Source organism: Rhizobium sp. YJ-22 (assembly GCF_029601685.1).
Taxonomy (GTDB): domain Bacteria; phylum Pseudomonadota; class Alphaproteobacteria; order Rhizobiales; family Rhizobiaceae; genus Metarhizobium.
Window position 1 is genome coordinate 224,520 of record NZ_JARRIR010000005.1, and the last position, 57,671, is coordinate 282,190.

Genomic DNA, 57,671 nt, shown 5'->3' on the forward strand with positions numbered 1-57,671 from the left:
TACGAAGCCCGCTGCTGATTGGCGGCAGGTGACCCAAACGAAAACGGCGCCCCTTGCGAGGCGCCGTTTTTTTAAATGCTGACATTGCCCGTCAGACGAAGAACTGACCGCCATTGGCCGAGATCGTCGAGCCGGTGATGAAACCGGCATCGTCGGAGGCGAGGAAGACGACGCAACGGGCGATTTCTTCCGGCTCGCCGAGGCGGCCGACCGGGATCTGCGGGATGATGCGCTCGCTCAACACTTTTTCGGGGATGGCGCGCACCATCTCCGTTCCGATATAGCCGGGGCAGATGGCGTTGACGGTGATGCCCTTGGCGGCCCCTTCCTGGGCTAAGGCCTTGGTGAAGCCGAGATCGCCGGCCTTGGCGGCGGAATAATTCGCCTGGCCCATCTGGCCCTTCTGGCCGTTGATCGAGGAAATGTTGATGATGCGGCCGAAATTGCGGTCGCGCATCCCGGTCCACACCGGATGCGTCATGTTGAACAGGCCGGTGAGGTTGGTGTCGATCACCTCTCCCCACATCTGCGGTGTCATCTTGTGGAACATGGCGTCGCGGGTGATGCCGGCATTGTTGACCAGCACCTCGACCGGGCCGAGCTTGGCCTCGACCGCGGCGATGCCGTCCCGGCAGGCGTCATAGCTGGAGACGTCCCATTTGAAGACCGCGATGCCGGTCTCGGCCTCGAACGCCTTGGCGCGCTCGTCGTTGCCGGCATAGTTCGCCGCCACCGCGTAGCCGGCCGTCTTCAAGCCGACGCTGATCGCCGCGCCGATGCCGCGCGTGCCGCCGGTTACCAAAGCCACTCTAGCCATAACTGTTCCTCCCTGCTGTTGCACTCGCCTGTTTTAACGCGCAGGCGCCGCGTCCGGAGCATTTCCAGCAAGGGCGCGCCGGCGTTCCTCCTGGAAATGCTCCGGCATGGCGGCCTCCCGCCGCCACGCCGATCGCAGAACCGATAAAGGCGGATCAGAGCGCCTCGAGGCACATGGCGATGCCCATGCCGCCGCCGATGCAAAGGGTTGCCAGTCCCTTGCGGGCGCCGCGGCGCTTCATCTCGAACAGCAGCGTATTGAGGACGCGCGCCCCGGAGGCGCCGACCGGATGACCGATGGCGATCGCCCCGCCATTGACGTTGACGATAGCCGGATCCCAGCCGAGATCCTTGTTGACGGCGCAGGCCTGGGCGGCGAAGGCCTCGTTGGCTTCCACGAGATCGAGATCGCCGATCTTCCAGCCGGCCCGCTCCAGCGCCTTGCGCGAAGCGGGGATCGGCCCGGTGCCCATAACCTGCGGATCGACGCCGGCGGTCGCCCAGGAGGCGATGCGGGCGAGCGGCCGGATGCCGCGGCGCGAGGCTTCCGCCTCGCTCATCAGCAGCGCGGCGGCGGCGCCGTCATTGATGCCCGACGCATTGCCGGCGGTCACGGTGCCTTCCTTGTCGAAAGCGGGGCGCAGCTTGGTCATCGAGTCCAGCGTCGCGCCGGCGCGGATATATTCGTCCTGGTCGACGATGGTGTCGCCCTTGCGGCCCTTGACGGTGAAGGCGACGATCTCGTCCGCGAAGCGCCCGGCCTTCTGGGCGGCTTCGGCCTTGTTCTGCGAGGCGACGGCGAACTGGTCCTGCTCGTCGCGGGTAAGCTGGAACTGTCGGGCGACGTTCTCGGCGGTGATGCCCATGTGATAGCCGTAGAAAGCGTCGGTCAGGCCGTCCTTGATCATGGTGTCGACCATCTTGAAGTCGCCCATCTTCACGCCGCCGCGCAAGTGCGCGCAGTGCGGCGCCATCGACATGGATTCCTGGCCGCCGGCGACGACGATCGAGGCGTCGCCGGTGACGATCTGCTGCATGCCGAGCGCGACCGCGCGCAGGCCGGAGCCGCAGAGCTGGTTGATGCCGAATGCGGTCGCCTCCTGCGGGATGCCGGCCTTCATCGCTGCCTGGCGGGCCGGGTTCTGGCCTTCGCCGGCTGTCAGGATCTGCCCGAGAATGACCTCGTCGACTTCCTTTGCGTCAACGCCGGCGCGCTCCAGCACGCCCTTGACGGCCGCCGCGCCGAGCTCATGCGCCGGAATGTTTCCGAAGGCGCCGTTGAACGAGCCCACGGCGGTGCGTGCGGCGCTGGCGATGACGATGGATGGATGGCTCATGGACGGGTTCCTCCCAATGCACTCTAAGTCGGCAACGAAAGTGACAAAGCTCAGGCCGCAAGTCAAACGAGAAACGGACGCGCCGGGTTTTTCAGGACAATCAACGATATGTCCTGCGGGCACGACCCTGCCGCATCGCACAAATCGATTGTCACCACCCTTCGTTTACGCTTAGAGTGACCGCAGGGAGAAGCTTGCGTTACCAATCATCGACGGGGCCAGGAGACGAATATGGCGAAAAACGAAGGCCAGATCGTAATCAAGAAATACGCCAACCGGCGATTGTACAATACGGGGACGAGCACCTATGTCACGCTCGACGATCTGGCCGTCATGGTCAAGAAAGGCGAGGATTTCACCGTCCAGGATGCCAAGTCCGGCGAGGACATCACCCATTCCGTGCTGACCCAGATCATCTTCGAGCAGGAATCCAAGACCGGCAACACGCTGCTGCCGATTTCCTTCCTTCGGCAGTTGATTTCCTATTACGGTGACCAGATGCAGATGGTCGTGCCGAGCTTTCTCGAACATTCGATGCAGGCCTTCGCCCAGCAGCAGACCCAGATGCGCGAGCAGATGACCCGCGCTTTCGGCGACACGCCGCTGACCAAGAACCTGCAGGCGCCGATGCAACTGGTCGAGGAGCAGGTGCGCCGCAACACCGAGATGTTTCACCAGGCGATGCAGATGTTCTCGCCCTTCATGACCCCGCCGCCAGCCAAGGAAAGCCGCAAGGCCGAGGCCAAGGACATCGACGAGTTGAAGGAACAGCTCCGCGCCCTCCAGACCAAGCTCGACAATCTCTGATTTTTCAGGTCCGTTTTCTTGAGGCCCGCCGCACGAGACCCGTTCGGCGGGCCTTGGTTGTTTCAGGACGCAATTCAGGACGGAAGTCGCTCCGCACGGTTCGCGAAGTGCTGCCTACAATCCTATGGACACGTCGCGTCCCGCCGTACGGATCGAGATGACGAAGCCGCCGATCACGTCGAGGAAGGCGATGGTCATCAGGATGAAGAAGATCTGCGTCGCCGCCCCCTGCACCAGCAGGAATTCAACAAGGAACAGGATGAAGACCACCAGCGACAGCATGTGGTTGATCAGCGATCCCGAACCGGTGCGCGTCGCCTTGACGATCTCGAAGAACAGCGCCACGAGTCCGATGACGATCATCAGGTCGCCGAGGCTCATGGTCCAGACCGCGCCCGACAGCATCGACAGCGACAGCACGACCTTGTCGAGCGCCGCCGCCCCGCCCTCGCCCATCAGGCCGATCATCGCGAGATTGTAGAGCGCCAGCGGAACCAGCATCAGCGGAAAGGCGGCGATCATATGGGGTCATCTCCTCCATCGGGGGCCGGGATTTTCGCGGCAAGCCTAAAACCGCAAACAGGGCTTTATCAGGGAAACGGACGGGAGTCAGCCGGGGGGCGGCTCTCCCGCCGCCGGCAAAACCCTGGGAGCATTTCCAGCAAAAGTGCGAAGCGGTTTTGCGGCCGGAAATGCGTAAAACAAATAGAGGGAGCGTTCTGCTTTTCTATGAAAAGCTGAAGCGCTCTAGAAATCGGCGGTCATCGGATCGGGGCCGAGACGGGCGCCGGGATTGTCGAGCAGGTCGATCTCCACCATGTCGTCGGTATCCAGCTTGAAATCGAAGACCTGGAAATTCTCGACGATGCGGCTCGGGGTGATCGATTTCGGAATGACGACGAGGCCGCTGTCGAGATGCCAGCGGATGATCACCTGGGCCGGCGTCTTGCCGTGCTTGGCGGCGATTTTCGCAATGACCGGATGTGTGAACAGCTTGCTCTGCCCGAGCGGGCTCCAGGATTGCGTGACCACACCGAGCTTGGCATGGGCGGCGCGGGCGGCGCGCTGCTGGAAGTCGGGATGCAACTCGATCTGGTTGATCACCGGCACGACGCCGGTCTCGGCGACGATGCGCTCGATATGCTCGGGATAGAAGTTGGAGACGCCGATGGAGCGGACGCGGCCTTCATCCTTCAGCGTCACGAAGGCCTTCCAGGTGTCGATGTAGCGATCCTTGCGCGGCACCGGCCAGTGGATCAGGTAGAGATCGACATAATCGGTGCCGAGGCGCTTCAGGCTGGCGTCGAAAGCCCTAAGGGTCGAATCGTAGCCCTGCGCGTCGTTCCAGAGCTTGGTGGTGAGGTAGATGTCCTTGCGGTCGATGCCGGAGGCACGGATGCCTTCGCCGACGCCTTCCTCGTTGCCGTAGATCGCCGCCGTATCGACATGGCGATAACCTGCTTCGATCGCGGTCTTCACCGTCGGCGCGGCGATCTCGTTCGGCGTCTGCCAGACGCCGAGGCCGAACTGCGGAATGGACTGTCCGTCATGGAATTTGATGGTGGGGGTCACGCGAGATCTCCGTCGGATGGGAACGTCATGAAACTGAAAGACAGCGCCGGCCTCGCACGTTTCTGCATGCCGGATCGCCGCAAAACCTTGAAATCGATGCCGCGTGGGCGCGGCAAGGCATAGCATATAGGGGCGACGCGGGCCGATGGTAAGGGGGAAGCCTCCGGCCACACGACAAGGATCGCCGGCCTTGCGGCCCTTGTTTTTCGCATGGCGGCTCACAACTATTTGCTTTGCGCGTGATCGGCAGGAAAACCATAGCAGCTCGAATGGCCTTTGAAAAAGGCCGAACTCCTGCAAAACGCTTGCCAATTCAGCGATTTGGCGTAGGACTTGCAATAATTGAGGGAAAGGCGGCGCTCATGACGGCCCGGACGATTCTGGTGGTGGACGACGATGCGGACCTGCGGGAGACCCTGGTCGAGCAACTGGCGCTCTATGACGAATTCAACGTGTTGCAGGAAGCCAGCGCCGTGCAGGGCATGCAGGCGGCGCGCAACGGTGCCGTCGATCTGCTGATCATGGATGTCGGCCTGCCCGACATGGACGGTCGCGAAGCGGTGAAAATGCTGCGCAAGAACGGCTTCAAGGCGCCGATCGTCATGCTGACCGGCCACGACACCGATTCCGACACCATCCTCGGTCTGGAAGCCGGCGCAAACGACTATGTCACAAAGCCCTTCCGCTTCGCGGTGCTGCTCGCCCGCATCCGCGCCCAGCTTCGCCAGCACGAGCAGAGCGAGGACGCCACCTTCACGGTCGGCCCCTATCTGTTCAAGCCGAGCCAGAAACTGCTGAGCACCGAGGACGGCCAGAAAATCCGGCTGACGGAAAAGGAGGCGGCGATCATCCGCTATCTCTACCGCGCCGACCAGAAGGTCGTGACCCGCGACGTGCTGCTGGAAGAGGTTTGGGGCTACAATTCCGGCGTGACAACCCATACGCTGGAGACCCATGTCTACCGCCTGCGCCAGAAGATCGAGCGCGATCCGTCGAACGCCGAGATTCTGGTGACGGAGAACGGCGGCTATAAAATCGTTCCGTAAAAGCATGTTGCGCAAAAGTGTGCAGCGGTTTTGCGATAACGACATGCCTTAAACAGGGGAATGGAATGGCCGGACTGCAGGACGATATCCAGCTTCTGTCGAGTGTGCCGTTGTTTGCCGGCATGAGCGACGACCAGTTGCGGCTGGTGGCCTTCGGGGCCGAGCGGCGGCGGCTGTCGCCGGGGCAGGCGCTGTTTCGCGAGCACGCTCCGGCCGAATGCGCCTATATCGTCGCCGACGGCGCAATCGATTTGACGATCACCGGCCGCGACGGCAAGCCGGAACTGCGCGAAACCGTCCCCGCCGGCACACTGCTTTCGGAAATCGCCCTGATCACCCTGGTCGAGCGCAAATACACCGCAACGGCGCGCGGCGATGCCGAGGTGCTGCGCATCACCCGTGCCCTGTTCCAGCGGCTGATGGAGGAATATCCCCCCGTCGCCGCCATGGTTCAGGGTCGCCTCAAACAGAACCTCGCCGCTATGGTCGAGGGCATCGGCGCGTTGGAGCGGTATTTCGGCTGAGCTCCCGGCCAGCCGATCCACCAAAACTCACAGGTCGAAATGCGCCGTCACCGGCACATGGTCGGAAGGCTGTTCCCAGCCGCGCGCTTCCTTGAAAATCTCGATGCGTTTCAGCAGCGGCGCCAGATCGGGCGACGACCAGATGTGGTCGAGGCGGCGGCCGCGATCGGCGGCGGCCCAGTCCTTGGCGCGGTAGCTCCACCACGTATAGAGCTTTTCGCTGGCGGGAACGTGTCGCCGCATCAGGTCTTCCCAGCCGCCGAGCCGCATGACCTCCAAAAGGCCCTCGGTCTCCACCGGCGTGTGGCTGACGATCTTCAAGAGCTGCTTGTGTGACCAGACGTCGTGCTCCAGCGGCGCGATATTGAGATCGCCGACGAGGATCGAAGCGGTATTGGCCTCGGCGGTCGATTTCAGCCGCTTCATCTCCTCGATGAAATCGAGTTTGTGGCCGAATTTCGGATTGATCGTCCGGTCCGGCTCGTCGCCGCCGGCCGGGACGTAGAAATTATGCAGGCGCACCCGTCGGCCGCCGCGCTCGAACACCGCCGAGATATGGCGGGAATCGCCGACCCCGCAATAATCCTGGCGGTGATCCTCGGTCAACGGAAGACGCGAGGCGATGGCGACGCCGTGATAGCCTTTCTGGCCATGGATGATGACGTGCTCGAAACCCATGGCGCGCAGCGGCGCATATGGAAACAGCTCGTTCGCCACCTTGGTTTCCTGCAGGCACAGGATGTCCGGCCGGTGCTTCAGCACGAATTGCTGCACGATCGGCATGCGCAGCCTGACCGAGTTGATGTTCCAGGTGGTGATCGAGAAAGTCATTACCCACGCCCCTAAAGCAATTCCAGCAAAAGCGTGAAGCGGTTTTGCATGCGAAATTGCGTCAAACAAACAGGACGCGGTGTAGCAAGTTTCCCGTGAGGGAACAGCATAATTCGTCGAATATCAGCGCTTCAGCGCCTTGTTGACCTCTTCATAGGGCACCTTGAACACCGACTGGTCGAACTGCACGCCGGTCTTGACGTTGAAGATCATCACCGAGGTGTCCTTGCCCTGGTTGTCGGTGATCGTCCACTGGCGCAATTCGTAGCTCTTGGGATCGAACATCATGGTGATGGTCGAATCGGCGAAGATCGAGCGGTCGCCGAGCACGATCGTGGTCAGATCCGTCTCTTCCTTGACGTTGCGCACCATCTTGGTCGAGAGGTCGATCCGGTCGCTGAGCAGCAGGCTGAGCGGCGTCTTGGACAGCGGATAGAGGCTCCAGGTCTTCATCTTGCTGTTGCCGATGACGACGTTGCGGCCATCGGAAATCACCCGCATCGGCGAGGGCGCGTCATAGTTGAAGCGCAGCATGCCCGGTCGCTGGATGAAGAATTTACCGCCCGTCTGCTCCCCGCGCGGCCCGAACTGCACGAATTCGCCCTGCATGGACTTCACCGACGAAAAGTGATCGGCGATCTGCTGGGCGACGCCGCTTGGCGCCTGGGCGAGTGCCGAAACCGGAACGAGGCCCGCCATCACCGCACCGATCCCCCCGGCAAGCAGGGCGCGGCGGCTAACGCCACGGGAAACCGGGTCTTTCGAGGTTTCGGGGTGAAAGTCTGCCATCTCTATCTCCTTCGTTCCGCGTCTTCTTTTGTTGTCTTGCCGCAGTTCCGGACGCAAAACCGCTTCGCTGAAATTTTTCGTGACGCAAAAACGCGGCGCCTTGATGACACCGCGTCCAGTTTGCCGGCATCACGTTCTGTTGAACGCAAGGCTCAGCGCTCGATGATGTCGGCCTCGGTCGGCACGAGGATCTCGCGCTTGCCGGCATGGTTGGCCGGCCCGACCAGGCCTTCCTTTTCCATCCGCTCGATGATCGAGGCAGCGCGGTTATAGCCGATGCCCAGCCGCCGCTGGATGTAGGAGGTCGAGGCCTTTCCGTCGCGCAACACCACCGCCACCGCCTGATCGTACGGATCGTCCGAATCGGAAAGAGCAGACATGCCGCCCGCACCGCCGCCGGCTTCCTCGTCCTCATCTTCGGTAATCGCATCAAGATATTGGGGAGACCCTTGGGTTTTCAAGTGGGCGACGATGTCCTCGACCTCGACATCCGAGACGAACGGCCCGTGGACGCGCTGGATGCGCCCGCCGCCGGCCATGTAGAGCATGTCGCCCTGGCCGAGAAGCTGCTCTGCCCCCTGCTCGCCGAGGATGGTGCGGCTGTCGATCTTCGAGGTCACCTGGAAGGAGATGCGCGTCGGGAAGTTGGCCTTGATCGTACCGGTGATGACATCGACCGACGGACGCTGCGTCGCCATGATCACATGGATGCCGGCGGCCCGGGCCATCTGGGCCAGCCGCTGCACGGCGCCTTCGATATCCTTGCCGGCCACCATCATCAGGTCGGCCATCTCGTCGATGATGACGACGATATAGGGCATCGGCGCCAGGTCGAATTCCTCGGTCTCGTAGATCGCCTCGCCGGTCATGCGGTCGAAGCCGGTCTGAACCGTGCGGCTGATCGCCTCGCCCTTGGCCAGCGCCTGCTCGACGCGGCTGTTGAAGCCGTCGATGTTGCGCACGCCGATCTTCGACATCTTCTTGTAGCGCTCTTCCATCTCGCGCACGGTCCATTTCAGCGCCACCACCGCTTTCTTCGGATCGGTGACCACGGGCGAGAGCAGGTGCGGAATGCCGTCATAGACCGAGAGTTCGAGCATCTTGGGGTCGATCATGATCAGGCGGCACTGTTCCGGGGTCATGCGATAGACCAGTGACAGGATCATGGTGTTGATGGCGACGGACTTGCCCGAGCCGGTGGTGCCGGCGACCAGAAGGTGCGGCATCTTGGCAAGATCTGCGATCACGGGCTCGCCGCCGATGGTCTTGCCGAGCGCCATGGCGAGCTTGGCCTTGGAGCCGGCGAAATCGCGGCTGGCGACCAGTTCGCGCAGATAGACCATCTCGCGGCTCTGGTTCGGCAGCTCGATGCCGATGGCGTTGCGGCCGGGCACGACGGCGACGCGGGCGGCGATCGCGCTCATCGAGCGGGCGATATCGTCGGCGAGACCGATGACGCGCGAGGATTTGATGCCCGGCGCCGGTTCCAGTTCATAGAGCGTCACCACCGGGCCGGGGCGGACATGAATGATTTCGCCCTTGACGCCGAAATCCTCCAGCACGCCTTCGAGCATGCGGGCATTCTGCTCCAGCGCGTCGGCGGACAGCGTCGTGTCGCGCACCACGTTCTTCGGCTCGGCAAGATATTCCAGCGCCGGAAGCTGGAAGACGCCGGGAACCGCCGGATGGCGCGGGGCCGGATCATAGGCGCCGGGGCGGCTGGCGCGCGGCGCCTGCACACGGCCGCGACGGTCGCCGACATCGGCGCGCGGCGCGCTTCCGCGGCTGTCGTCAGGAAGGATATCGTCCGGCAAGACGTCGTCATCATCCTCGTCGTCGAGAGCCATGGAGGGCGGCACGACGGCGCGGCGGGCGGCGGGGCGCGTCTCCATGGTCGGTTCGCGGCGCTCGCCGCCTTGACGGGCGCGGGCCGGTTCGTTCAGCGTGCCGAATTCGTCGTCGTTGAAATCGTAAGGCGCTTCGTAACGGTCGGCGCGAGCGGCCCGTCTGAGGCCGAAGACACGGCGCACCCGCGCCTGCGTGGTGAACCAGATATGGGTGAGCGCCCCGAGCGGCAGGAAGTTCGTCAGGAAACTGCCGCCATCGTCCTCGTCGTCATATTCGTCGCGCACGGTCTGCGCCTTGCTCGGCGTGGCGACGGGCAGATCGTCCTCGTCGTCGATCTCGCGATGGCCGATGACGCCGGCGGCGAACAGCATCAGCCAGGCGGTGGGCACGGCGAAGACGGCGCCGAGCGTGGTGGCGAAGCTGCCGGTCGGATAAGCGCCGACGAACAGGGCGGGAAAACGCAGGATCATGTCGCCGATGACGCCGCCGATACCGTTGGGGATCGGCCATGTCGCCGGTGCGGGAAAGCAGCCCATGGCGGCGGCGCAGAGCATGGCGCCGCACAGCCACGCGGCAAGCCGCGCCGGAATGCGATCGATGCCGCGCCCGCTGACGAGCGCCAGCGACCAGGCGAGCACCGGCAGCAGCGACACGACGCCGGAGAGGCCGAAGAACTGCATCAGAACATCGGCAAAGGCGGCGCCGCCGAAGCCGAGGATGTTGGTCGGCTCCTTGCCCGTCGCATAGGACAAGCTGGGATCGGCGACGTTCCAGGTCGCCAGCGCCGCCACCGCCAGCGCCAGCGCGAAGAAGATCGCAAACCCGCAAAGCGACATCACCTGGCGCAGCACGAAAGTCGAAAGCGTGAAACGATGGGGGCGACCGTCGATCGCCGAAGTGCTTCTGCCCATATTTCCGGTCCGTCATCTCATTCGGTGGGACATGAATCGAACGGCCGTCCGCCGGCCGGATTCGCGTTATTCAAGCGTAAACTAAACCGAGAGAGTTAAAGCGGCATTAACCATGGAAGCGCATGCGGCATTTATTGTGGCTGCCTTACGATCGACAGCAGGTGGTCAAAAAAAAAAGAGGCCCGAACCGTAAGGTCCGGGCCAAGGGCGATCCGGGGAGGCCGGATCGCGACGGGCTGTTCGGCGGCGTTGTCCTGAACGCCGCAAATCCTGAAGGGTCAGGCGTGATAGGCCGCTTCGCCATGCGAGGCGAGATCGAGCCCCTCGCGCTCGGCCTCGACCGGCACGCGCAGGCCGACGACGATATCGGTGACCTTGTAGAGAATGATCGAGCCGATGCCGGTCCAGGCGATGGTGACGAGAACCGCCTTCACCTGGGTGACGAACTGTCCCGCCATGGTGACGCCTTCGACATAACCGACGCCGCCCAGCGAAGCGGACGCGAAGATGCCCGTTGCCAGCGCCCCGAACAGGCCGCCGATGCCGTGGACGCCGAAGACGTCGGCGGTGTCGTCATAGCCGAACTTGTTCTTGACCACCGAGACGAAGAAATAGCACAGCGGCGAGACCAGCACGCCCATGACGATGGCGCCCATCGGGCCGACCGTTCCGGCGGCCGGCGTGATGGCGACGAGGCCGGCGATCATGCCGGAGGCTGCGCCCAGCATCGAGGCCTTGCCGCGGGCGAAGGCTTCGACGGCGCACCAGGAAAGGATGGCGGCGGCGGTGGCGACGAAGGTGTTGACGGTGGCGAGCATCGCCCCGCCCGAGGCTTCGAGGTTGGAACCGGCATTGAAGCCGAACCAGCCGACCCACAGCATGGCCGCGCCGACATAGGTCAGCGTCATCGAGTGCGGCGCCATCATGTCCTTGCCGAAGCCGACGCGCTTGCCAACCATGATCGCCCCGATCAGGCCGGCGACGCCGGCATTGATGTGAACGACCGTGCCGCCGGCGAAATCGAGCGCGCCCCAGCCGAAGATCAGGCCGTTGGAGTCCCAGACCATATGGGCGATCGGGAAATAGACGAAGGTGACCCACAGCAGGCAGAACAGCACCGCCGCCGAGAAGCGGATCCGCTCCGCGAATGCGCCGATGATCAGGCAGGGCGTGATCGCGGCAAAGGTCATCTGGAACATCGCGAAGATATATTCGGGAATGACGACGCCCTTGGAGAAGGTGGCCGCCGTCGTGGTCGGGTCGACGCCGGCGAGGAAAATCTTGGCGAAGCCGCCGAAGAAGGCGTTGGTCGAGCCGCCGAAGGCGAAGGAATAGCCGTAGACAACCCAAGCGATCATCACGGCGGCGGCGATGACGGTGCATTGCATCAGCACCGACAGCATGTTCTTGGCGCGCACCAGCCCGCCATAAAACAGGCCGAGGCCGGGAATGATCATGAACAGGACAAGGATCGTCGACAGGAACATGAAGGCAGTATCGCCCTTTTCGGGCACCGCAACGGCGGCGGGAGCCGCTTCCTGAGCGAATGCAACAGCCGGCGCGATCAGGAGAGCGCTGGCGGCGACAAGGCTGGAGCGGGATGCGAGCGTGCGAAATGACATGAAAAAGAACTCCCTTGTCGGCGAATTACAGCGCTTCGGAATCGGTTTCGCCGGTGCGGATGCGCACCGCATGGTCGATGGAATAGACGAAGATCTTGCCGTCGCCGATCTGGCCGGTCTTGGCGGCGGCGGCGATGGCGTCGACGGCCCGCTCGGCCATGTCGGTGGCGACCGCGATCTCGATCTTCAGCTTCGGCAGGAAGCTGACGGCATATTCCGTTCCGCGATAGATTTCAGTGTGCCCCTTCTGCCGTCCGTACCCCTTGACCTCGGTGACGGTCAGGCCCTGGATGCCGAGCCCGGTGAGGGCTTCGCGCACCTCGTCCAGCTTGAACGGCTTGATGATGGCCATCACAATTTTCATCTGTACCCCATCCTCTCTTGCCTCGGCGCTTTGCCGATGTTCGTGCCGCGGGCGCTGGAGCGCCTGCCGCGACTGGCCTTCATCATACAAAGGGCGTGCCAGTTTCGAGGATGGTGATTAAACCGCTGTATTTTCAGGGAAAAAATTCGAAACGCCAAGAAAGCGGCATTTCGCAACCGCACAAAAGCATAAAATTTGAGCAGTAATTACATCTTGCTTATTTATTGCCCATCTGCCCTTTTGCGAATCAGACCCTCCTGCGCCACCGAGGCGACCAGCCGGCCGGAGCGGGAAAACAGGCTGCCGCGCGTCATGCCGCGCGCGCCCGATGCGCTGGGGCTATCCTGGCTGTAGAGCAGCCAGTCGTCGAGATCGACGGGGCGGTGGAACCACATGGCATGATCGAGGCTCGCCACCTGCACGGTCGGATCGAAGATCGAGGTGCCGTGGGCATAGAGCGCCGTATCGATCAGCGTCAGGTCCGAGAGATACGCGAGGATGGCGGTGCGCGTGCGGCGGTCGTCGGGTGCGCGGCCGTTGGTGCGCACCCAGACATCCTGGCGCGGCGGCAGCTTTTCCGAGGAGATGTAATGGGTGAAGGCGGTCGGGCGGATCTCGATGGCCCGCTCGCGCTCCCAGTAGCGCCGCACCGGCTCAGGCGCATGCGCCAGGAACTCGGCCCGGAGCCGCTGCTCGTCGGGCAGATCCTCGGGGAACGGCACCTGCGGCATGTCGATCTGGTGGTCGAAGCCGGGCTCGTCCTTCTGGAAGGAGGCCGACATCGAGAAGATCGGCTTGCCGTGCTGCACCGCCACCACCCAGCGCGTCGCAAAGCTCGCGCCGTCGCGGATGCGATCGACCTGGTAGACGATCGGCACGCTGGGATCGCCGGCCCGCATGAAATAGGCATGCAGGGAATGCACGAAGCGGTCCTCTTCCACCGTGCGCTGCGCCGCCACCAGCGCCTGGGCGATGACCTGGCCGCCGAACACCCGTTGCCAGCCCGTCTGCGGGCTGAGGCCGCGATACAGGTTCTCCTCGATCGGCTCGATATCGAGAATGGCGATCAGCTTCTCCATGGCGGAGGGGGTGCGGGCGCTTTGCGACATTTTGGTCAAACTCCGGCAGTATAAGTCTCTGACTTTTGGTCTATAAAGCAGGATACGTAAAGGTGCGCCGCTTTTGCACGCGCCGAACAGGATCGAAGAGCGGAGATGCAAGCGATGATCGACATGCTGGTGGTGGGTGGCGGATATGTCGGCCTTTCGCTGGGGCTTGCCGTCAAGCATGCGGCCCCGCATCTGAATGTCGAAATCGTCGAGGCGGCGCCCGCTGAGGTCTGGAAGAAGGACCAACGCGCCTCGGCCGTCATCGCCGCGGCGACGCAGATGCTGACCGTGCTTGGCGTCTGGGACGAGATTTTGCCGCAGGCGCAGCCGATCACCCGCATGATCGTCACCGATTCGCGCACCGCCGATCCGGTGCGCCCGGTCTTCCTCACCTTCGACGGCGATGTCGCCGAGGGCCAGCCTTTCGCCCATATGGTGCCGAACGTCGCCCTCGTCGCAGCGTTACGCGCGGCTTGCGAAAAACTCGGTGTCACCATCCGCCACGGGCTGACGGCGACCGGTTTCACCGCCGGCGACAATGCCGTCAGCGTCGATCTCTCGGACGGCAAGTCGGTCGAGGCGCGCCTGCTCGTCGCCTGCGACGGCGTGCGCTCCAAGCTGCGCGACATGGCCGGCATCAAGACCGTGTCCTGGGATTACGGCCAGTCCGGCATCGTCACCACCGTCAAGCACGAACGCCCGCACGAGGGCTGTGCCGAAGAGCATTTCCTGCCCGCCGGTCCCTTCGCCATCCTGCCGCTCACCGACAACCGTTCCTCTCTGGTCTGGACCGAACGCACCGCCGATGCCGAACGGTTGCTCCGCGCCGACGATCTCGTTTTCGAGGAGGAACTGGAGCGCCGCTTCAGCCACAAGCTCGGCCGTCTCAGCGTGGTCGGCGACCGCAAGGCCTTTCCGCTGGGGCTGACGCTGGCGCGCGATTTCGTGGCACCCCGCTTTGCGCTCGCCGGCGACGCTGCCCACGGCATCCACCCGATCTCGGGCCAGGGCCTCAATCTAGGCTTCAAGGATGTGGCAGCACTTGCCGAAACCGTCGTCGAGGCCGACCGCCTCGGCCTCGATATCGGCGCACTGACCGTGCTGGAGCGCTACCAGACCTGGCGGCGCTTCGACACGTTTCGCATGGGGGTGACGACCGACGTGCTCAATCGGCTGTTTTCCAACGATATCGGTCCGTTGCGCGTCTTGCGCGACGTCGGCCTCGGGCTGGTCGAGCGCATGCCGAAGATGAAATCCTATTTCATCGGCGAAGCCGCCGGCCTCGCCGCCAACGACAATCCCCGCCTGCTGGCCGGGGAGCCCATTTAAGCGGGCCTAATCTTCCAGCTTGCGCGCTTCCGACATCAGCATGATCGGAATGCCGTCGCGGATCGGATAGGCGAGTTTTCCGCGCTCGGAGACGAGTTCGTTGCGCTCGCGGTCCAGCGACAGGCGGCCCTTGGTCAGCGGGCAGACCAGGAGGTCGAGGAGCTTCGGATCGACGCGGGCGATGTTCTCGTCCATCACTGCAGGACCGTATCGGATCCGTCGCCGGCAATGGCGAATTCGGTGATGGCGATCAGGGTTTCGGCGCGCGTCTTCAGATCGGGGGCTTCCAGCAGCGCCTGCTTTTCCGCCGGCCCGAAGGGCGACATCATCGACACGGAATTGACCAGCGTCCGGTTGCTGGCGCGCTCGACGCTGTCCCAGTCCGCTTCGAGATTGTTGGCGTCGAGATAGGCGCGGAAGGCGGCCAGCAAGGCTTGGCGGTCGATTGCCTCGTCGTCGTCATCGGCGGTGAGATCGGTGAGGAAGGGGGCGATGCGGAAGCTGCGATAGGGCTTGCCGCTCTGGATCTCCTCCACCAGCCGGTAGCGGCAGATGCCGGTGAGCGAGGTGACGTAGCGCCCGTCGCCGGTCTCGGCAATCGAGGTGATGCGCCCGAGGCAGCCGACCGGGCACAATTCGGCATGCACCTGCTCGGAATAGGAGGGCTGGACCATGCCGATGATGCGCTGATGCGCCAGCGCGTCGTCGAACATCATCAGGTAGCGCGGTTCGAAAACATTCAGCGGCAGCTGGCCGGAGGGCAGGAGCAGCGCCCCCGATAACGGAAAGATCGGAATCGTCTCCGGAATATCTTCCGCTTTCAGATATCTGGCGTTTCCCGCTTGCATCGTCCTGTCCCGTCCTCAAGCATTCCCCGGCCCGGGATTAGGGCCGGCTTTCGGATTATGTGGGGCGGCCCGGAAAAAACACAAGCCTCATTCAGGGCGATGATCCCGGATCAGGAAAACAGGATGGAGGACAGCTTGCGCCGCGCCGCAATCGTCGCCGGATCCTTGAAACCCCAGACATCGAAGAATTGCAGCAGCTGGCGGCGGGCGCCGTCGTCATCGAAGGCGCGGTCGCGTTTCATGATGAACAGCAGGTGATCGGCCGCCTCGTCGCGCCTTCCCTCGACATTGCGGATCTTGGCGAGCTTGATGCGCGCCTCGTGATGATCGGGGTTCAGCGCCAGCTCATGCTCCAGCGCCACGGGGTCGCCGAGCTTGCGGGCTTCCTCGATCTGTTCGAGCTTCTTGATAACAGGCTGAAGTGCGGCATCGGCCAGCAGCGTCTCCGGCAGCGTGGCCAGGAATTCGCGCACCCGCTCCGGCTGCTCGCCGGCCATCAGGCATTCCGCAATGCCGGCGACAGCCCTGGCGTTTTCGGGGTCGGCCTGCAGGATGGCGCTGTAGAGCTCGCCGGCGGCATCGATATCGCCTTGCGCGAAGGCGGCATCGGCTTCTTCGAGGATCGCGGCGATCTGCATGGCCGGATCGTCGGCGGCGGGGCCGGCGATGCGGTCGATGAATTGGCGGATCTGGGTCTCCGGCACTGCGCCCATGAAACCATCGGCGGGACGGCCGTTGACGAAGGCGATGACGGCGGGGATCGACTGGATGCCGAGCTGGCCGGGAATGGCCGGATGGTCGTCGATGTTGAGCTTGACCAGCTTGACGCGCCCGCCCGCCTCGTTGACCACCTTCTCAATGACGGGGGTCAACTGCTTGCAGGGGCCGCACCAGGGCGCCCAGAAATCGACCAGCACCGGCTGGTGGCGCGATTCCTCCAGCACGTCCTTCGTGAATTGCGCCGTGGTCGTGTCCTTGATGTGACCGCCCGCCGCGCCTGCGCCTGTCGTCACCGAGGCGCTCATCTGGTTGCCGAAGGAACCGCTATAGGAATCGTTCATGCCGCTCATCGAAATCTCCCGCCGGGCCGCCGCATATCTGCGTTTGCGCTTTTGTTCCGCATGCCGTTATCGCAAAATCGCTACAGACGTTTGCGCGGCATGCTGTAAATCGTATGTCAGGCCGTGACTTTCAAGACAAGCGGCCGATGGCCGGTCGCTTCCATGAAACGGATCAGATCGTCGCGGCCGATAGAGGTGGTGGCGTCGTTGCTGAGCGGGTGGCAATTGATGATGTCCGCCTGCATCAGGTCCGCATCCAGCACGAATGTGACGTTGTTGCCGGTATCGTTGATCGCGCCGAAAGCGGTGACCGAGCCCGGGGCGACGCCTAGGAATTCCATCAGCTTTTCCGGTTTGCCGAACGACACCTTGCTCGCCGCGCCGAGCAGGTGATGCACCGTCTTCAGATCGACCGAGGCATTTTCCTCGACCGTCAGCAGGAAGAAATTATCCTTCTTGTCCTTCACGAACAGGTTTTTCGTATGACCGCCGGGAATTTCATCGCGCAGCGACACCGATTCGGCAACGGTGAACACCGGCGGATGATCCTTGGTCTTGTGGGCGATGCCGAGGCTGTCGAGAAAGGCAAACAGGTCTTCGCGCGTCTTCGGTGCGGTCATGATCGGCTCTGGTCGTAGGGCCGCCCGGCACACATCTTCCTGGGGCGGAAGGCGCCGGAAACGGACGTTGAAGGGGCAGCAGCGGATCCCGCGCCGCCCGTCCTTGATAGGGGGCGCGCGAGGTTTTGGCAAGAACGCGGAAATTTTCGCTTTGTTTTCAAACCGATGGTTTTGCGAAACCGAAAAATGCCGATTTTTCCCGCCGCGTCGTCATTTCTCTGTTGCATTCGCTCCGGAGTTGGGTCATATAGCCCCCGTCGCCGCAAGCGGGGACGCCGCCACGATCCATCGACTACCCCGGATCGAGGTTTGATGAGCGGGTGTAGCTCAGGGGTAGAGCACAACCTTGCCAAGGTTGGGGTCGAGGGTTCGAATCCCTTCGCCCGCTCCAGTTTTCCAGATCATGACGTTGCAGACAAAACGCGAGCGGCTTCTGCAGGCCGTCCAGCATGTTCACCCGGCCCAGCCGCGTCCCGCATCTTCATGGAATCGTCGTTTTTATTGGCGAAAATCCTCTTGCAATCGCTCCGGACATGGGTCATATAGCCCCCGTCGCCGCAAGCGGCGACGCGCCACGATCCATCGACTACCCCGGATCGAGGTTTGATGAGCGGGTGTAGCTCAGGGGTAGAGCACAACCTTGCCAAGGTTGGGGTCGAGGGTTCGAATCCCTTCGCCCGCTCCAGTTTCCGAGATCATTCTCCCGAAATACAGCCTTCACGCCGATGGCGCTTGCTTGTCCTGCTGCCTTTGGCCCGCAAACCAAATCGCCCGGCCGTTTGCACGGCCGGGACGATCGTTTTTTGATTCGATGGATGTCGTTCAGCCGAACAGGCTACCGACGTAATAGAATGCGGCGGAGATGACGGCGGCGGCAGGCAGGGTCACCACCCAGGCGACGACGATGTTGCCGGCAATGCCCCAGCGCACCGCCGAGGCGCGCCGCGCCGCGCCGACTCCGATGATCGCGCCGGTGATCGTATGCGTGGTCGAGACGGGAATGCCGAGCCAGGTGGCCCCGAACAGGGTCAGCGCTCCGCCGGTTTCGGCGCAGAACCCTTGCATCGGGTTGAGGCGGGTGATCTTCGAGCCCATGGTATGGACGATGCGCCAGCCGCCGAACAGTGTGCCCAGCGCCATCGCCGTCTGGCAGGAAAGCACCACCCAGAAGGGCACGTAGAATTCCTGCCCCAGATAGCCCTGCGAGAACAGCAGCACGGCGATGATGCCCATGGTCTTCTGCGCGTCGTTGCCGCCATGGCCGAGCGAATAGAGCGAGGCGGAGAAGAATTGCAGCACCCGGAAGGAGCGGTCGACCGCGAACGGCGTCTGCCGCACACAGATCCACGAGACGATCAGCACCAGGATCAGCGCCAGGAAGAAGCCGATCGCCGGTGACAGCACGATGGCGCTCGCCGTCTTCAAAAGGCCCGACCAGACGATCGAATCCCAACCGACCTTTGCAAGCCCCGCCCCCACCAGGCCTCCGATCAGCGCATGCGAGGAGGAGGAGGGAATGCCGAACACCCAGGTGATGATATTCCACAGGATGGCGCCCATCAGAGCCGAGAAGATCACCAGCGGCGAAACGATCGCCGGATCGATGATCCCCTTGCCGAGCGTCTCGGCCACATGGAGGCCGAAGAACAGGAAGGCGATGAAATTGAAGAAGGCCGCCCAGGCCACCGCGAATTGCGGTCTGAGCACCCGCGTAGAAACGATGGTGGCGATGGAATTGGCTGCATCGTGCAGGCCGTTCAGGAAGTCGAAGAACAGCGCGATGCCGATCAGCCCGACCAGCAGCGGAAATGCGAGCGCGGCGTCCATCAGACGTTCTCGATCACGATGCCGCTGATTTCATTGGCGACATCCTCGAAGCGATCGACCACTTTCTCCAGCTCGCCATAGATTTCGCTGCCGATCATGTAGGCCATGGCGTTGCCGCTGGCGCCATGCTTGCGGAAAAGATCCTTGAGCCCCTGGTCGTGCAGGTCGTCGGAGCGGCCCTCGACACGGGTCACATCCTCGACGAGCCCGTTCAGCCGGTGGGCGTTGACGCCGATGCGGTCGAGCAGCGGCACGGCCTCGGCCACCAGATGCGCCGCCTCGACCACCGCCTTGCCCATCTCCCGCATGCCCGGCTCGAATTCGGTCTGCTCATAGAGGCGGATGGTCTTGACGGTCTTGTGCATCATATCGATCGCATCGTCCATGGACTGGATCAGATCCTTGATGTCGCCGCGGTCGAAGGGCGTGATGAAGCTGAGGCGCACCGCCGTCAGCACCTCGCGGGTCAGGTCGTCGGCCTGGTTTTCGAGATCGACGATCTTCCTGCAGTTCGCCTCGATATCCTGTCCGGAAAGAAGCTGGTCCAGCGCTTCCGCCGCGGCGACCACGGTGCGCGAGTGGCGCGCGAACATGTCGAAGAAACGATCCTCGCGCGGCATCAATTTTCGAAACAGGCTCAGCATCGTCGGTCCTTCCGGTCGGTCCTCGTCATGAAAGTGTCATATAATCCACGCGCGCCGAAAGAAACCGCCCCGTTGAATCGCAAAGCCGCGCAAACGCTTCTTCATGCGGCTTTTTCAACAGGCATTTGTGGACATCAGCCGGCGAGGCGGTCGCCGCTGGCCGCTTCGGCCTTCATCTGGTCTGGCGAGCCCGGCCGGCCGAACAGGAAGCCCTGCACCTCGTCGCAGCCTTCGGCGAGCAGGAACCGGAACTGCTCGCTGGTCTCGACCCCCTCGGCCAGCACCGAGACGTCGAGGCTCTTGCCGAGCGCGACGATGGCGCGCACGAAGGCCTTGGACTGGCGGTTTCCGATCTCCTCGACGAAGGAACGGTCGAGCTTGATCTTGTCGAATGGGAAGGAGCGAAGCGTTTCCAGCGACGAATAGCCGGTGCCGAAATCGTCGATGGCGATGGTGACGCCGAGTGCCTTGATCTGGCGCAGCACATGCAGCGCGCGGGCCTTGTCGGCGATGATGGCGCTTTCGGTGACTTCCAGCTCCAGCCGCGCCGGCGAAAGCCCGGTCTCGGCCAGCACCCTGCGGACCTTTTCCGGCAACAGCGTATCGACCAGTTGCAGCGGCGACAGGTTGACGGCGATGCGGTGTGGCTGCGGCCAGGAAGCCGCCTCGCGGCAGGCGCGCTCCAGAACCCATTCGCCGAGCGCGGTAATCGCTCCGCTTTCCTCGGCCAGCGGAATGAAGGTCGAGGGCGGGATCAGCCCGTGCTTGGGATGACTCCAGCGCAGCAGCACCTCATAGCCGGTGGTGGCGTTGGTGCGCACTGCCTTCTGCACCTGGTAGGCGAGGAAGAACTGCTCCTCCTCCAGCGCCGGCGCGATGTCGCGGGCCAGCGCCCGGCGCTCGCGGGCCGCCTCGTCCATTCCCGCCTCGTAGAAGCTGATCTTCTCCTCCAGGCTGTCCTTGGAGCGGTACATGGCGAGGTCGGCATTGCCGAGCAGCCGCTCGCGATCCTGCGCATCCTGCGGATAGATGGCGACGCCGAGGCTGGCGGCGGGCGCCAGCGTGGTATGGCCGAGATCGACATGCTCGCTGAGCGCCGACACCAGGCGCGTGAGAAACCCCTGCAACTCCGATTGCTCGGAATAGGATTTAAGCGCCACGAATTCGTCGCCGCCGAAGCGGCCGACGGTTTCGGACGGGTCGGTGCCCTTGACCATGCGCTGCGCCAGCGTCGACAGCAAGGCGTCGCCACTGGCATGGCCGAAGGTGTCGTTGACTTCCTTGAACTTGTCGAGGTCGATGCAGATCGCCGCCACCCGCGCGCCGGTCCCGTCGGCGCTGTCGATGGCAGCGTCGAGGATCTCGGTGAAGCGGCGGCGGTTCGGCAGGCCGGTCAGCGTGTCGTGGCGGGCGAGATGGGCGATGCGCTCCTCGGAGCGGACGCGTTCGGTGATATCCTCGATGGTGGTCACCCAGGCGCCGTCGCCGGTCGGGCGATGGATGGTGCGCACCGTCTTGCCGTTGGCGATGACGCGCACGTCCTCGCCGCCCTCGGCGCTGACGATCAACCGGCGGTGACGTTCGTAAAAGGCGTCGATATCGCTCAGATGCTCGATGCCGAACTCGACGCGCAGGCTGCACAGCTCGCGAAACGTCCGGCCGGTGAGATCGGTCTCCGGCGCGAAGCCGAAGATTTCGCCGAGCCGGCCGTTGTGGAGCACCAGCTTCTCGTCCCTGTCGAACAGGCAGATGGCATTGGCCATGTGGTTCAGGGCGAGGTTGAGGTTTTGCGAGGCCTGCTGCAGCTTCTGCGCGGCCAGCATCTGCCCGGTGCAATCGCGGGTGATCTTGGCATAGCCGACCAGCCGCTTTTCCTCGTCATAGATCGGCTCGATGACCACATAAGCCCAGAAGCGGGTGCCATCCTTGCGCACTCGCCAGGCTTCGACCTCGAAGCGGCCTTCGCTGCGCGCCGTCGCCAGGGCGCGGGCGGGCGCGCCGCGCCGGCGTTCTTCCTCCGGATGAAAGATATGGAAGGACTGGCCGACGATCTCGGCCTCGCTGTAGCCCAGCGCCCGTTCCGCCCCGGCATTCCAGTTGCTGACGCGGCCGTCGAGATCGATCATGTAGATGGCATAATCGTTGACCGCCTGCACCAGCCGCTTGAAATTCGCCTCACCATCGGCGGCCGCCTTTTCGGCGCGCATGGCAAACAGCGCCGCCGCGAAGCCGGAAAACAGCAGCGACAGCGCCACGACGGTGATCATCATCACCATCAGATGCGCAGACAGCACGTCCTTGCTGGAGACCGCGCCGGCGCCAGGGATGACGCTGACGCTGCCCATGGCGGTGAAATGCATCAGCACGATACCGAGCGACATCAGCAGCGCCGGGATGGCGATGCGCCTGTGCGCCGCGCCATGCAACAGGAAGGCCGGAACGGAAAACACGACGGCGAGGACGATGGCGGCCAGCACCAGCATCCGCTCCCAGACGAGGGTTCCGGGAAACTCGATCGCCGCCATGCCGATGAAATGCATGCTGGAAACGCCGACGCCGAACAACAGGCCGGCCGCCAGCGCCGCCCCCATTCCGCCGAGAAACACGGCGCAGGCCGCCGCCGCCGACGTGGTCAGCACCGCAATCGCCAGAGAAAGCAGCGTCTGCGACAGCGCATAGCCGATGATCACGCCGGGATCATAAGCCAGCATCGCCACGAAATGCGTCGTCCAGATGCCGAAACCACCGGCGGCGCCGGCGCTCAGCAGCCAGATCAGCCGTGCCCGCCCCTCGCCCGCGCGCCCGCGGCGCAGAAGTAGAAAAGCGACATAGGAAGACAGGAAACACAAGATCCCCGCGAGGACGACCAGGCGCAGGTCATGCTCGAATGCCAGACAAGTGACGACTTTATACATTCCGCCCTCAGGATGCGCCGCGTTCCTTGTCCCATTCCGGCATCACCGGAGACCCGCAGCGTTCGATAATTGGACGCCACGATGCCGGCTGACAGTTGATTGCTGTTTAATTTCCAGATCAAAATTGGAGTCGAAAACATAGGTATTTGACTCGAAAGCGAGATTTCGACTCGTGAAAAACCCTTGATATCAAGGGATTCCCGCGTGCCGACAGGTCCCTGACGATCGATGCACGGCGGACGGGAAAATCCGCACGTCAACCGGCGCTCTGGATCAGCCGGGTTTCGCCGAGCAGGCCGCCTTCTTCAAGGATCGGATGGGCAACCGAGACGATATGGGCGTTGACGCGCTTGAGATCGCGCAGCATGTCGAGATGCAGCGAGCTGGTCTGCAGGCTTTCGGCGCTGCCGGAGCGCAGCCGGTCGAGATGACGCTCGGAGGATTCCTTCTCGATGCGGCGCACCTCGACCTTGAGCTGCATCAACTGCCGCGCCAGCCCGAAATCACGGGTGACGAAGATCGTCTGGGCAATGCGCAGATTGTCGATGGTCATCGCCAGGAAATCGCGCAGCTCCGCATGGCCGGCCTCGGAGAAGCGCAGTTGGTTGTCGATCTTCTTGGCGACCTGCTCGCGCAGGCCCTTTTCGATGATGTCGCCGATATGCTCGAGGTTGATGGCATAGTCGATGATGACGATCGAGCGGCGTCCGTGCTCCTCGTCCAATCCCTCGCTCTTCAGCTTGGAGAGATAGATCTTGACCTCCTGCTGCAGCAGGTCGACGCGTTTTTCCAGCGCCGGCACCTCGGCCAGCGGGCCGGTATCGTTGCGTTCCAGCGCATCGGCGATGCACATCAGCATCCGCTCGATCAGGTCGCCGACGGCCAGCACCTCGCGCGTGGCGCTGGCCAGCGCCACGACCGGCGTCGCCAGTTCGCGCTCGTCGAGGAAACGCGGGCCGCTTTCCGCCCTGGCCTCCTCGCGCACCAGCCGCGCCATCAGATTGGACAGCGCCCGCGAAAACGGCGCGGCGAGGATGGCGAGCAGGATGTTGAAGCCGAGATGGGCATCCACCGGCAGCTTTTCCGGAGACAGCGGCAGCATGGCCATCAACTCGCCGGCGAAACCGGCCAGCGGCAGGGCGATGACGCAGCCGATGGCGCGCACCAGCAGATTGCCCAGCGTGATGCGCCGCACCGCGGCAGGCGCGGCGAGCGAAGCGATAACCGGCGGAATGGCGCCGCCGAGATTGGCCCCGAGCACCAGCACGATGATCAGGCTGAGCGGCAGCGCGCCCGTGGAGGCGAGCGACAGGATCAGCACGACGGCGGCAAGCGACGAGGAGGAGACGAAGGCGACGCCGGCCGACAGCGCCAGCGCCACCGGCCAGGCATTGGCGAGCAGGCCGAAGAAGGCGGCGAGCGCCGGCGATTCCCGCATCGGCTCGGTCGCGGCGCCCAAGAGGTGCAGCGAGGTCAGCATCAGGCCGATGCCGACCAGCGCAAGGCCGCCGCCGCGCCGCGCCATCGCCTGGCTGCGATAGAGGATCATGCCGAGAAACAGCACCAGCGGCGCCAGCCACTCCACGCCGGCCGAAACGATCCAGGCGGTGACCGCGGTGCCGACATTGGCCCCGAGCAGCACGATCTGCGCCATGCGCGATTCGACCATGCGCTTTTCGACGAAGGAGGCGGTGAGCAGCGCGGTCGCGGTCGAGCTTTGCAGGGCGATGGTGGCGATGAAGCCGGACAGGAAGGAGCGCGAGGCGCTCTGCGTGCCCTTGGCCAGCCCCGAGCGCAGCTTGGCGCCGAAGGCCAGCGTCACGCCGTCCTTGACCTGCCGCAACCCGAACAGCAGCAGGGCGACCGCCCCGAAAAGATTGATCATCACCACTGTCGATGCCACGCCTGCGCCCTCTTCGTCGGTTGCCCGGCAGCGCATTTGCACCAGCCGAGTCGCCAGGAAAGCTTACCAGCTTACACCCATTCAAGAGGATGCACTTGTCATTTATGACAACTGGATGACAGGATTCGCGACGGATCCGCCGCGCCTCCTCGAATCAAAACGGGATCGATCTCTCCGAGCGCACCGGCGATATCGTCTGCTCGCCGAGGATTCTCTCGTTCAAGGTCGAGCGTATATGGGCAACCATTCGGACGCACGGCGCTCTCGTCCCGGTTCTTGTCTTATGCAATCGCGACGTGTCGGAATTGCAGGCAGCGCTGCACGTCGATCATGACGCGCGGGAAACGCTGAAAATCCGTGCTAGAATTCTTCCGCAGGGTCAGAGAGGCGCAGCGATCCGCGACAGGCCGACGATGACGAGCAGCAAAAACAGCAGCCAGCTCACCGCCTTGATTTTCCTGATACGGTCGGTGCGCACACCGTCCCAATCATAAACCATCTATTCTCCAGTCTTGTTCAAACTGAGGACAGGATAATATGCGGGCCTGTTGCGAAGCTTTCTACAAACTATTGATTTTTATAAGCCTGACTTAAGGTAAACTCCCTCGCGGCGCAACGGATGCAAAAAAGGGCGGCCCCAAGGGGAGCCGCCCTTTTTCTGCTTCACATCAGGACAATACCCTCAATCTATATCGAAGCCCGCCTGTGGGTCGGAAAGCGCCAGGCCATCCAGCGCGATCGCATAGGCGCCGTCGGCCCCGCGCGTCACCGTCAAGGTGCGGCGGCGCTCGCCCAGGCGAATCTCCGCCTCGAAGCCCGGCCATTGCGCCGGCAGCGCCGGCTTCACCTGCAGGCGGTTGCCGAACTTGCGGATGCCGAGAATGCCTTCGACGGCGCTGCGATAGAGCCAGCCGGCTGAGCCCGTATACCAGGTCCAGCCGCCGCGCCCGGTGCGGTCGGCCGCGCCATAAACATCGGCGGCGACCACATAAGGCTCGACGCGGTATGTCTCCGCCGCCTCGGCATCGAGGGAATGGCCGACCGGATTGAGCAGCGAGAAGCAAGCGAAGGCATCGTCGCCGCGCCCGAGCTCGGCCAGCGCCATCACCACCCAGGTGGCGGCATGGGTATACTGGCCGCCGTTTTCGCGCACGCCGGGCGGATAGGCGGCGATATAGCCGGGATCCTTGTCGGTGTCGTCGAAGGGCGGGGTGAAAAGGCGGATGATGCCGGCCTCACGATCGACCAGCCGCGCCATGACGGCATCCATCGCCTGCCCGCGCCGGGCCGGATCGCCCTGCCCCGAGAGCACGCTCCAGGATTGCGCAATCGAATCGATCTGGCATTCCGGCTGGTCCTTGGAACCGAGCGGCGTGCCGTCGTCGAAATAGCCGCGGCGATAATAGTCGCCGTCCCAGCCCGCCGTTTCCAGCGCCTGCTTGAGCGAAGCGAGATGCCCGCTCCAGCGCTCGGCCCTGATGGTATCGCCCCGGTCGCGGGCATGGACGACGAAGGCATCGAGCGTGCCGGCCAGGAACCAGCCGAGCCAGACGCTCTCGCCCTTGCCCTTGATGCCGACGCGGTTCATGCCGTCGTTCCAGTCGCCGCCGAGGATCAGCGGCAGGCCGTTCGGGCCGGTGCGGGCGATGGCGAGGTCGAGGGCCAGCGCCGCATGCTCGTAGACGCTGACCGTATCCTCGGAAACACCCGGCTTGTAGAAGGAATCATGCTGGCCGGGCTGAAGTGCCGCCCCTTCGAGGAAAGGAAGCTGCTCGTCAAGCAGCGAGCGGTCGCCGACCGCCTCGCAATAGTGATGGATCGCATAGGCGAGCCACACCACGTCGTCGGCGATCAGCGTGCGCACGCCGGCCCCGGTCTGCGGCAGCCACCAGTGCTGCACGTCGCCTTCGCGGAACTGGCGGCCGGCGGCATTGAGGATCTGCCGCCGCGCCAGCGACGGATCGTGCAGGATGAAGGCCAGCGTATCCTGAAGCTGGTCGCGGAAACCGTAGGCGCCGGAGGCCTGGTAGAAGGCCGAGCGCGCCATGATGCGGCAGGCGAGCGCCTGGTAGGGCAGCCAGCCATTGACCAGATGGTTCATCGAGGCATCCGGGGTGCGCACCGTCACGTGGCCGGTGAAGGCGCGCCAATAGGCCTTTTCGCCTTCGAGGATCGCATCGAAGTCCGCTCCCTTGATGTCGCGGACCAGCGACAGCGCCTGTTCGCGGTCGTCACCATCGCCGAGATGGAAGACGATGTCGTGCGATGCGCCCGGCGCCAGCGTCACGTCGATGGCAAGTGCCGCGCAGACGTCGCCGTCCGGCTCCACCGTGCCAGAGAGCGGCAGCCCCTTCACGACCGCCTGCGGCAGCCGCACCGACCCGTCCTTGCCGATGAACTCGCGGCGGCTGGAGGAGAGGCTGGAGGGCATTTCGCTCGCCGACAGGAAGGCGGAACGGGCAGAGAAATCGATGCTGTAGGGGTTGCCGGCGAGCAGCGCCCCACCTTCGGCATCGTGGAACGGCACGATGAAGGGCGCGGTGCGCTGGCCGTTATTGCCGAGCAGCCACTCGACATAGGCGTAAGCGCGCAGCCGCTTCGGCGCGCCCGAGCGGTTGGTGAGGCGCAGGCGCGAAAGCTTGACCGAGCGGGTGCGGTCGACCGTCTGTGTCAGTTCCAGCCCGATGTCCTGCTGCGTCGAGGCGAAATGCGAGAAGCCGAAGCCATGGCGCGCCTCGAACTCCACCGAGGCATCGGTGGAAAGGGCCGCCATCGGCGTCAGCACCGCCTTGCTGTCGGTATCGACGACATAGAAGGCTTCGCCCGGCCGATTGCTGACCGGATCGTTCGACCACGGGGTCAGCTGGTAGTCGCGCGAATTGCGGCTCCAGGTGAAGCCGGCGCCTTCGGCCGAGACGTGGAAGCCGAAGCGATCGTTGGTGATGACGTTGATCCACGGCTGCGGCGTGGCGCCGCCGCCGTGGAGGCGCACGACATAGTCCTCGCCGCCCTGCTCGAAACCGCCGAAACCATTCCAGAAGTCGAGGTCGCCGCGATCTTCGACCGGCTTTGCAGCAAAGGCCGGGCGATAGGGTTTCAGCGCCAGCGGCTTCAGCGGCGCGGGTGCGACCGGTTCCGTCGGGCGCGGGCCGGCAAACAGCGCCAGTTCGCGGGCGATCTGGTCGACGATCTTGCCGTTGCGGGCATGGAAGACGACGCGGGCGGTCGCCAGCAGCGCGTTCCAGGTCTCTGTATCCATCAGGTCGCGGCGCACGGCGAAGATATGCTGGCGCAACCCGTCGCCCTGGCCGAGACGGCGCAGGTTTTCGCAGGCGGCGTCGAGCGCATGCTGCATGTCCTGCGCGTAGGACGCGGCCCGCTCGTTGACGATGACCAGATCGGCCGTGACGCCGCGCGAGCGCAGATATTCCTGCGCGCCCAGCGCCTCGCGGGCGATGTGCATGTCCATGTCGTCATTGATGCGCAGCGCAAAGATCGGATGGTCGCCGGAAATCGCCAGCGGCCACAGCGAGGATTGCGAGCGCAACCCTTCCGCCACCGTCGCGGCATCCATGCGCAGCTGCATGTCGGGATAGACGAGGTGGCGGCCGAGAAGCTGGTAGGCGGCGGCCTGCTGCGAGGTGACGCCGACATGGCGCATCTGCACCTGCGTGCGCGTCCAGGCATGGGTCAGCTCGTGGGCGAAAGCATCCGGGTGGCGATAGCGGTCGACGGCCTTGTCGGTCTCCTCGCGATTGGGGGCCGCGATGGTCCAGAAGATCACCGACACCTTCTTGCCGGCCGGCACGCGGATGGTGCGGCGCAGTGACAGGACCGGATCGAGCGTGAAGCCGTCGCTGCCCGACAGCGTCGCGCCGGGATCGAAGGCGGCGGCGTCGGAGAGCGTGCGGCCGCGCCCGATGAACTTGCGCCGGTCCGTCTCGAATTCCGTATGGCGGGAATTGCCGGCATTGTCGACGATCAGATGCGCGACGCACATGTCGGGATCGGAGGGGCTGCGCTTGTTGCGCTCGGCGCGGATGACGTCGCCGCGCCGGCCGATCTCGGTCTTCAGGAACATGCGCGAGAAGGCGGGATGGGCGTTATCGGTGTCGTCGGCGGCCAGCACCGGCTCCATATAGGAGGTCACCTCGATGAAGCGGTCCTCCGCACCCATGTTGAGCAGCGTCAGACGGCGGCCTTCGGCGTCATGCTCGGTGGCGATGATGCATTCGACCTCGCTGACGAGATCGCCGACCGTCTTGTGGAATTCGGCATGGTCGTCGCTGAAGATCGCCTTGGCGATTTCGCCCTCGACCCGGCGCGGCTCCGATGTCGCCGACCACCACTGGCCGCTCGCCACATCGCGCAGGAAGATGAAGGTGCCCCAGCGGTCCTCGGTCGGATCGGCCTTCCAGCGGGCGACCGTCTGGCCGTTCCAGCGGGAATAGCCCGCACCGGTCGCGGTCAGCATCACCGAATAATGGCCGTTCGACAGGAAAACCAGCTCGCGATCCTTGGCGGCGGGATCGTCGATGATACGCACTTCCGGACGCGGCAGGTCGGCCTGCTCGTCGCCGGGCGTGGAGGATTCCTCCTTGGTGGTCATCACCTGGATGTCGCGCGGCGCCTTTTCCTGCAACAGCAGCTCGGCCGCTTCAACCACCGGATCGGAATGGAACAACTCGCGCAGCCAGCCGGCGAAGGCGACGTTGGCGACGGCGGCGATCGACATGCCGTGATGGTGGGCATAATAGTTGTAGACCACCGCGCAGGTCTGGCCCTCGGGCACGCGGGTCGGGGTGAAATCGACCGCGTCGTGATAGCCGTAGACACCGAGCGCGCCGAGCTTGCGCAGCCGCTCGAGGTTTTCCAGCGCCGCTTCCGGCGCATACATGCTGGCCAGGATCGAGGCATAGGGCGCGATGACGGCATTCTGGCCGAGACCGCGCTTGAGGCCCAGCGTCGGCACCCCGAAATTGGTGTACTGGTAGGTGAGCTGGTGGTCGCGGGCGTTGAAGGCGGCTTCGGAAATGCCCCAGGGCGTGCCGAGGCGGCGGCCATGGTTCATCTGCTCGCGCACGACGAGATTGTTCGTCTGGTTGAGGATGCCGCCCTGGCGCTCCTGCATGACGAGCGGCGGCATCAGATATTCGAACATCGAGCCTGACCAGGAGACCAGCGCGCCGCGCAGGCCGACGGGCACGACCTGGCGGCCGAGCTTGTACCAGTGCTCGGTCGGCAGATCGCCCTTGGCGATGGCGAACAGGCTGGTCAGACGCGCTTCGGAGGCGAGAAGGTCGTAGCAGGCCTCGTCCAGCTCGCCGCTTTCGACGCGGAAACCGATGGACAAGAGCCGGCGCTCCTGCCGGAACAGGAAGCTGAAATCCATCGAGAAGGCGAGATCGCGGGTGCGGTCGCGCAATCTGGCGAGGCGGGCGCGCAGCGGCTCGATGTTGGAGAGATCGAAGACGCTGTCGGCGACATGGTCCTCACAGACCGCCACCAAAGACCCCGCCCAGACGGTGACTTCGCGGCTTTGCGGCGAATGCACCTCGTGATCGAGATTGGCCGCCAGCTTCTGGATGTCGCGGGCGAGCACCGACAGGTTGATGATGCGGATCGAGGCGAATTCATGCTCGCGCTTGACGGCGGCGAGCGCGTTCTGGAAACCGATGATGCGCTCTTCCAGCCGGCGGCGCAGCGGTCGCACCGTCTTGCGGTCGTCCGGCAGGTCGTTCAGCACCTCGCCGAGAATGCCGGCGACATCGCCGACGCCGTCGAGATTGCCCTGCAGATGCGCGGACGGCGCTTCCGCCCAGGCGCGGCAGGCGGAAGAAACCGCGATCAGGTGGCCGGCGAGGTTGCCGCTGTCGACGGCGGAGACGTAGCGCGGCCCCAGGGTCTGCAGCGTGTCGGTGTGATACCAGTTGAACAGGTGGCCGCGGAATTTCTCCATCTTTTCCAGTGTCGCCACCGTCTTTTCCAGGCGGTCGATGGTCTGCTCGAAGGAGAACCAGCCGAAATGCCGGCCCGATATCACCGACAGCAGGTAGACGCCGATATTGGTCGGCGAGGTGCGGGCGGCGACGATCGGGTTCGGCTTTTCCTGGAAATTGTCCGGGGGCAGATAGTTCTGCTCCTCGCTGACGAAGGTCTCGAAATAACGCCAGGTGCGCCGCGCCACCTTGCGCAGTTCTTCCGTCACTTCCGCGGAGACCTCGAGCCGGTCCTCCGTCTCGGCAGACTGGCTGACATACCAGGCGATCGCCGGCGAGACGATCCACAGAAGCGCGAAGGGAATGCCGACGAGAAAGGCGTTGTCGCCCGGCAGCGCCGCGAAGGCGAGGCCGAGAATCGCGGCGAGCGGCGCCTGCCACATGGTCTTGTAGAAGCTCAGGATCGTCCCTTGCGCACTCGACTGGACGCTGGCGGCGGTGCGCCATTCCAGCATCAGCTTATGGGAAACGAACAGGCGATAGAGCGAGCGGATGATGGCGTCGGCCATCAGGCAGGCGGTATGGGCGATGAAGACGATGCGCAGCGCAACTTGCGCGTTGGCGGCGCGGATATCCGACCAGACGGTGTAGAGATGGGCGCTGGGAATGATATCGCTGGAGCGCGGCACGATGCCGGAGATCAGCGACAGGGTGGGGGCGACGAACAGGCTGAAGATCAGCACGATCTGCCAGATCAGCGCGCCGAGCGGATCCATGAAATACCAGCCGAGCACCGAGGCGAAGAACCAGGCGATCGGGGTCAGCGAACGGCGCAGGTTGTCGACCATCTTCCAGCGGCCGAGCGCGGGAACGCCCCGCGCGGGGTTGAAGATATAGGGCAGCAACTGCCAGTCGCCGCGCGCCCAGCGATGCTGGCGCGAGACTTCCACCTCGTAGCGGGTCGGGAAATCCTCGACCAGCTCGACATCGGTGACCAGCGCGCAACGCGCCATCGAGCCTTCGAGCAGGTCGTGGCTGAGCACGGCGTTTTCGTCGATGCGGCCCTTCAGCGACGCCTCGAAGGCATCGACGTGATAGAGGCCCTTGCCGGTGAAGGTGCCTTCGCCGGTCAGATCCTGATAGACGTCGGAGACGGTGAAGACATAAGGATCGACGCCGCGATTGATCGAGAAGACGCGCTGGAAGACGGAGGCGTCCTCGCCGGTGGTCAGCGACGGTGTCACGCGCGGCTGCAGCAACCCGTAGCCGGAGGTGACGCGCTTGGTTTCCGTGTCGAAGACCGGGCGATTGATCGGGTGGTAGAGCTTACCGACCAGCTTGGTGACCGCGTCGCGCATCAGGCGCGTGTCGGAATCCAGCGTCATGACATATTGCACGTCGGCCGGCACGGTGTTGGCGCCGGGCAGGAAAGTGGTGTCGGCATCGCCGCGCAGCAGCAGATTCAGTTCATGCAGCTTGCCGCGCTTGCGCTCCCATCCCATCCAGGCGCCTTCGCCCGGATTGTAGAGCCGGCGGCGGTGGAGGAAATAGAAACGCGTCTTGCCGTCATAAGCGTATTTTTCGCTGAGCGCCGCGATTTCCTTGCGTGCATATTCGAAGACGGCGACATCGGCCTCCGTCTCCTCCTTCTGGCTGTCCGGCCAGTCGCTGAGCAGGGCGAAATAGATTTCGCCGCGCGGATTGGCGAGGTAATGGACTTCCAGGTTGCGCACCAGCTCGTCGACGCCGTCGCGGTTGGAGATCAGCGACGGCACGACCAGCAGCGTGCGCGCATCCTCCGGGATGCCCTCCTTGAATTCGTAGCCGATCAGCCGCGCAGGCGTCACGAAGAAGGTGACAAGCGTGTTGAACAGGCCGGTCGCGCCCTCCGAGGCCGGCAGCGAGAACATCGCCAGCAGGATGACGATCTGGCCGAGCGGCATGCCGAAGCGCGCCATGAACCAGCCGACCAGCGCCAGGACCAGCACGGTCAGCAGCACCACGGGAGCGGCGACCGCCAGCCAGTGGAAGGAACGGACGCGGCGCACGATATGCTGCAGCGGCGTCGGACGGTAATCGATCGCCTTTTCCAGCGCCTTGCGCTGGCTGCCGACCAGATAGGAGCCGATATTCGGCTCATGATCGCCCTTCTTTTCGGCGCGCCGGTCGGCCTCGGTGAGGTCGACGACGGTATGGGCGATGTCCAGCTCGCTGCGGTCGCTGTAGCGCGCCAGCTTCTCGACCTGCTTGCGGTATTTGTTGCGCGAACCCGGATCGAGTTCGCCGTAATCGGTCTTTTCGAAGAACAGCCGGTCGACATGGCTGACCTGCTCGACCCATACCGCCCATTCGGTGTCGTCGATCTCGCGCAGGCTGCGGATGATGTTGCCCATCGTGACATTGCCGGAGGACAGGCGGTTATGCTCCGCAATCATCGTTTCCTCGGCGTCGCTGCCGGCCTTTTCCAGCCGCTCCTCCAGCCAGGAGATGGCGAAGGCCGCGCCTTGGGCGCCGTCGCGCAGGCGGTAGAGGAACTGGGTAGCGAAGGTGCTGTCCTCGGCCAGCGGCTCGATGCTTTTCAGCAGATCGGCGCTTTTCGCCGGATCGTTGATGCGGATCAACTCGTCGGCGATGTCGTTGGCGCGGCGGCGCATGTGACGCGAACGCTCGACACGGATGGAAATGCGCCTGAGGTTCTCGATCAGCACATAACGCACCATCGAGGGCAGCGCCCACAATTCGCCGATCTCCAGCGTCTTCACCGACTGGAAGCCGTCGACCAGCGCCGTCAGGCTTTCCTGCGAGACGGTGCTGTGGGTATGGGCGACGTAGAGCCAGGCCAGCGCCGTCACCCGCGGTATCTCGATGCCGCCGATGCGCATGGTCGGAAGCTGGCGATAGAAGCGGCGCGGAAAATCGCGGCGCACTTCCTGGATCGCCTCCTCGACGATGTAGTGGTTGTCGAGCAGCCATTCGGCGGCGGGCGTGATCGTCGCGCCGGCGGCGACATCGGCGGCCGTGGCGCGATAGACCCTGAGGATCTCCCGCTCGTTCTCCTTGTGCCGGGCGAAGAAATCGAAGGCGGCGAAGGCCGGCAGCGCCGGGGCGCCGTCACGCGCCAGCCCCATGCCGCACGCGCTCAGCTCGTCCTTGGTGAAATAGGTGGAGCGGATGGAATCGTTATGGTCGATCTGCTTCGCTTCGGTCTCGCGGGAGGACGCGGGGGTCGACATGTGAAATGACATGGGGGCCTGATTCTGGATCGGAACAGCGATAGGGTCTCAACGGCCTTAGCCGGTTTTCCCGACAACACATAATGGAATATGTGCGCTCGGAAAGGCCGGGGGCCGGTTCAATGGCAGTCTATCCTTATCCGGAGCAAAATGAACCGAAGCTGACCGACCGGCAAGAGGCGCGGCCGCTGCCCCGCAAGTTCAGGTGGCGCGCCGGATTTCCCATGCAAAAAGGCCGGCATCGCGCCGGCCCTTCCGTCACTGATTTGCATGGGCCTCAGGGCCTGGCCAGATAGGCTTCCGCCAGCTCCACCCAGAAGGAAGCGCCGATGGGCAGGATGTCGTCGTTGAAGTCGTAGCGCGGATGATGCAGCGAGGGATCGTTTTCCGTGCGGCGCGTGCCGAGGAAGAAATAGCTGCCCGGACGCTTTTCCAGCATGTAGGCGAAGTCTTCGCTGCCCATGAACGGACGGGCGAGATCGTAGACCTTGTCCTCGCCGGCGAAACGTTTTGCCAGGTCGCGCACGAAATCCGTCTCGGCCTTGTGGTTGACGGTGGCGCTATAGCTGCGCTCGTAGTTGACGGATGCGGTCATGCCGTAGCTTTCGGCCTGGCGCTCGGCGATCAGGGTGATGCGGCGCTGCAGCTCGTCGCGGGTCGCCGGATCGTAGGAGCGGATCCCGACGACGATATCGGCATGGTCGGGAATGATGTTGCTGGCGGTGCCGGCGCGGAAGACGCCGACGGTGACCACGGCCGGCTCCAGCGGATGGATGTTGCGCGAGACGATGCTCTGCAGCGCCATGACGATCGAGGCGCCGGCGACCACCGGATCGGCGGTCTCCTGCGGTTCGGCGCCGTGGCCGCCCTTGCCCTGAACGCGGATGCGGCATTCGTCGACGGCAGCCATGATCGGGCCTTCGCGCAGCGCGAAATGGCCGAAGGGAATGCCGGGATCGTTGTGCAGGCCGAAGACGGCGTCGCAGGAGAAGCGCTCGAACAGGCCTTCCTCGACCATGATGCGCGCGCCGCCGAAATTCTCCTCGGCCGGCTGGAAGATCAGGTTGATCGTGCCGTCGAAATTGCGGCGCTCGGCCAGCATCTTGGCAGCACCCAGCAGCATGGTCGTGTGGCCGTCATGGCCGCAGGCATGCATGGCGCCCGGATGCTGGCTGGCATAGTCGAGCCCGGTTTCCTCCTGGATCGGCAGGGCGTCGATATCGGCGCGGATGCCGATCGAGCGCTGCGACGTGCCGTTGCGCAAGGTGGCGACGATGCCGGTCCCGGCCAGCCCGCGCGTCACCTCATAGCCCATCGCCGTCAATTGTCCGGCGATGTAGTCGGAGGTCTTGAACTCCGACAGGCCGATTTCCGGAATCTGATGGAGGAAATGCCGGGTTGCCACGAGATCGGGCATAATGTTCGCGAACGGATAGGTCATGTCATGCACCACGAGTTGGAACGCGGTTTTCCAGCAAACGGAAGGCCGCGATCAGAATGCCGGTCAGGCAAAGATAGATGAGCGCCAGCAGCAGCAGCGGCTCATAGGTGAGGTATGTATCCTGTCTTACCTTGGAAATCACCGCATAAACGTCGATGACGGTGATGGTGGCCACAAGCGGCGTCGATTTCAGCTGGAGAACGGTTTCGCCCGTCAGTGTCGGCAGGGCGCGGTTGATGGCGCGCGGCAGCCAGATGCGCCTAAACAGGGTGAAACGCCCCATGCCGAAGGCGCGCCCCGCCTCCAGCTCGCCCTTGGGAACGCCGGCGAAGGCGCCGCGCATCACCTCGCCCTCATAGGCGGCGAACGAGATCATCAGCGCCGTGAAACCGTAAGGCCAGGCCTGGCGCAGATAGGGCCAGAGGAAGGAGGAACGGATCTCCGGAAATTGCGCGAACACCGAGCCGAGCCCATAATAGAGCAGCCAGAGCTGCAGGAGCAGCGGCGTGCCGCGAATGATGGTGCAGAAACCCTTGGCAAGCCAGGCGAGCGGCCACGGCCCTGTGACCTGCACCAGCCCGAGCGGCACCGCGAACAGGAAACCGATCGCGGTGGTGGTCGCCAGCATCAGCAGCGACTGGCCGATGCCGGCGATCAGCCGGTCCTGGTATCTCGGGATCCAGTCCCAGCGCAGGAACCAGATGGCGCAGAAGACGATGACCGCGAACGCCGCCATCAGGAACAGGCGATGCGGCTCGAACAGGCTGCGGCCCTTGGGAAGATGCGGCGCGGTGATGGCGGAAAGGGGAAGGGGTTCGCTCATGATCTTACACCGGTCTCGCCATGCCGCGCCGCGAGCGTCTTTCGATGATGCCGATCGCAACGTTCGACACCAGCGTCAGCGCCAGGTAGAGCACGCCCGCCGCCATGTAGAACATCATGTAGGCCTTGGTGGAGCCGGCTGCCTGGCGCGTCACCAGCGTCAGCTCGCTGAAACCGACGACTGCGAGCAGGGCCGTGTCCTTGGTGGCGATCAGCCAGAGATTGGAGAGGCCGGGAATGGCATAGGGCAGCATGGCCGGCAGCGTCACCCGGCGCATGACCAGCATCGGCGACATGCCGTAGGCGCGCGCCGCCTCGATCTGCCCCGGCGGCACCGCCTTGATGGCACCGCGCAGCACCTCGGTCGAATAGGCGCCCTGCACCACGCCGATGACGAAGATACCGGCGACCAGCCCGTTGATATCGACCGGCCCGACGCCGAACAGCGCCAGAAGCTGGTTCACAGCATCCGTGCCGGCGTAGTAGAGCAGCAGGATCAGCACCAGTTCCGGCACGGCGCGGATCAGCGTCGTATAGACCTCCATGAGGTCGCGCAGGATCGGGCCGCCATAGAGCTTGCCACAGGCGCCGCCGATGCCGAGCAGCAGCCCGAGGCAGTAGCCGCCCACCGCAAGCTCCAGCGAGGCGACGAACCCCTTGAGTAGTACCCCGCCCCAGCCGGGCGCATCCAGCGCCAGCAGGCTGAGATCGAACATCGTGGCGGAGGATGCAGCCATCGGAAATTCCCTTCGCACCGGCGCCGGCCGACGAAGCGGCCTGCGCCTCGGATCGTTTCAGGCGGGCGGCCCGGCGCCGGGCCACCCGGCGGGGATCATTTTCCGTAGATGTCGAAGGCGAAATACTTCTTGGAGAAGGCGTCGTAAGTGCCGTTGGCGCGGATCGCCTTGATGGCGGCGTTCAGCTTTTCCTTCAGCTCGGTCTCGCCCTTGCGGATGCCGATGCCGACGCCGAGGCCCAGGATCGCCGGATCGTCGGCGACGGTGCCTTTCAGGTCGCAGCAGGCGCCCTGCTCGGACTTCAGGAAGGCGTCGAGCGCGATCGAATCGGCCTGCACGGCGTCGATGCGGCCGGCGGCCAGATCCTGGTTGGCCTCATCCTGCGTCTGGTATTCCTTGATCTCGGTGCCGTTGGCGCCGAAATACTTGTTGGCATAGACCTGGTGGATGGTGGAGACCTGCACGCCGAGCACCTTGCCCTTCAGCCCCTCGGGCGTGGCGTCGAACTTCTGGTCCTTCGGGCCGATGATGCCGGGCGGCGTATTGTAATACTTGTCGGTGAAATCGATCGACTTGAGGCGCTCCTCGGTGATCGACATCGAACCGATGATCATATCGATCTTCTTGGAGTTCAGCGCCGGGATGATGCCGTCCCAGGCAACGGGGGTGACGACGCAGTCGAGCTTCGCTTCCTTGCAGATCGCGTCCTTGAAATCGACTTCCCAGCCGACCCAGTTGCCATTGGCGTCCGGCGAGGTGAAGGGCGGATAGGGCTCGGCGGCGAAGCCGACCTTGAGCTGCTCGGCCGAGGCCGCCGCCATGCCGGCCAAGCCGATTGCCAGCGCCGCCACGAGCGTCTTGACGATGGATTTCATGAATTTCCCCTTTGTCTTGGTTTTTGGAATTTGGTTGGAAAAGGCAATCGAGGCCCGCATCAATGGATGGAGCTGATGAACTTCTTCAGCCGCTCGGACTTCGGATCGCCGAAGAGCTGCGCGGGCGGGCCCTGCTCCTCGATGACGCCGTTGTGCAGGAAGACGACATGGCTGGAGACGTCGCGGGCGAATTTCATCTCGTGGGTGACGAGAATCATCGTGCGCTTCTCCTTGGCGAGATCGCCGATGACGGTGAGCACCTCGCCCACCAGTTCGGGATCGAGCGCCGAGGTCGGCTCGTCGAACAGCATCACCAGCGGCTGAATGGCCAGCGCCCGGGCGATGGCGGCGCGCTGCTGCTGGCCGCCGGACATGAACGACGGATAGACGTCGCGCTTTTCGTAGAGCCCGACGCGGCGCAGCAGCGCCTCGCCGATCTCGACCGCCTTGTCCCTGGGCATGCCCAGGACATGCACCGGCACCTCGATGACGTTCTGCAGCACCGTCATGTGCTGCCAAAGGTTGAAACTCTGGAACACCATGCCGAGCTGGGTGCGGATGCGCTGCACCTGCTTGCGGTTGGAAGGCATCAGCCCGCCATGGCCGTCGCTCTTCATGGTGATGGTTTCGCCGTGAATGGTGATCTCGCCGGCGCTCGGCAGCTCCAGCAGGTTGATGCAGCGCAGGAAGGTCGATTTCCCCGAGCCGGAACCGCCGATGATGGCGATGACATCGCCCTGTTTCGCCGTGAGAGAAACGCCTTTGAGAACCTCGAGCGCGCCGAAGCGCTTGTGCAGGTTCGATACGTGAAGGGCCTCGGCCGTATCCGTCATATATATAATCCGCCCATGCCAGGCCAACCTGCCCGGCCACCTGAAGCCAATAACTGTTCCCGCCAGCTTTTCATGGTTTTTCGGGCTGCGTCGCTGGCCGCGCCGCCCGGATTGATCAGGAGTTTTGCACTTGTCTGAAAATTATTCAAGCGTATAATAGCGGCCATCTGCACAAATTTCGACGCTTGGAACCCAGGCGTTTTCTTCGGGGGATGAGGGGATGGCTGAATTCGGCGCGCGGCCGATGGCGACGCATTGGCGACGGTTTTCGATGCGTTGTCGGGATGCCGACGCCCGCGCCGCAGCCGTATGCGCCGGCCGCGACGACCGGATGCCGCCCCTTCTCCGGCACGCTGCATGAGCCGCCGCGCCTTCCATCGCGCCAGCGAGGCGGAACGGCGACAGGATCTCATCTCCGCAACCCTGGACTGCATCACTGAACTCGGCGTGCAGGGAGCGACCGTACGCCAGATCGCCACGCGGGCCGGCGTCACCGGCGGCCTCATCCGTCACTATTTCGACGGCAAGGACCAGATGGTCCAGGCCGCCTACCGCGACACGATGATGGGCATGACCCGCACCGCCATCGAGGCGGCCGAATCGCTGGATGCGGATGCCCGCACCCGCCTCGGGCGCTTCATCGTCGCCAACCTGACGCCGCCGGTCACCGATCCGCGCACCCTGTCGCTGTGGGCCGGCTTCATCGGCCATGTCCGCCTCGACCCGACCTTCGGCGCCATTCACCGCGAAAACTACGCGGTGTTCCGCGAGGCGCTGGAAAGACTGGTGAGCGATTGCCTGCGCGAGGCGGGCCGGGCGCCGACCGCTGCGGAATGCCGGGCGCATTCCATCGCCATCAACGGCTTGATCGACGGGCTGTGGATCGAGGGATCGCTGGCTGCCGACATGTTTGACGATCGAGAACTGGCCGAGACGGCGCTGCGCGCCGTCGAGGCGATGCTCGGCCTGCCGCCGGGCGGCCTCGGTGCAACTCCCACCATGCAAGAAGGATAGAATAATGCGTTACGCATCGATCACCGATCGGCTCGAACATCTCGGCTCCGGCAAATGGGCGGTCCATCTTGAGGCGCGGCGCATGGCCGCCGCCGGCGCGCCGGTCATCGAGCTGACCATCGGCGAGCCCGACGTCCCCACCGATCCGGCGCTTCTGGCCGAATGCGCCCGCTCCATGCATGCCGGCCGCACCCGCTATTCCAACGGCCGAGGCGAGCCGGGCGTCGTCGCGGCGCTGGTCGCCAAATATGCCAGGCGCCGCCCCGACATCGACGAGCACAACATCCTCTGCTTCCCCGGCACCCAGACGGCGCTGTTCGCCGTGATGCTCGGCCTTGTGGAATCTGGCGACGGCGTGCTGGTCGGCGACCCCCTCTATGCGACCTATGAGGGCGTCATCGCCTCCACCGGCGCGCATATGATCCCGGTGCCGCTGCGCCCGGAAAAGGATTTCCACATGCAGGCCGAGGATCTGGAGAAGGCGATCACGCCGAATGCCCGGGTGCTGCTGCTCAACACCCCGCACAATCCGACCGGCGCCGTTCTCAGCCGCGACGAGATCGCCAGGCTCGGCGAAATCTGCCGCCGCCACGATCTCTGGATCGTCTGCGACGAGGTTTATGAAGAGCTGATCTTCCACAAGCCCTTCGCCTCGCCCTTCGACAGCCCGGAACTGGCCGAGCGCACCATCGTCGTCTCCTCGATCTCGAAATCCCATGCCGCCCCCGGCTTCCGCAGCGGCTGGGCCGTCGGCCCCGCCGAATTCTGCGACAAGCTGCTGCCGGTCTCCGAAACCATGCTGTTCGGCGGCCAGCCCTTCATCGCCGACATGACCGAGATGGCGATCTCGCAGCCCTTCCAGACCGCCGCCATCATGCGCCAGAAATACCGGACCCGCGCCGAACTGGTCTGCAAGACGCTGGCCGGTTCGAACCTGCTGCAGCCGCTGATGCCGGAAGGCGGCATGTTCATCGTCATCGACGTCTCGGCCACCGGCCTCAGCGGCGATGCCTTCGCCTGGGATCTGCTGAAGGACGAACAGGTTGCCGTCATGCCCGGCGCCTCCTTCGGCGAGCAGGCCGCCGATTACGTGCGCGTCTCGCTGACGGTCGACGATGCGCTTCTGGTCACGGCGATGGAGCGCATGGTGGCGCTCGCCGGCCGCATCGCCGCCGAGGGCGCGCCCAGGCCGCGCAGCCTCAGCGCCTGATCCCTTTCCCGAGACCGGTCCAAAGCGGCCGCATCCGGTTTCCGGGTGCGGCTTTTTGCCGGCCCTCGCCCAAAAGATCTCGGTCGCCCCACGGAACCGGACCGTAGGCTCGCGCATTATTTGCGCAGTTGGAATTCATATGGAGGCGAAGATGAAAGGAATACTACTTTGGCTGATCGGAATTCCACTTCCGATTATCCTGCTTCTGTATTTCTTCCATTACCTTTAAAAGAGATAAAAATTCACCCGATATGACTTGGCGGAAAGTGATCGATAGTTCGATCGACCGCTAGAATTCACGCGAAGGAGCTTCACGATGCTGTATTATGCGCTCGTTTTTCTTGTCGTTGCACTGGTGGCCGGTGTTCTCGGTTTCGGCGGCATTGCCGGCGCATCCGCCTCGATCGCCCAGGTTCTGTTCTTCCTGTTCCTGGTGCTGTTCCTGGCCTCGCTGGTCATCCGCCTGGTGCGCGGCGCCTGAGGAAAACCATCATGTCATGGGCTTCTCCTCCCCTTGCCCATGAAACGAAAAACCCGCCGGTCGCCCGGCGGGTTTTTTGTCGGAATGTCTTGGGCCGAAAAGGCTCAGTTCCAGTCGCGGATATCGACGAAGTGGCCGGCGATCGCCGCCGCCGCCGCCATGGCGGGCGACACCAGATGGGTGCGGCCCTTGAAGCCCTGGCGTCCCTCGAAGTTGCGGTTGGAGGTCGAGGCGCAACGCTCGCCCGGCTTCAGCCGGTCGTCGTTCATCGCCAGGCACATGGAGCAGCCCGGCTCCCGCCAGTCGAAGCCGGCCGCCTTGAAGATGACGTCGAGGCCTTCCTTCTCCGCCTGCTCCTTCACCAGCCCCGAGCCCGGAACGATCATGGCGCTGACAGTGGATGCCACCTGCCTGCCTTCGACGACCTTGGCGACGGCGCGCAGATCCTCGATGCGGCCATTGGTGCAGGAACCGATGAAGACGCGGTCGACGGCGATGTCGGTGATCTTCGTGCCCGGCTTCAGGCCCATATAGTCGAGCGCACGCCACTTGGAGGCGCGCTTGTTCTCGTCCTGGATCTCGTCCGGGTTCGGAACCGCGCCCTGAACCGAGATGACGTCTTCCGGCGAGGAACCCCAGGAGACGATCGGCGGCAGGTTGGCGGCGTCGAGCACGACGACGCGGTCGTAATGGGCGCCCTCGTCGGTATGCAGCGTTTTCCAGTAGTCGAGCGCCATGTCCCAGGCCTTGCCCTTGGGAGCGCGCGGCTTGTCCTGGACGTAGGCGAAGGTGGTTTCGTCCGGCGCGATCAGGCCGGCGCGGGCGCCGCCTTCGATCGTCATGTTGCAGATCGTCATGCGGCCTTCCATCGACAGCGAGCGGATCGCTTCGCCGGCGAATTCGATGACGTAGCCGGTGCCGCCGGCGGTGCCGATCTCGCCGATGATGGCGAGGATGATGTCCTTGGCGGTGACGCCCGGCGGCAGCTGGTTGTCGACGCGCACCAGCATGTTCTTCGCCTTCTTCTGGATCAGCGTCTGCGTCGCCAGAACGTGCTCGACTTCAGACGTGCCGATCCCGTGCGCCAGCGCGCCGAATGCGCCGTGCGTGGAGGTATGGCTGTCGCCGCAGACGATGGTCATGCCCGGCAGGGTGAAGCCCTGTTCCGGCCCGACGATGTGGACGATGCCCTGGCGGATATCGTTTTCGGAATAGTATTCGACACCGAAATCGGCGGCATTCCTGGCCAGCGCCTCGACCTGGATGCGGCTTTCCTCGTTCTTGATGCCGAGCTTGCGGTCCGGCGAGGTCGGCACGTTGTGGTCGACGACGGCCAGCGTCTTCTCGGGATGGCGAACCTTGCGGCCGGCCATGCGCAGGCCCTCGAAGGCCTGCGGCGAGGTCACTTCATGGACCAGATGGCGGTCGATATAGAGAAGACAGGTTCCGTCGTCTTGGCTGTTGACAACGTGATCGTCCCAGATCTTGTCGTAGAGGGTGCGGGGTGCGCTCATGGCTGGATATCCATCAATATACGGGGTCGGGGGATCGGCGGTCGATGGCCGCCGGACGTGATCGGATCGGAAGGACGATCAGGAAAGTCGGCTGTTGAGTGCCCCGGAAACGCGCGCGAAAAAACGTGCCGGCAGACGCTTGTGGTCCTGCAGCACGTAAACGAAAGGCGCGAGGCATCCGAATTTCGATCCCATGGGCGCGCTCATAGCAATTTTCGGCGGCTTCGGCAATGCATTTCACGGGCCGGCGTGGCGGCCGCGCAACGCAAATGGGAGGCGGCGATCTTGAAACCTTAACGAATCAATGCCTATCTTTGTCATCGATTGGGGCTCTGTGCCCGAATCATACGTGCCTGTTCTGTTACGAAGGAAAGGAAGAACTCTGACAACAGTACACGCCAAGGGGGGAGCACGCACCGCTACCCCGAAAAGCCCGGATCGTGGCGCCGATGCCGCAACCCGCGGGCTTCAACTGGTCCTCCTCAGCCTGGAGGACTCCAAGGCAGAAGACATCGTCACCCTCAACATTGCCGGAAAGTCCGCGCTCGGAGACTACATGGTCGTCGCCTCCGGTCGCTCGAGCAGGCATGTGGCCGCGATTTGCGACCACCTGATCGCCGATCTCAAGGACGAAGGTTTCGGCAACGCCCGCGTCGAAGGCATGGAAACCGGCGACTGGGTGCTGATTGACACCGGTGACATCATCGTCCATGTGTTCCGCCCCGAAATCCGCGAGTTCTACAACATCGAGAAGATGTGGGCCGCGCCGGATCTTGAGGAAGAGACACTGCACTGATCGCCCTTGCCGGCATGTCGCGGTCGCTTTGACGGTCGGGCCGAAGAGCGGCGTATAAAGCATTTCCAGGAAAAGTGGATACCGGTTTTCCGTCCGGAAATGCGATTAGACAAGGTCGCGGGCAAACGAGGCCCGACGGAACGAACACGACATGCGCATCGGCCTGTTTGCGGTTGGCCGGCTCAAAGCCGGGCTTGAGAAGGATCTTGCGGCCCGTTACCTGGAGCGGCTGGCCAAGGCAGGCCCTGCGATCGGCATCGAGCTTTCGCGCGTCGCCGAGGTGGGGGAAAGCCGCGCCTCGAATGCGGAAACGCGCAAGCGCGAAGAGGCGGTCCTGCTCGACAAGGCCCTGCCCGAGGGCGCCGTCCTGATCCTGCTCGACGAGCGCGGCAAGGCGCTCGACAGCGAGGCTTTCGCCGGCCTGATCGGCCAGTATCGCGACCAGGGCAAACGTGACCTCATGGTCGCCATCGGCGGCGCCGACGGGCTGGATCCTGCGCTGTACCAGAAGGCCGATGCCGTCATTTGTCTCGGCAAGATGACCTGGCCGCACCAGCTGGTGCGCATCCTGATCGCCGAACAGCTTTACCGGGCGGTCACCATCCTCTCCGGCCATCCCTATCACCGGGTCTGAAACACCCGGTCCGCCAAAATTGTCACGCAGGAGCAATCGTGAGGCTTGCGCCAAACTTGCGCCTTAAAGCCGGCCTCCTATGGATCACGGCGTTGTTCCTTGGCGAAAGCTCGCAAATCAGCTTAAAACTCCGCCCTTGTACGTTTTCCCGACCGGATCCCGATGCGGCCCTTTTTGCGCGCCATGAGACCTGCCCGCCTCGCCACCGCCCTGCCGCTGCTGGCAGTGCTTGCGGCCGGCGGCGATATGGCGGCAAAGGCGCAATCGCCCGAACCCCTTCCGGATGCGGCGGCCTCGACCCCGACCGAACTGGAAAGCGCCCTGCAGAAGAAACGCGACGACACCCGCGCCGAGCTGGAGGCGCTGTCGCAGACCATGACGCTGTCCACCGACAAGGTGAAGGCACTGGAAGACGGCATCGCCGCGCTCGACAAGAGCAGCGCCAGCCTGCGCGAAGCGCTGATCGAATCGGCGGCACGGCGCAAGTCGATCGACAAGGACATCGCCAGGGGCGAGTCGCGGCTGGCCGAGCTGCAGGTGCGCAGCGACATGATCCACGGCTCGCTGCGCGAACGGCGCGGCCTGCTGGCCGAAGTGCTGGCCGCATTGCAGCGCATGGGCCGCAATCCGCCGCCGGCTCTGCTGGTGACGCCGGAGGATGCGCTGGCTTCGGTGCGCAGCGCCATCCTGCTCGGCGCCGTCGTGCCCGGCATCCGCCGCGAGACCGAAAAACTCGCCGCCGACCTCGACGAGCTGACGACGCTTTCCGCCCATATCCGCACCGAGAAGGAAACGCTGACCGCCGCCATTGCCAGCAGCATGGAGGAGGAGCGGCGCATGGACCTGCTGATCGTCGAAAACGACAAGGCGAGCCGCCGCAGCGCGGGCGAGCTGGACGCCGAGCGCCGCCGCACCGAGGAGCTGGCGGCCAGGGCGACCAGCCTCGAATCGTTGATCGGCTCGCTGGAAACCGAGATCACCTCCGCCCGCGACGCCGCCACCGCCGCCCGCGTCGAGGAGGAGCGCCGCCGGCTGATGTCGGACGAGCAGCGCCAGAAGGCGCGCGAGCTTGCCGAAAGCGGCGTGCCCGACAAAAACCGCATTGCGCCTGCATATGCATTTTCCGACCTGAAGAAGAAGCTGGAGCTTCCGGTCGCCGGCACCATCCTGCGCCAGTTCGGCGATGCCGACGGCACCGGGCATCCGGCCAGAGGCATGACCGTCGCCGTCGAACCGGGCGCGCTCGTCACGGCGCCGGCGGACGGCTCGGTGGTGTTTGCCGGCGCATTCCGCAGTTATGGCCAGATGATCATCCTCAACACCGGAGACGGCTATCATCTGGTGATGGCGGGCATGGATCAGGTCAAGACCCGACAGGGCAAGTTCGTCTTCGCGGGCGAGCCCCTGGCGGTGATGGGTGAGAAAAGAGTTGCAAGCGCAACGGCTTTGGCGCTGGAAACGGATCGGCCAACGCTTTACATTGAATTTCGAAAAGACGGTGCGCCGGTCGATTCCCGACCCTGGTGGACCGCAACAAGCTCTGGAAAGGCACGCAATGATACGTAGGGCTTCTCTTGTTCTCGTGGGCGCTCTGATGGGCGCGACGGCGATGAGCGTCGTTTACTCGGCGGGCATGCCCGCCGTGGCGGCGGGCTCTTCCACCTACAAGGAACTGTCGATCTTCGGCGACGTGTTCGAGCGCGTGCGGGCCCAGTATGTGACGCCGCCGCAGGAAGACAAGCTGATCGAAAACGCCATCAACGGCATGCTGACATCCCTCGACCCGCATTCGAGCTACATGAATGCCAAGGACGCCGAGGACATGCGCAGCCAGACCAAGGGCGAATTCGGCGGCCTCGGCATCGAAGTGACCATGGAAGACGAAATGGTCAAGGTCATCACCCCCATCGACGACACCCCGGCGGCCCGCGCCGGCGTGCTGGCGGGTGACTATATCTCGGAAATCGACGGCCAGCCGGTGCGCGGCCTGAAGCTCGAAGACGCCGTCGAGAAGATGCGCGGCGCCGTCAACACCCCGATCAAGCTGAAGCTGCTGCGCAAAGGCGCCGACAAGCCGATCGAGCTGACCATCGTGCGCGACATCATCCCGGTGCGCGCCGTCAAGTGGCGTGTCGAGAACGATGTCGGTTACCTGCGCATCATCTCCTTCTCGGAAAAGACCTATGACGATCTCGTCAAGGGCATCGACGGCATCAAGAAGCAGGTGCCCGCCGACAAGCTGAAGGGTTACGTGCTCGACCTGCGCCTCAACCCCGGCGGCCTGCTCGACCAGGCGATCAACGTCTCCGACGCCTTCCTGGAGCGCGGCGAGGTGGTTTCCACCCGCGGCCGCAACCCGGACGAGACCCGCCGCTTCAACGCCAGCCCGGGCGATCTTTCCGACGGCAAGCCGGTGATCGTGCTGATCAACGGCGGCTCGGCTTCGGCCTCGGAAATCGTCGCCGGCGCCCTGCAGGACATGCATCGCGCCACCGTGCTCGGCACCCGCAGTTTCGGCAAGGGCTCGGTGCAGACCATGATCCCGCTCGGCGAGAACGGCATGCTGCGCCTGACGACGGCGCTGTATTACACGCCGTCCGGCAAGTCGATCCAGGGCACCGGCATCCAGCCGGACATCAAGGTTGACCAGCCGCTTCCGGCGGAGTTGCAGGGCAAGCTGACCAGCGAGGGCGAATCCTCGCTGCCCGGCCACATCAAGGGCCAGAGCGAGACCGAAGAGGGCTCGGGTTCCTCGGCCTATGTGCCGCCGGAGCCGAAGGATGACATCCAGCTCAACTACGCGCTCGACCTCTTGCGCGGCGTCAAGACGGATCCCGCCTTCCCGCCGATGCCCGACAAGGCCGAAGTCACCAAGTAACCAGCTATGACGGGCGCCGGCTTTCGCAAGCCGGCGCCTTTCCTTTGCCCATGGCATCCCCTGGGGAATGTCGCGAGGCGCGATGATCGGGCGGCAGACGGTGGACAGCAACCTTCACCTTCCATTGGGGCAGAACAGAAAGGCTGCGACGCCGAAGCGAAAACGGCTTTCGCTCGAACGCCTGCTGACCGGCTTGTGCACGGCTGTCGTTCTCGGCCTTTCCGTCTATGCCACCCTGCCCTTCCAGGGCCTGCAACGCCCAGCGGCGGAAGCAACCGCTCCCGAGCCGCCGAAGGACATCGCCCAGGCCGAACCGCCCGCCGATGCCAAGCCGCCCGCCCGCAACGGCCTGCCGGTCGCCCATAGCCACTCCGGCGCCAATGTCGAGGCGACCACCACAGATGACGGATCGGTGGTCATCAAATACACCCCGAAATCGCGCGAGAGCAGTGGCCCGGTGCTGGTCGGCACCGACAAGGTCGGCCAGGATCCGCGCATGGCGGCCATGCCGAACGACGCCCTGCTGGAAGACACGCCCGAGGGCCGGTTGCCGATCGTCGGCCCGGACGGGATGCGTCCGGTCGATCATTATGCCAGGCCCTGGTCGGGCGCGCGCGCCACCCGCGTCGCCATCGTCGTCGGCGGCCTCGGGTTGAGCCAGACCGGCACGCAACGCGCCATCAAGCAATTGCCGGAGGAAATCACCCTCGCCTTCGCCGCCAGCGGCAACAGCTTGCAGCGCTGGATGCAGGAAGCGCGCCGAAACGGCCATGAAATCCTGCTGCAGGTGCCACTGGAGCCTTTCGACTATCCGGATAACGATCCCGGGCCTGACACACTGCTGACGGCGAACGCGCCGAAGGAAAATTTGAAGCGCCTGCACCGCTCGATGGCCAAGATCACCAATTACACCGGAGTGATGAACTATCTCGGCGGCCGCTTCCTTTCCAATGCCGACGCGCTGGAGCCGGTGATGCGCGACGTCGCCGGGCGCGGGCTGTTGTTCCTCGACGACGGCTCCTCGGCGCAGACGCTGAGCGGCACGATCGGCAAGACGCTGGAAGCGCCACAAGCCTTCGCCGACCTGCAACTCGACGGCCAGGTCGACGAGACCGCGATTCTCACCAAGCTTGACGAGCTGGAGCGTATCGCCCGCCGCAACGGCTCGGCCATCGGCGTCGCCTCCGCCTTCGACGAAAGCATCGCCGCCATTTCCAAATGGAGCAATGAGGCGGCGACGCGCGGCATCGAGATCGTCGGGGTGGCGTCGCTGGCGACCGATCGCTAGTAATAGCGCCGAACCAACAAGCGGGAGCATGAGATGAGCAAGAACAAGCCCGTGCGGGCGGAGGATCTCCCCTATCGGCCCTGCGTCGGCATCATGGTGCTGAACCGCGCCGGCCTCGTCTGGGCTGGACGGCGCATCCCCGTGGGCAATAGCGAATATGACGGCTCGCCGCAGCTCTGGCAGATGCCGCAAGGCGGCATCGACAAGGGCGAGGATCCCCTGCCCGCCGCCAAACGCGAACTCTACGAGGAAACCGGCATGCGCTCGGTCACCCTGCTCGCCGAGGCGCGCGACTGGATCAATTACGACCTGCCGGCGCCTCTGATCGGCATCGGCCTCAAGGGCAAGTATCGCGGCCAGACGCAGCGCTGGTTCGCCTTCCGCTTCGAGGGCGACGAGAGCGAAATCGCCATCAACCCGCCGCCCGGCGGCCACGACCCGGAATTCGACGCTTGGGACTGGAAGCCGATGCGCGATCTGCCGGGCCTGATCGTTCCGTTCAAGCGCAATGTCTATGACGCCGTCGTAGCGGAATTCGCCCATCTCGCCGGCTAGAGCATTTCCAGCCGAAGCGTGATCGCTTCGGCTTCGGACAATGCGGCAAAAACAGGAAGATAGACCAGAATCCGAACTCTGAGCCGGCGCAAGACGGGAGAGCGCGACATGCAGCATGTCGGCTGGAGCCATCAGGCAAAAACGCCCGGCCGCGTCACCGTCTATCCCGATGGCTGCCGCGACGTGATCGTCGTGGAGGCGCCGGGCGAGGCCCCGCATCTGCTGTTCTCCGATTGGGACGACCGGCCACGGGTGGTCGATGTCGTCGCCGGCGTGCGGATGACCGGTTTTCGCCTGCGGCCCGGCCTGACGCTGTCGCCGGATGCGCTGGCCGAACTGGCAGGCGAGGAGGCGCACACCGCCGCCTTCCTCGGCGACAGGCTGAACCCGGCGGACGAGATGGCCGAGATCGTCGACCTGCTGGCCGGCTCCGCTTTGCCGCTGATCCGCATCGCCCGCCGGGCCGGTGTCTCGCCGCGCACATTGCAGCGGCGTTTTCACGAAAAGCGCCTGCCTGTGCCGGATTTCTGGCGCCGCCTCGGCCGGGCGCGGCGCGCGGCCGCAGCCCTGTCCGATGACATGCCGCTCGCCGCCATCGCCGCAAGCCTCGGCTACAGCGACCAGGCGCATATGACCCGCGATTGCCTGCGCTGGTTCGGGCAAAGCCCGGCGCGGCTGCGCCGGGACGAGGCCGCCCGCGCCATCCTCGCTCAGCCCGGGCTCGGCAACTGGGCCGGCGTGCAGATCTCGATGAGATAACCGTTGGGATCGCCGACATAGGCGATCACCTGCCCCCAGGGCATTTCCCGTTCCGCCTGCACCAACGTCGCGCCGGCCTTCTGCGCGCGCGCAAGTGCGGCCGTGACATTCTCCGTCTCGAAGGCGAGTTCGAAAGCCGGCGCATGGAGAGAAGGCTTTTGCGGATGCTTGCCCAGCTGCCGCATCAGCGCCATCGAGGAACAGGCAAGCTTGGTCGCGCCGGTGGAAAGCTCGCCGTAATCGCCGCTCTCATGCAGGAAGGCGATGTCGAAACCGAAGGCGCGGTTGAAGAAATCGAGGCTGGCCCGCACGTCCTCGACATAGAGAATAGTGTATCGGAAATTCATGGAACGCTCCCTTGCTGATATCGAAGACGTAGAGTTTGTCAGGGAAAAGTGGAACCCGGTTTTCCCGAAAAGACAAACGAAAACAAAGAACCATAGCGTCTGTCAGGTTCAGAATGAACCTGACAGACGCTATGGCGGGAGCGGGCCACGGTCTTGAATTTTCGCGACAGGCGCAAAAAACGAAAAGGCCGCCCGCGAAAAACTTCGCGCGCGGCCTGATTCAGCAGAGAAAAAATCTCAGTGGCCGTCGCCTTCGGCCTCATCGGCAGAGCCGGCATTGAGCTGGCCGTATTTCGATTCGCCGATCTTGTCGAGCAGTTCGAGCTGGGTTTCGAGGAAGTCGATATGGCCTTCCTCGTCGGCCAGCAGCTGTTCGAAAAGCTTCATCGACACGTAGTCGCCGGCCTCGTGACAGATGTCGCGCGACGCCTTGTAGGCGGTGCGGGCATCGTATTCGCCGGCGAGATCGGCTTCCAGCACTTCCTTGACGTTCTGGCCGATGCGCAGCGGCGCGACGGTCTGCAGGTTCGGGTGCCCCTCGAGGAAGATGATGCGTGCGACGAGCTTGTCGGCGTGCTGCATTTCCTCGATCGATTCGGCCCGTTCCTTCTTGGCCAGCTTGGTGTAGCCCCAGTCTTCGAGAAGACGATAATGCAGCCAATATTGATTGACGGCGCCCAGTTCGAGGAACAAGGCCTCGTTAAGCCGCTCGATGACTCTTTTGTCGCCTTTCAAGGTCCGCTCTCCTGTTTTCTTCATGGAATTGCTTGAGGCGGGCCATAAAATCAAAAATATCGGCCTCCGTCGAGGGGCGGCCGTTATGATAGGCTTCCGTCGTACGAATAATGATGTCGACGACGTTGGGGAAACAGCCGCAGCAACGGCCGCGCTTTTCCATGGCATGATAGACCTTGGCAGGAACGATCAACTGCCAACAGTCCTCATCGAGCAACGAGATGATCGTTTCCTCGATTTCCTTCACCGTGATGAAATTGCAGCTACATACCAGCATGTCCGTCTAGTCCGACAATCACGCACCCTGATTTTTCGACATAGAAACCAAAAGAGGACATTCCTTGTCAACATAAAAACGTCACGAAAAAACCCACGGATTTTCGAACGATTCTAAACATGATCAAAAATATCGACATTTCAGCCATTTACGCGCCGATGCAATGATGTCGCAGCTTCAATGAAAATTACGCCCCTTCGGCATCAGCCGCGCGGCATCCTCGGTGGCGGCCCGGTCCTGCGCCGCCCGCGCCTTGCGGGCGCGTTGATCCTCCGTCGGGCGGATCGCCTCGTCGGCGCGCGGCATGGCGGAAAAACGCCGTTTTTCGCTGTTGAGCAGACCGAGCAGATGCGTCATGTCCTCCAGATGCTCGGCGACCACATGGATGACCTCGTTCTCGCGTTGCAGACGACCGCGGATGTGCACCAGCCGCGCATTCATCACCACCGGGCGATAGGCCGTAAACACCCGCTTCCAGACGATGGCATTGGCAACGCCGGTCTCGTCCTCCAGCGTCATGAAGATCACGCCCTTGGACGAGCCGGGACGCTGGCGCACCAGCACGAGGCCGGCAATCGTCACCATGCTGTCCTTCGGCGCATTGCGCAGGTCGCGATGGCGGGTGATGCCCTGCCCGGCCAGTTGCCTGCGCAGGAAACTGAGCGGATGCGCTTTCAGCGAAAAGGTGACGGCGCGGTAATCCTCGATCACGTCCTCGCCCGGCGACAGGCCGGGCAGGATCACGGCCTCTTCCCGTTGCAGATCTTCGCTGTCGCCGCGCTCGAACAGCGGCAGGAATTCGGCCGCGCCCTTCTCGTCCAGCGCCCGCACCTGCCATAGCGCCTGGCGGCGGTCGAGGCCGAGCGAGCGGAAGGCATCGGCGTCCGCAAGCTTTTCGATGGCGCCGCGCGACAGGCCGGAGCGCAGCCACAGATCGCGCACCGAGCGATAACCCTCCCCGCGCCGCGTGGCGCATGCCTCCATCTCCGCCTCGCGCAGGCCGGTGACCTGCCGGAAACCGAGCCGCACCGCCCTTGCCGTTTTGATCACCGGCCGCATCGACACATGGCGGAGATCGACCCGGCGCGGCTCGAAGGCCGCTTCCTCCAGCGTGCTGTCCCAGCCGGAATGGTTGATATCGACCGGCCGGATCTCGACGCCGTGGTCGCGCGCATCGCGCACCAGCTGCCCCGGCGCATAAAAGCCCATCGGCTGCGAATTCAGCAGCGCCACGCAGAACACGTCAGGATAATAGGTTTTGATCCACGAGGAGGCATAGACCAGCAAAGCGAAGGAGGCCGCATGGCTTTCGGGAAAGCCGTATTCGCCAAAGCCTTCGATCTGGCTAAAGCAGTTTGCGGCGAATTCCGGATCATAGTCGTTCTTGACCATGCCGGCGATGAACTTGTCCCGGAAATAGGACAGTTTTCCGCTGCGCTTGAAGGTCGCCATGGCGCGGCGCAGCAGGTCGGCATCGCCCGGCTTGAAGTCGGCAGCGGTGATGGCGATCTGCATCGCCTGCTCCTGAAACAGGGGCACGCCGAGCGTGCGTTCCAATACGGCCTTCAGTTTCGGGTATCGATAGTCGATCTCCTGCCCCTGCCGCTGCATTTCGCGGCGCTTGAGATAGGGATGAACCATGTTGCCCTGGATCGGGCCGGGGCGGACAATCGCCACCTCGACGACCAGATCGTAGAACCGGCGCGGACGCAGGCGCGGCAGCATGCTCATCTGCGCCCGGCTCTCGATCTGGAAGACGCCGATCGTATCGGCGCGGCAGATCATGTCATAGACCGGCTCCTCGTCCTCATGGGTGTCGTTGCCGAGATCGGCGAGCGTCTTCTTGACGTCGTAATGCAGGCGCAGCAGCTCGAAGGCTTTCGCCATGCAGGTCAGCATGCCCAAGGCCAGGATATCGATCTTGAACAGGCGGACATTGTCGAGATCGTCCTTGTCCCATTCGATCATGAAACGGTCGTCCGACGCCGTGTGCATGATCGGCACGATCTCGTCGAGACGGTCGCGAGTGATGACGAAGCCGCCGACATGCTGGGTGAGATGCCGGGGAAATTCCATCAGCTGCAATGTGTATTCGGCGACCCTCCGCGTCGTCGCATCCTTGAGATCGAGGCCGGAAAGTCGCACCTGCTCCGGCGACAGCCCATGCGTCCACCAGCCCCAGACATTGGCCGCCAGCGCCGCCTGCACGTCCTCGGACATGCCGAAGGCTTTCGCCACCTCACGGCAGGCCGAACGGGTGCGATAGGTGGTGACGCCAGCCGCAAGCCCGGCATGGTCTTGCCCATAGGTTTTATAAATGTGCTCGATGATCTCCTGCCGGCGGGCATGCTCGAAATCGACGTCGATATCCGGCGGCTCGTCGCGCTCGGTCGAAATGAAGCGTTCGAACAGCAATGTCGATTTCTTCGGATTGACGTCGGTGATCTCAAGGCAATAGCAGACGGTGGAGTTGGCCGCCGAGCCCCGACCCTGGCAAAGAATATTGTTCTTGCGGGCGAACTGCATGATCGAGCGGATGGTGAGGAAATAGCCTTCGTAATATTTTTCCTGAATTAGCTTGAGTTCATGCTGGATCTGATGGACGAGCTTGCCCGGCATTCCCTCGGGAAACCGCGTCGCCGCTCCCTCCCAGGTCAGCCGCGCCAGCGTCTCGGTCAATGTTTCGCCTTCGACGCTTTCGTCAGGATAGAGATGGCCGAGCTCGTCGAGCGAAAACTTTAGCCGGCGAAAGAATTTCACGCTGTTGGCGACCGCCTCGGGATAGTCGCGCAATAGCCGCACCATTTCCGCGCCGTGCTTCATATGCCGCTCGGCATTGGGCTGCAGCAGGAAACCCGCCTCGGCAAGCGTCACATGATTGCGGATGGCGGTGACGACATCGGCGAGCGGCCGGCGCTCGGGGAGATGATACAGCGGCTCGTTGGTGGCGATCAGGGGTAACTTGAGGCGGCCGGCAAGACTTGCCCGGTCGGCGAAGACGAGGCGGTCGAGCCCGTCATAGGCGAGAGACAGCGCCAGATAGACACGGTCGCGGCAGGCTGTCTTCAGCCGTTTCAGCACGGCCTCCAGCCCGACCTCCGTCTCCCCCTCCGGCCGGCGACGCGGCGGCAGCACGGCGAGCATCAGGTTTTCGTGGAATTGCAGCAGGTCGGCCTCGTAGAGCAGGCACTTGCCTTTCTCGGCACGCAGATTTCCGGTGCTGAGCAGCCGGCAGAGATTGGCCCAGCCGCGCCGGTTTTCGGCAAAGGCGAGGATGTCGGGCGTCTCATCGGCAAAGACCAGCCGCGCGCCCGGCTGGAACGGCACCGGCGGCAGCGGCTTCTTGTCCCTGCCCGCCCCGTTTTTCGGATCGGTGAGCGCCTTCGCCTGCATATGGGCGCGCACCACCCCGGCGACGGAATTGCGGTCGGCGATGGCAAGGCCCGCAAGCCCCAGCGCAGAAGCGGCGATCACCATCTCCTCCGGCCGGGACGCGCCCTCCAGGAAGGAAAAATTGCTGCGCGCGCCGATCTCGCAAAAATCCGTCATGCGAACACCCCGTGCATGAACCAGCGCGGCGGCGTTTCGCCATACAGCCCCTCGCGAAACAGCCAGTAGCGGCGGCCGGCCTCGTCCTCGATGCGGAAATAGTCGCGCGGCGGGGCGGTCTCGCCATCGACCCACCATTCGGCGCCGATGCGCTCCGGCCCTTCGGCGCGGCGCACCTGATGCTGGGTTCGCCGCCAGCGGAACAGGATCGGCGGGCCGTCCGGCACCGGCGCGATGGCCTCCATCAGTTCCGGCCGCGCAAACAGCCTGAAAGGCCGCTCCAGCCGCAGCGGCGCATGGTTTTGCGAAACCGCCTGCGTCGCTCCCGCCTGGAAGGCGGGGCGCAACAGGCCGGCGCGTTCGGGCAGGTGGCTTTCATGCGCCACCGGCAGCAGCAGGCAGTCCGCGCCGAACCGGGCGACGGTCTGGTCGATGAAGGCGTCGAGACTGGCCGCGCCATCGCTGCTACCTGAAAAATCCTGCTGCGCGCCGGCGAAGGTATCGGCATGCAGCACGTTGAGCCGCAGCAGCTCGAAACCGAAACCGGCATCGAGATCGTCATGCACCGCCTGAAACCGCTCGGAAAACAGCGCCGCGATGCGCTTGGGCTCACGCAAGGGCGAGGAGGCGCCGGCATGCAGGCGGAAAACCTGCCCGTCGACGCGAAACAGCAGCAGCTCGAACAGCCGCCCGCCCAACCCATGCGTTTCCAGTTGCGGCTTCAGCGCCACGGCGAGCTTGGCCGAGAGCGCCATCAGATCCTCCTCGCCGGTGACCGGCTCGGCCAGCTTGCGCTCCACCGACAGGCGGGCCAGCGGCCGGCGCGGCGAGATCGGCTCGTCTTCTTGCCCGAGCGCCTGGTCGAGGCGCAGCACCACGTCCGGCCCGAAGCGGCGCGTCAGCGGTGCACGCGGCAGGGCCAGCAGATCGCCCACCTGCCGCAGGCCGAGCCTTGCGAGCCGAGCCACGGTGTCCGGCGACAGCCGCAGGGCATCGAGCGGCAGCGGCGTCAGCGCGGCCTCGGCCTCCTCCACGCCGATCACCCCGCCGCCCCCATGACGGGCAATGGCGCAGGACAGGCCCGGCGAAGCGGCAATGGCGCCGCGCGCATCGAGGCCGAACTGCTTGAGGCGGGCCAGCACATCCTGTAACAACGCGTCCTCGCCGCCGAACAGATGGGCGCAGCCGGTGATATCGAGAAACAGGCCGGCGCGGCCGTCGATCGCCACCAGCGGCGTATAGCGATCGCACCAGTCGGCAATGGCGGCGAGGAAGCGGGCATCCGCCGCCTCGTCGGCCATGGCGACATCGAGCGGCGGGCAGATGGCCTTGGCCTCGGCCAGCCCCTGCATCGGTTTCAGGCCGAGCGCCTCCGCCGCCTCGTCCAGCGCCGTCAGCCGCATGGCATTCTGCACCCGGCCGGCGCAGACCAGCGGCGGCGCCTCAGGACGCCCGGTTAAACGCCACGACATGCCCCAGCGGCTGCGCGCGATCCGGTCGGTCGGCAGATGCGGAAAATGCAGCGACAGGATGCGCTGCTGTCCCTGGCGGAAGAGCGGCAGGGCGGACGGCGTCCGCAGGTCGGAACTGGCGGGCATGGGGGTTCCACTCCAGAAGGAAATCGGTGAGGACAGGAAGGCGGCTTTTCTCGACGGCAAGCTGGAAGCGCGGATAGCCGAGGCTGCCCGGCAATGGCTTGCCGTCGCTTAGAAAACGCAAGCCGGCCGGGGCAGGGCGGATATGCAGGCGCAGTGCCGCGCTGCTTGCCTCTTCCTCACCCGCCTGGCGCAGCACGAAGATCGGCCGGCCGGCGGCGCGCGCCTTGAGGCTGAGCCGGCGGCTTTCGGTGAGACCGAAGCGGGCGGGATTGCCGCGCACTTCCAGAAGCACGGCCGCGAAGGCGCGGCTGGCAAGGGCTGCCTCGGCCAGCCACAACGCCTCGTCGATCTTCTTCGGGGCGGCATAGAGCAGCCCGACAGGAGAGAGCCCGTGATCGCCAAGGCCCTCGACATGCGGCAGGCCGGCTTCCATCGCCACCACCGGCTCGCCGATCCACAGGCAGAGCCGGCGGGCATCGGCGGCGCCAAGGCAGGCACAGAGCGCCATGGCAAAACCGCTGACGGCGCCGGCATCGCGCAGCTCGTTCCCGCGCAGTTCCACCAGGGCATCGAGCGGCAATCCACCCTGCAAGGCCTCGTCCAGCGCCGTGTGGCCGAGGGACAGCAGGGGAGGAGCCGCTTTCGGCCCTTCGCCGAAGCGGGCTTGCGGCTTTCCTGCCGTGCTGACAGGCGTTTCCACCCGGTCCGGCGCGCGGCCTTCCAATCGGGCAATGGTCTGGCGCAGGGCGCAAAGCGTCTCCCGCGCCCTGGCGTCCCCGGCCATGAGCGTGCTCCGATCTCGTTTTTCCAAAAGACAAGAGATGGGGCATCCTATAGGGCGACCCAATGTTCTCTTTCTGTTCTTATGGATTCCAGAGCCTCGCCGGAGAGTCAACACCCTTTTATGTGAATTTATTCCTGTCCGGATTTCTCCACTCGAAAAATCCGGCCAAACAGCCTATATGGGGTCAGCATACAAGGAGCAGACATGGCCCGCATCGACCAGACCGAAGATTGGCGCGAACGCCACGCGCCGACGATCAGCACCTTCGAGTCGCTGGCAATCGAGGCCTATGGAAACCTGCCGGAGGATTTCAGGGCGCTGACACGCGATCTCATCATCGAGATCGCTGATTTTCCAACCGACGACGTGTTCGAGGACATGGCGCTGGAAACGCCCTTCGACCTGCTCGGCCTGTTCGAGGGCAGGGGGATTTCCGAGCGCTTTACCTTGGAAACCGGGCAGATGCCGAACCGCATCACCCTCTATCGCCGCCCGATCATCGACTACTGGGCCGAAAACGAGGAGACCCTGGGCGACATCATCACCCACGTGCTGATCCACGAGATCGGCCACCATTTCGGTCTCAGCGACGACGACATGGAACGCATCGAGGAAAGCGCCGACCAGGCGGCCGACAGCCGGTAAGGAC

Annotated in this window: 46 protein-coding genes, 2 tRNA genes and 1 pseudogene (1 of these 49 only partly in view); 18 read left to right on the top strand and 31 right to left on the bottom strand. The window is 64.2% G+C overall.

Going from position 1 to position 57,671, the window contains the following annotated elements; all coding sequences use genetic code 11:
- A protein-coding gene (locus tag P7F60_RS14225; RefSeq protein WP_277918390.1) for a YMGG-like glycine zipper-containing protein crosses the window boundary here: on the top strand, positions 1–18 show its 3' portion. 234 nt of this gene lie to the left of the window's left edge; 18 of the gene's 252 nt are visible here — the last part of the coding sequence; its start codon lies beyond the left edge, outside the window; it ends in the stop codon at positions 16–18.
- 73 nt (positions 19–91) lie between these two features.
- Here P7F60_RS14225 and P7F60_RS14230 read toward each other — a convergent pair whose 3' ends face one another.
- Both P7F60_RS14230 and P7F60_RS14235 read right to left on the bottom strand, forming a co-directional pair.
- Positions 92–817 carry a beta-ketoacyl-ACP reductase gene (locus P7F60_RS14230; protein WP_277918391.1) on the bottom strand — a complete coding sequence of 242 codons (726 nt, stop codon included), beginning with the start codon at positions 815–817 and terminating at the stop codon, positions 92–94.
- Between the two features lie 154 nt (positions 818–971).
- Positions 972–2,153: an acetyl-CoA C-acetyltransferase gene (locus tag P7F60_RS14235; RefSeq protein ID WP_277918392.1), complete on the bottom strand. Its 1,182-nt coding sequence runs from the start codon at positions 2,151–2,153 to the stop codon at positions 972–974.
- Between the two features lie 231 nt (positions 2,154–2,384).
- Between P7F60_RS14235 and phaR the strand changes: the two genes are divergently transcribed.
- On the top strand, positions 2,385–2,960 hold the full coding sequence (gene phaR / locus P7F60_RS14240; protein WP_277918393.1) for a polyhydroxyalkanoate synthesis repressor PhaR: 576 nt from the start codon (positions 2,385–2,387) through the stop codon (positions 2,958–2,960).
- Between the two features lie 114 nt (positions 2,961–3,074).
- Here the strand turns inward: phaR and P7F60_RS14245 are convergent, their stop codons facing one another.
- Together P7F60_RS14245 and P7F60_RS14250 are read right to left on the bottom strand one after the other, a co-directional pair.
- Positions 3,075–3,482 carry a hypothetical protein gene (locus P7F60_RS14245; protein WP_277918394.1) on the bottom strand — a complete coding sequence of 136 codons (408 nt, stop codon included), beginning with the start codon at positions 3,480–3,482 and terminating at the stop codon, positions 3,075–3,077.
- 225 nt (positions 3,483–3,707) lie between these two features.
- Positions 3,708–4,532 carry an aldo/keto reductase gene (locus P7F60_RS14250; RefSeq protein WP_277918395.1) on the bottom strand — a complete coding sequence of 275 codons (825 nt, stop codon included), beginning with the start codon at positions 4,530–4,532 and terminating at the stop codon, positions 3,708–3,710.
- Positions 4,533–4,894: 362 nt separating this feature from the next.
- Between P7F60_RS14250 and P7F60_RS14255 the strand changes: the two genes are divergently transcribed.
- Entirely contained in the window at positions 4,895–5,578 is a 684-nt protein-coding gene (locus P7F60_RS14255) for a response regulator transcription factor (RefSeq protein ID WP_277918396.1), read from the top strand.
- 65 nt (positions 5,579–5,643) lie between these two features.
- Positions 5,644–6,102 (top strand): cyclic nucleotide-binding domain-containing protein, encoded by a 459-nt coding sequence (locus P7F60_RS14260; protein WP_277918397.1) that lies wholly within the window; start codon positions 5,644–5,646, stop codon positions 6,100–6,102.
- A 27-nt stretch (positions 6,103–6,129) separates the two neighbouring features.
- Here P7F60_RS14260 and P7F60_RS14265 read toward each other — a convergent pair whose 3' ends face one another.
- The 6 genes from P7F60_RS14265 to tesB all read right to left on the bottom strand — a co-directional run bounded on the left by P7F60_RS14265 (position 6,130) and on the right by tesB (position 13,576).
- Entirely contained in the window at positions 6,130–6,933 is an 804-nt protein-coding gene (locus P7F60_RS14265) for an exodeoxyribonuclease III (RefSeq protein WP_277918398.1), read from the bottom strand.
- Positions 6,934–7,056: 123 nt separating this feature from the next.
- Positions 7,057–7,722, bottom strand: a complete 666-nt coding sequence (locus P7F60_RS14270) for an outer membrane lipoprotein carrier protein LolA (RefSeq protein ID WP_277918399.1) — start codon at positions 7,720–7,722, stop codon at positions 7,057–7,059.
- A 152-nt stretch (positions 7,723–7,874) separates the two neighbouring features.
- Positions 7,875–10,481 (bottom strand): DNA translocase FtsK, encoded by a 2,607-nt coding sequence (locus tag P7F60_RS14275; protein ID WP_277918400.1) that lies wholly within the window; start codon positions 10,479–10,481, stop codon positions 7,875–7,877.
- 278 nt (positions 10,482–10,759) lie between these two features.
- Positions 10,760–12,103, bottom strand: a complete 1,344-nt coding sequence (locus P7F60_RS14280) for an ammonium transporter (protein WP_277918401.1) — start codon at positions 12,101–12,103, stop codon at positions 10,760–10,762.
- A 25-nt stretch (positions 12,104–12,128) separates the two neighbouring features.
- Positions 12,129–12,467: a P-II family nitrogen regulator gene (locus P7F60_RS14285; RefSeq protein WP_277918402.1), complete on the bottom strand. Its 339-nt coding sequence runs from the start codon at positions 12,465–12,467 to the stop codon at positions 12,129–12,131.
- A gap of 221 nt (positions 12,468–12,688) precedes the next feature.
- Positions 12,689–13,576, bottom strand: a complete 888-nt coding sequence (gene tesB, locus P7F60_RS14290) for an acyl-CoA thioesterase II (RefSeq protein WP_277918403.1) — start codon at positions 13,574–13,576, stop codon at positions 12,689–12,691.
- Between the two features lie 78 nt (positions 13,577–13,654).
- Here tesB and P7F60_RS14295 point away from each other — a divergent pair.
- Positions 13,655–14,905, top strand: a pseudogene (locus P7F60_RS14295) (ubiquinone biosynthesis hydroxylase); the annotation flags it as partial.
- Positions 14,906–14,911: 6 nt separating this feature from the next.
- Here the strand turns inward: P7F60_RS14295 and P7F60_RS14300 are convergent.
- From P7F60_RS14300 to P7F60_RS14315, 4 genes are all read right to left on the bottom strand, one after another.
- Entirely contained in the window at positions 14,912–15,100 is a 189-nt protein-coding gene (locus P7F60_RS14300; protein ID WP_277918404.1) for a Trm112 family protein, read from the bottom strand.
- Positions 15,100–15,753 (bottom strand): LON peptidase substrate-binding domain-containing protein, encoded by a 654-nt coding sequence (locus tag P7F60_RS14305; RefSeq protein WP_277918405.1) that lies wholly within the window; start codon positions 15,751–15,753, stop codon positions 15,100–15,102. The genes P7F60_RS14300 and P7F60_RS14305 overlap by 1 nt, the downstream gene beginning before the upstream one ends.
- 110 nt (positions 15,754–15,863) lie before the next feature.
- Positions 15,864–16,823: a thioredoxin gene (trxA, locus tag P7F60_RS14310; RefSeq protein WP_277918406.1), complete on the bottom strand. Its 960-nt coding sequence runs from the start codon at positions 16,821–16,823 to the stop codon at positions 15,864–15,866.
- A gap of 107 nt (positions 16,824–16,930) precedes the next feature.
- The gene (locus tag P7F60_RS14315; RefSeq protein WP_277918407.1) at positions 16,931–17,434 is read right to left on the bottom strand and encodes a prolyl-tRNA synthetase associated domain-containing protein; all 504 of its coding nucleotides are present in this window, start codon (positions 17,432–17,434) and stop codon (positions 16,931–16,933) included.
- A gap of 316 nt (positions 17,435–17,750) precedes the next feature.
- Between P7F60_RS14315 and P7F60_RS14320 the strand changes: the two genes are divergently transcribed.
- Positions 17,751–17,825: transfer RNA gene (locus P7F60_RS14320), tRNA-Gly, on the top strand.
- Positions 17,826–18,044: 219 nt separating this feature from the next.
- A tRNA-Gly gene (locus P7F60_RS14325) sits at positions 18,045–18,119 on the top strand.
- A gap of 137 nt (positions 18,120–18,256) precedes the next feature.
- Here the strand turns inward: P7F60_RS14325 and P7F60_RS14330 are convergent.
- The 10 genes from P7F60_RS14330 to P7F60_RS14375 all read right to left on the bottom strand — a co-directional run bounded on the left by P7F60_RS14330 (position 18,257) and on the right by P7F60_RS14375 (position 38,603).
- Positions 18,257–19,261 (bottom strand): inorganic phosphate transporter, encoded by a 1,005-nt coding sequence (locus P7F60_RS14330; protein WP_277918408.1) that lies wholly within the window; start codon positions 19,259–19,261, stop codon positions 18,257–18,259.
- Positions 19,261–19,905, bottom strand: coding sequence for a DUF47 domain-containing protein (locus P7F60_RS14335; RefSeq protein ID WP_277918409.1), 645 nt, complete (start codon positions 19,903–19,905; stop codon positions 19,261–19,263). The genes P7F60_RS14330 and P7F60_RS14335 overlap by 1 nt, the downstream gene beginning before the upstream one ends.
- A 134-nt stretch (positions 19,906–20,039) precedes the next feature.
- The gene (locus P7F60_RS14340) at positions 20,040–22,820 is read right to left on the bottom strand and encodes an EAL domain-containing protein (RefSeq protein WP_277918410.1); all 2,781 of its coding nucleotides are present in this window, start codon (positions 22,818–22,820) and stop codon (positions 20,040–20,042) included.
- Between the two features lie 256 nt (positions 22,821–23,076).
- On the bottom strand, positions 23,077–24,723 hold the full coding sequence (locus P7F60_RS14345) for a Na/Pi cotransporter family protein (RefSeq protein ID WP_277918411.1): 1,647 nt from the start codon (positions 24,721–24,723) through the stop codon (positions 23,077–23,079).
- A 682-nt stretch (positions 24,724–25,405) separates the two neighbouring features.
- A complete protein-coding gene (locus tag P7F60_RS14350) occupies positions 25,406–33,907 on the bottom strand; it encodes a glucoamylase family protein (protein WP_277918412.1) in 8,502 nt (2,833 codons plus the stop codon).
- A gap of 265 nt (positions 33,908–34,172) precedes the next feature.
- A complete protein-coding gene (locus tag P7F60_RS14355; RefSeq protein ID WP_277918413.1) occupies positions 34,173–35,336 on the bottom strand; it encodes a M20 aminoacylase family protein in 1,164 nt (387 codons plus the stop codon).
- A gap of 1 nt (position 35,337) precedes the next feature.
- A complete protein-coding gene (locus tag P7F60_RS14360) occupies positions 35,338–36,159 on the bottom strand; it encodes an ABC transporter permease subunit (protein ID WP_277918414.1) in 822 nt (273 codons plus the stop codon).
- A gap of 4 nt (positions 36,160–36,163) precedes the next feature.
- A complete protein-coding gene (locus P7F60_RS14365) occupies positions 36,164–36,895 on the bottom strand; it encodes an ABC transporter permease (RefSeq protein WP_277918415.1) in 732 nt (243 codons plus the stop codon).
- 95 nt (positions 36,896–36,990) lie between these two features.
- Positions 36,991–37,770, bottom strand: coding sequence for a transporter substrate-binding domain-containing protein (locus P7F60_RS14370; RefSeq protein ID WP_277918416.1), 780 nt, complete (start codon positions 37,768–37,770; stop codon positions 36,991–36,993).
- A gap of 59 nt (positions 37,771–37,829) precedes the next feature.
- A complete protein-coding gene (locus tag P7F60_RS14375) occupies positions 37,830–38,603 on the bottom strand; it encodes an ATP-binding cassette domain-containing protein (protein ID WP_277918417.1) in 774 nt (257 codons plus the stop codon).
- A 357-nt stretch (positions 38,604–38,960) separates the two neighbouring features.
- Between P7F60_RS14375 and P7F60_RS14380 the strand changes: the two genes are divergently transcribed.
- The 3 genes from P7F60_RS14380 to P7F60_RS14390 all read left to right on the top strand — a co-directional run bounded on the left by P7F60_RS14380 (position 38,961) and on the right by P7F60_RS14390 (position 41,308).
- Complete coding sequence (locus tag P7F60_RS14380; RefSeq protein WP_277918418.1) at positions 38,961–39,617, top strand: TetR family transcriptional regulator C-terminal domain-containing protein; 657 nt, start codon at positions 38,961–38,963, stop codon at positions 39,615–39,617.
- Between the two features lie 4 nt (positions 39,618–39,621).
- Entirely contained in the window at positions 39,622–40,827 is a 1,206-nt protein-coding gene (locus P7F60_RS14385) for a pyridoxal phosphate-dependent aminotransferase (RefSeq protein ID WP_277918419.1), read from the top strand.
- Positions 40,828–41,143: 316 nt separating this feature from the next.
- A complete protein-coding gene (locus P7F60_RS14390; RefSeq protein WP_277918420.1) occupies positions 41,144–41,308 on the top strand; it encodes a DUF1328 domain-containing protein in 165 nt (54 codons plus the stop codon).
- 104 nt (positions 41,309–41,412) lie between these two features.
- On the opposite strand, the gene leuC is transcribed toward P7F60_RS14390, so the two are convergent.
- Entirely contained in the window at positions 41,413–42,822 is a 1,410-nt protein-coding gene (gene leuC / locus P7F60_RS14395) for a 3-isopropylmalate dehydratase large subunit (protein WP_277918421.1), read from the bottom strand.
- 304 nt (positions 42,823–43,126) lie between these two features.
- Between leuC and rsfS the strand changes: the two genes are divergently transcribed.
- The 7 genes from rsfS to P7F60_RS14430 all read left to right on the top strand — a co-directional run bounded on the left by rsfS (position 43,127) and on the right by P7F60_RS14430 (position 49,732).
- Positions 43,127–43,618, top strand: coding sequence for a ribosome silencing factor (gene rsfS, locus P7F60_RS14400; protein WP_277918422.1), 492 nt, complete (start codon positions 43,127–43,129; stop codon positions 43,616–43,618).
- A gap of 151 nt (positions 43,619–43,769) precedes the next feature.
- A complete protein-coding gene (rlmH, locus tag P7F60_RS14405) occupies positions 43,770–44,252 on the top strand; it encodes a 23S rRNA (pseudouridine(1915)-N(3))-methyltransferase RlmH (protein WP_277918423.1) in 483 nt (160 codons plus the stop codon).
- A gap of 183 nt (positions 44,253–44,435) precedes the next feature.
- Positions 44,436–45,818, top strand: a complete 1,383-nt coding sequence (locus P7F60_RS14410) for a murein hydrolase activator EnvC (protein WP_277918424.1) — start codon at positions 44,436–44,438, stop codon at positions 45,816–45,818.
- On the top strand, positions 45,808–47,130 hold the full coding sequence (locus P7F60_RS14415; protein ID WP_277918425.1) for a S41 family peptidase: 1,323 nt from the start codon (positions 45,808–45,810) through the stop codon (positions 47,128–47,130). The genes P7F60_RS14410 and P7F60_RS14415 overlap by 11 nt, the downstream gene beginning before the upstream one ends.
- A gap of 100 nt (positions 47,131–47,230) precedes the next feature.
- The gene (locus P7F60_RS14420) at positions 47,231–48,418 is read left to right on the top strand and encodes a divergent polysaccharide deacetylase family protein (protein ID WP_277918426.1); all 1,188 of its coding nucleotides are present in this window, start codon (positions 47,231–47,233) and stop codon (positions 48,416–48,418) included.
- Between the two features lie 33 nt (positions 48,419–48,451).
- Entirely contained in the window at positions 48,452–48,973 is a 522-nt protein-coding gene (locus P7F60_RS14425; protein WP_277918427.1) for an RNA pyrophosphohydrolase, read from the top strand.
- A gap of 108 nt (positions 48,974–49,081) precedes the next feature.
- Positions 49,082–49,732, top strand: a complete 651-nt coding sequence (locus P7F60_RS14430) for a helix-turn-helix domain-containing protein (RefSeq protein ID WP_277918428.1) — start codon at positions 49,082–49,084, stop codon at positions 49,730–49,732.
- Here P7F60_RS14430 and P7F60_RS14435 read toward each other — a convergent pair.
- The 6 genes from P7F60_RS14435 to P7F60_RS14460 all read right to left on the bottom strand — a co-directional run bounded on the left by P7F60_RS14435 (position 49,684) and on the right by P7F60_RS14460 (position 57,022).
- Positions 49,684–50,079, bottom strand: a complete 396-nt coding sequence (locus tag P7F60_RS14435; RefSeq protein WP_277918429.1) for a VOC family protein — start codon at positions 50,077–50,079, stop codon at positions 49,684–49,686. The two genes, P7F60_RS14430 and P7F60_RS14435, sit on opposite strands and share 49 nt — an antisense overlap.
- 237 nt (positions 50,080–50,316) lie before the next feature.
- Positions 50,317–50,814 carry a bacterioferritin gene (gene bfr / locus P7F60_RS14440; protein WP_277918430.1) on the bottom strand — a complete coding sequence of 166 codons (498 nt, stop codon included), beginning with the start codon at positions 50,812–50,814 and terminating at the stop codon, positions 50,317–50,319.
- Positions 50,780–51,091: a (2Fe-2S)-binding protein gene (locus P7F60_RS14445; RefSeq protein WP_277918431.1), complete on the bottom strand. Its 312-nt coding sequence runs from the start codon at positions 51,089–51,091 to the stop codon at positions 50,780–50,782. The genes bfr and P7F60_RS14445 overlap by 35 nt, the downstream gene beginning before the upstream one ends.
- Before the next feature lie 177 nt (positions 51,092–51,268).
- Positions 51,269–54,640 carry an error-prone DNA polymerase gene (locus P7F60_RS14450; RefSeq protein ID WP_277918432.1) on the bottom strand — a complete coding sequence of 1,124 codons (3,372 nt, stop codon included), beginning with the start codon at positions 54,638–54,640 and terminating at the stop codon, positions 51,269–51,271.
- Positions 54,637–56,112 (bottom strand): DNA polymerase Y family protein, encoded by a 1,476-nt coding sequence (locus P7F60_RS14455; protein WP_277918530.1) that lies wholly within the window; start codon positions 56,110–56,112, stop codon positions 54,637–54,639. The genes P7F60_RS14450 and P7F60_RS14455 overlap by 4 nt, the downstream gene beginning before the upstream one ends.
- Positions 56,084–57,022, bottom strand: coding sequence for a hypothetical protein (locus tag P7F60_RS14460; RefSeq protein ID WP_277918433.1), 939 nt, complete (start codon positions 57,020–57,022; stop codon positions 56,084–56,086). Before P7F60_RS14460 ends, P7F60_RS14455 begins: the two co-directional genes overlap by 29 nt.
- 204 nt (positions 57,023–57,226) lie before the next feature.
- Here P7F60_RS14460 and P7F60_RS14465 point away from each other — a divergent pair, with 204 nt between their 5' ends.
- Positions 57,227–57,667 (top strand): metallopeptidase family protein, encoded by a 441-nt coding sequence (locus tag P7F60_RS14465; protein WP_277918434.1) that lies wholly within the window; start codon positions 57,227–57,229, stop codon positions 57,665–57,667.
- The last annotated feature ends 4 nt before the right edge of the window (positions 57,668–57,671 follow it).

What these genes read in the sequence shown, in the direction of transcription:
- P7F60_RS14230 (WP_277918391.1), bottom strand. Translation starts at nt 817, where the DNA reads ATGGCTAGAGTGGCTTTGGTAACCGGCGGCACGCGCGGCATCGGCGCG.
- P7F60_RS14235 (WP_277918392.1), bottom strand. Translation starts at nt 2,153, where the DNA reads ATGAGCCATCCATCCATCGTCATCGCCAGCGCCGCACGCACCGCCGTG.
- phaR (WP_277918393.1), top strand. Translation starts at nt 2,385, where the DNA reads ATGGCGAAAAACGAAGGCCAGATCGTAATCAAGAAATACGCCAACCGG.
- P7F60_RS14245 (WP_277918394.1), bottom strand. Translation starts at nt 3,482, where the DNA reads ATGATCGCCGCCTTTCCGCTGATGCTGGTTCCGCTGGCGCTCTACAAT.
- P7F60_RS14255 (WP_277918396.1), top strand. Translation starts at nt 4,895, where the DNA reads ATGACGGCCCGGACGATTCTGGTGGTGGACGACGATGCGGACCTGCGG.
- P7F60_RS14260 (WP_277918397.1), top strand. Translation starts at nt 5,644, where the DNA reads ATGGCCGGACTGCAGGACGATATCCAGCTTCTGTCGAGTGTGCCGTTG.
- P7F60_RS14265 (WP_277918398.1), bottom strand. Translation starts at nt 6,933, where the DNA reads ATGACTTTCTCGATCACCACCTGGAACATCAACTCGGTCAGGCTGCGC.
- P7F60_RS14270 (WP_277918399.1), bottom strand. Translation starts at nt 7,722, where the DNA reads ATGGCAGACTTTCACCCCGAAACCTCGAAAGACCCGGTTTCCCGTGGC.
- P7F60_RS14275 (WP_277918400.1), bottom strand. Translation starts at nt 10,481, where the DNA reads ATGGGCAGAAGCACTTCGGCGATCGACGGTCGCCCCCATCGTTTCACG.
- P7F60_RS14280 (WP_277918401.1), bottom strand. Translation starts at nt 12,103, where the DNA reads ATGTCATTTCGCACGCTCGCATCCCGCTCCAGCCTTGTCGCCGCCAGC.
- P7F60_RS14285 (WP_277918402.1), bottom strand. Translation starts at nt 12,467, where the DNA reads ATGAAAATTGTGATGGCCATCATCAAGCCGTTCAAGCTGGACGAGGTG.
- tesB (WP_277918403.1), bottom strand. Translation starts at nt 13,576, where the DNA reads ATGTCGCAAAGCGCCCGCACCCCCTCCGCCATGGAGAAGCTGATCGCC.
- P7F60_RS14300 (WP_277918404.1), bottom strand. Translation starts at nt 15,100, where the DNA reads ATGGACGAGAACATCGCCCGCGTCGATCCGAAGCTCCTCGACCTCCTG.
- P7F60_RS14305 (WP_277918405.1), bottom strand. Translation starts at nt 15,753, where the DNA reads ATGCAAGCGGGAAACGCCAGATATCTGAAAGCGGAAGATATTCCGGAG.
- trxA (WP_277918406.1), bottom strand. Translation starts at nt 16,823, where the DNA reads ATGAGCGGCATGAACGATTCCTATAGCGGTTCCTTCGGCAACCAGATG.
- P7F60_RS14315 (WP_277918407.1), bottom strand. Translation starts at nt 17,434, where the DNA reads ATGACCGCACCGAAGACGCGCGAAGACCTGTTTGCCTTTCTCGACAGC.
- P7F60_RS14330 (WP_277918408.1), bottom strand. Translation starts at nt 19,261, where the DNA reads ATGGACGCCGCGCTCGCATTTCCGCTGCTGGTCGGGCTGATCGGCATC.
- P7F60_RS14335 (WP_277918409.1), bottom strand. Translation starts at nt 19,905, where the DNA reads ATGCTGAGCCTGTTTCGAAAATTGATGCCGCGCGAGGATCGTTTCTTC.
- P7F60_RS14340 (WP_277918410.1), bottom strand. Translation starts at nt 22,820, where the DNA reads ATGTATAAAGTCGTCACTTGTCTGGCATTCGAGCATGACCTGCGCCTG.
- P7F60_RS14350 (WP_277918412.1), bottom strand. Translation starts at nt 33,907, where the DNA reads ATGTCATTTCACATGTCGACCCCCGCGTCCTCCCGCGAGACCGAAGCG.
- P7F60_RS14355 (WP_277918413.1), bottom strand. Translation starts at nt 35,336, where the DNA reads ATGACCTATCCGTTCGCGAACATTATGCCCGATCTCGTGGCAACCCGG.
- P7F60_RS14360 (WP_277918414.1), bottom strand. Translation starts at nt 36,159, where the DNA reads ATGAGCGAACCCCTTCCCCTTTCCGCCATCACCGCGCCGCATCTTCCC.
- P7F60_RS14365 (WP_277918415.1), bottom strand. Translation starts at nt 36,895, where the DNA reads ATGGCTGCATCCTCCGCCACGATGTTCGATCTCAGCCTGCTGGCGCTG.
- P7F60_RS14370 (WP_277918416.1), bottom strand. Translation starts at nt 37,770, where the DNA reads ATGAAATCCATCGTCAAGACGCTCGTGGCGGCGCTGGCAATCGGCTTG.
- P7F60_RS14375 (WP_277918417.1), bottom strand. Translation starts at nt 38,603, where the DNA reads ATGACGGATACGGCCGAGGCCCTTCACGTATCGAACCTGCACAAGCGC.
- P7F60_RS14380 (WP_277918418.1), top strand. Translation starts at nt 38,961, where the DNA reads ATGAGCCGCCGCGCCTTCCATCGCGCCAGCGAGGCGGAACGGCGACAG.
- P7F60_RS14385 (WP_277918419.1), top strand. Translation starts at nt 39,622, where the DNA reads ATGCGTTACGCATCGATCACCGATCGGCTCGAACATCTCGGCTCCGGC.
- P7F60_RS14390 (WP_277918420.1), top strand. Translation starts at nt 41,144, where the DNA reads ATGCTGTATTATGCGCTCGTTTTTCTTGTCGTTGCACTGGTGGCCGGT.
- leuC (WP_277918421.1), bottom strand. Translation starts at nt 42,822, where the DNA reads ATGAGCGCACCCCGCACCCTCTACGACAAGATCTGGGACGATCACGTT.
- rsfS (WP_277918422.1), top strand. Translation starts at nt 43,127, where the DNA reads ATGCCTATCTTTGTCATCGATTGGGGCTCTGTGCCCGAATCATACGTG.
- rlmH (WP_277918423.1), top strand. Translation starts at nt 43,770, where the DNA reads ATGCGCATCGGCCTGTTTGCGGTTGGCCGGCTCAAAGCCGGGCTTGAG.
- P7F60_RS14410 (WP_277918424.1), top strand. Translation starts at nt 44,436, where the DNA reads ATGAGACCTGCCCGCCTCGCCACCGCCCTGCCGCTGCTGGCAGTGCTT.
- P7F60_RS14415 (WP_277918425.1), top strand. Translation starts at nt 45,808, where the DNA reads ATGATACGTAGGGCTTCTCTTGTTCTCGTGGGCGCTCTGATGGGCGCG.
- P7F60_RS14425 (WP_277918427.1), top strand. Translation starts at nt 48,452, where the DNA reads ATGAGCAAGAACAAGCCCGTGCGGGCGGAGGATCTCCCCTATCGGCCC.
- P7F60_RS14430 (WP_277918428.1), top strand. Translation starts at nt 49,082, where the DNA reads ATGCAGCATGTCGGCTGGAGCCATCAGGCAAAAACGCCCGGCCGCGTC.
- P7F60_RS14435 (WP_277918429.1), bottom strand. Translation starts at nt 50,079, where the DNA reads ATGAATTTCCGATACACTATTCTCTATGTCGAGGACGTGCGGGCCAGC.
- P7F60_RS14445 (WP_277918431.1), bottom strand. Translation starts at nt 51,091, where the DNA reads ATGCTGGTATGTAGCTGCAATTTCATCACGGTGAAGGAAATCGAGGAA.
- P7F60_RS14450 (WP_277918432.1), bottom strand. Translation starts at nt 54,640, where the DNA reads ATGACGGATTTTTGCGAGATCGGCGCGCGCAGCAATTTTTCCTTCCTG.
- P7F60_RS14455 (WP_277918530.1), bottom strand. Translation starts at nt 56,112, where the DNA reads ATGTCGTGGCGTTTAACCGGGCGTCCTGAGGCGCCGCCGCTGGTCTGC.
- P7F60_RS14460 (WP_277918433.1), bottom strand. Translation starts at nt 57,022, where the DNA reads ATGGCCGGGGACGCCAGGGCGCGGGAGACGCTTTGCGCCCTGCGCCAG.
- P7F60_RS14465 (WP_277918434.1), top strand. Translation starts at nt 57,227, where the DNA reads ATGGCCCGCATCGACCAGACCGAAGATTGGCGCGAACGCCACGCGCCG.